The 57,671-nt window shown below is 33.5% G+C and carries 57 protein-coding genes (2 of these 57 running past the window's edge); 25 read left to right on the top strand and 32 right to left on the bottom strand.

The window, feature by feature from the left end; genetic code table 11:
- Nucleotides 1-1,758: the 5' portion of a T9SS type A sorting domain-containing protein gene (locus DFQ02_RS03545; protein WP_116039590.1), read on the bottom strand. It extends 1,731 nt beyond the left edge of the window; only the first 1,758 of its 3,489 coding nucleotides appear in the window; the start codon lies at nt 1,756-1,758; its stop codon lies off the left edge, out of view.
- Nucleotides 1,759-1,761: 3 nt separating this feature from the next.
- On the bottom strand, nt 1,762-2,277 hold the full coding sequence (locus tag DFQ02_RS03540; protein WP_116039589.1) for a hypothetical protein: 516 nt from the start codon (nt 2,275-2,277) through the stop codon (nt 1,762-1,764).
- A 112-nt stretch (nt 2,278-2,389) separates the two neighbouring features.
- On the opposite strand from DFQ02_RS03540, the gene DFQ02_RS03535 reads away from it, so the two are divergent.
- The 4 genes from DFQ02_RS03535 to DFQ02_RS03520 all read left to right on the top strand — a co-directional run bounded on the left by DFQ02_RS03535 (nt 2,390) and on the right by DFQ02_RS03520 (nt 5,816).
- Nucleotides 2,390-2,980 (top strand): HupE/UreJ family protein, encoded by a 591-nt coding sequence (locus DFQ02_RS03535; protein WP_116039588.1) that lies wholly within the window; start codon nt 2,390-2,392, stop codon nt 2,978-2,980.
- A gap of 237 nt (nt 2,981-3,217) precedes the next feature.
- The gene (locus DFQ02_RS03530; RefSeq protein ID WP_116039587.1) at nt 3,218-3,652 is read left to right on the top strand and encodes a deoxycytidylate deaminase; all 435 of its coding nucleotides are present in this window, start codon (nt 3,218-3,220) and stop codon (nt 3,650-3,652) included.
- The gene (locus DFQ02_RS03525) at nt 3,652-5,244 is read left to right on the top strand and encodes a S41 family peptidase (protein ID WP_116039586.1); all 1,593 of its coding nucleotides are present in this window, start codon (nt 3,652-3,654) and stop codon (nt 5,242-5,244) included. The genes DFQ02_RS03530 and DFQ02_RS03525 overlap by 1 nt, the downstream gene beginning before the upstream one ends.
- Before the next feature lie 113 nt (nt 5,245-5,357).
- Nucleotides 5,358-5,816, top strand: a complete 459-nt coding sequence (locus tag DFQ02_RS03520) for a globin family protein (RefSeq protein ID WP_116039585.1) — start codon at nt 5,358-5,360, stop codon at nt 5,814-5,816.
- Between the two features lie 58 nt (nt 5,817-5,874).
- On the opposite strand, the gene DFQ02_RS03515 is transcribed toward DFQ02_RS03520, so the two are convergent.
- The 3 genes from DFQ02_RS03515 to DFQ02_RS03505 are packed head-to-tail and all read right to left on the bottom strand — an operon-like array spanning nt 5,875 to nt 7,272.
- Nucleotides 5,875-6,480 (bottom strand): NAD(P)-binding domain-containing protein, encoded by a 606-nt coding sequence (locus DFQ02_RS03515; RefSeq protein WP_116039584.1) that lies wholly within the window; start codon nt 6,478-6,480, stop codon nt 5,875-5,877.
- Nucleotide 6,481: 1 nt separating this feature from the next.
- On the bottom strand, nt 6,482-6,685 hold the full coding sequence (locus tag DFQ02_RS03510; protein WP_116039583.1) for a hypothetical protein: 204 nt from the start codon (nt 6,683-6,685) through the stop codon (nt 6,482-6,484).
- A 2-nt stretch (nt 6,686-6,687) separates the two neighbouring features.
- Nucleotides 6,688-7,272, bottom strand: a complete 585-nt coding sequence (locus tag DFQ02_RS03505) for a MarC family protein (protein ID WP_116039582.1) — start codon at nt 7,270-7,272, stop codon at nt 6,688-6,690.
- A 93-nt stretch (nt 7,273-7,365) separates the two neighbouring features.
- Here DFQ02_RS03505 and DFQ02_RS03500 point away from each other — a divergent pair, with 93 nt between their 5' ends.
- The 3 genes from DFQ02_RS03500 (at nt 7,366) to DFQ02_RS03490 (ending at nt 11,421) form a co-directional block, all read left to right on the top strand.
- Nucleotides 7,366-7,929: a DUF3109 family protein gene (locus DFQ02_RS03500; protein ID WP_116039581.1), complete on the top strand. Its 564-nt coding sequence runs from the start codon at nt 7,366-7,368 to the stop codon at nt 7,927-7,929.
- 417 nt (nt 7,930-8,346) lie between these two features.
- On the top strand, nt 8,347-9,621 hold the full coding sequence (locus tag DFQ02_RS03495) for a ribonucleotide-diphosphate reductase subunit beta (protein ID WP_116039580.1): 1,275 nt from the start codon (nt 8,347-8,349) through the stop codon (nt 9,619-9,621).
- Nucleotides 9,622-9,624: 3 nt separating this feature from the next.
- Complete coding sequence (locus DFQ02_RS03490; RefSeq protein WP_116039579.1) at nt 9,625-11,421, top strand: ribonucleoside-diphosphate reductase subunit alpha; 1,797 nt, start codon at nt 9,625-9,627, stop codon at nt 11,419-11,421.
- Nucleotides 11,422-11,507: 86 nt separating this feature from the next.
- On the opposite strand, the gene DFQ02_RS03485 is transcribed toward DFQ02_RS03490, so the two are convergent.
- The gene (locus DFQ02_RS03485; protein WP_116039680.1) at nt 11,508-12,227 is read right to left on the bottom strand and encodes a DUF6503 family protein; all 720 of its coding nucleotides are present in this window, start codon (nt 12,225-12,227) and stop codon (nt 11,508-11,510) included.
- Between the two features lie 175 nt (nt 12,228-12,402).
- Between DFQ02_RS03485 and DFQ02_RS03480 the strand changes: the two genes are divergently transcribed.
- A complete protein-coding gene (locus DFQ02_RS03480; protein ID WP_116039578.1) occupies nt 12,403-14,169 on the top strand; it encodes a Na/Pi cotransporter family protein in 1,767 nt (588 codons plus the stop codon).
- Nucleotides 14,170-14,215: 46 nt separating this feature from the next.
- Here the strand turns inward: DFQ02_RS03480 and DFQ02_RS03475 are convergent, their stop codons facing one another.
- On the bottom strand, nt 14,216-16,522 hold the full coding sequence (locus tag DFQ02_RS03475) for an inorganic phosphate transporter (protein WP_116039577.1): 2,307 nt from the start codon (nt 16,520-16,522) through the stop codon (nt 14,216-14,218).
- A 71-nt stretch (nt 16,523-16,593) separates the two neighbouring features.
- Entirely contained in the window at nt 16,594-17,796 is a 1,203-nt protein-coding gene (locus tag DFQ02_RS03470) for a porin (protein ID WP_116039576.1), read from the bottom strand.
- A gap of 397 nt (nt 17,797-18,193) precedes the next feature.
- Here DFQ02_RS03470 and DFQ02_RS03465 point away from each other — a divergent pair, with 397 nt between their 5' ends.
- On the top strand, nt 18,194-18,541 hold the full coding sequence (locus DFQ02_RS03465; RefSeq protein WP_116039575.1) for a toxin-antitoxin system YwqK family antitoxin: 348 nt from the start codon (nt 18,194-18,196) through the stop codon (nt 18,539-18,541).
- 70 nt (nt 18,542-18,611) lie between these two features.
- On the opposite strand, the gene DFQ02_RS03460 is transcribed toward DFQ02_RS03465, so the two are convergent.
- The 3 genes from DFQ02_RS03460 to DFQ02_RS03450 form a co-directional block, all read right to left on the bottom strand.
- Nucleotides 18,612-19,778, bottom strand: a complete 1,167-nt coding sequence (locus tag DFQ02_RS03460; RefSeq protein WP_116039574.1) for a multidrug transporter — start codon at nt 19,776-19,778, stop codon at nt 18,612-18,614.
- Between the two features lie 41 nt (nt 19,779-19,819).
- The gene (locus DFQ02_RS03455; protein ID WP_116039573.1) at nt 19,820-22,630 is read right to left on the bottom strand and encodes a TonB-dependent receptor; all 2,811 of its coding nucleotides are present in this window, start codon (nt 22,628-22,630) and stop codon (nt 19,820-19,822) included.
- A gap of 258 nt (nt 22,631-22,888) precedes the next feature.
- Nucleotides 22,889-23,284 (bottom strand): carboxypeptidase-like regulatory domain-containing protein, encoded by a 396-nt coding sequence (locus DFQ02_RS03450; protein WP_116039572.1) that lies wholly within the window; start codon nt 23,282-23,284, stop codon nt 22,889-22,891.
- 162 nt (nt 23,285-23,446) lie between these two features.
- Between DFQ02_RS03450 and dgt the strand changes: the two genes are divergently transcribed.
- The 3 genes from dgt (at nt 23,447) to DFQ02_RS03435 (ending at nt 26,804) form a co-directional block, all read left to right on the top strand.
- Entirely contained in the window at nt 23,447-24,769 is a 1,323-nt protein-coding gene (gene dgt, locus DFQ02_RS03445; RefSeq protein WP_116039571.1) for a dGTP triphosphohydrolase, read from the top strand.
- A gap of 338 nt (nt 24,770-25,107) precedes the next feature.
- Nucleotides 25,108-26,364: a Y-family DNA polymerase gene (locus tag DFQ02_RS03440; RefSeq protein ID WP_116039570.1), complete on the top strand. Its 1,257-nt coding sequence runs from the start codon at nt 25,108-25,110 to the stop codon at nt 26,362-26,364.
- On the top strand, nt 26,361-26,804 hold the full coding sequence (locus DFQ02_RS03435) for a LexA family protein (RefSeq protein WP_116039569.1): 444 nt from the start codon (nt 26,361-26,363) through the stop codon (nt 26,802-26,804). The genes DFQ02_RS03440 and DFQ02_RS03435 overlap by 4 nt, the downstream gene beginning before the upstream one ends.
- Nucleotides 26,805-26,836: 32 nt before the next feature.
- Here DFQ02_RS03435 and lhgO read toward each other — a convergent pair whose 3' ends face one another.
- The 6 genes from lhgO to DFQ02_RS03405 form a co-directional block, all read right to left on the bottom strand.
- A complete protein-coding gene (gene lhgO / locus DFQ02_RS03430; RefSeq protein ID WP_116039568.1) occupies nt 26,837-28,060 on the bottom strand; it encodes an L-2-hydroxyglutarate oxidase in 1,224 nt (407 codons plus the stop codon).
- 12 nt (nt 28,061-28,072) lie between these two features.
- Nucleotides 28,073-29,842 carry a MutS-related protein gene (locus tag DFQ02_RS03425; RefSeq protein ID WP_181896339.1) on the bottom strand — a complete coding sequence of 590 codons (1,770 nt, stop codon included), beginning with the start codon at nt 29,840-29,842 and terminating at the stop codon, nt 28,073-28,075.
- Nucleotides 29,843-29,915: 73 nt separating this feature from the next.
- Nucleotides 29,916-30,608 carry a zinc metallopeptidase gene (locus DFQ02_RS03420; RefSeq protein ID WP_116039567.1) on the bottom strand — a complete coding sequence of 231 codons (693 nt, stop codon included), beginning with the start codon at nt 30,606-30,608 and terminating at the stop codon, nt 29,916-29,918.
- Nucleotides 30,609-30,788: 180 nt separating this feature from the next.
- Complete coding sequence (gene ald / locus DFQ02_RS03415) at nt 30,789-31,889, bottom strand: alanine dehydrogenase (RefSeq protein WP_116039566.1); 1,101 nt, start codon at nt 31,887-31,889, stop codon at nt 30,789-30,791.
- A gap of 220 nt (nt 31,890-32,109) precedes the next feature.
- A complete protein-coding gene (locus DFQ02_RS03410; RefSeq protein ID WP_116039565.1) occupies nt 32,110-32,385 on the bottom strand; it encodes a SemiSWEET transporter in 276 nt (91 codons plus the stop codon).
- A gap of 193 nt (nt 32,386-32,578) precedes the next feature.
- On the bottom strand, nt 32,579-35,554 hold the full coding sequence (locus tag DFQ02_RS03405; protein WP_116039564.1) for a leucine--tRNA ligase: 2,976 nt from the start codon (nt 35,552-35,554) through the stop codon (nt 32,579-32,581).
- A gap of 237 nt (nt 35,555-35,791) precedes the next feature.
- On the opposite strand from DFQ02_RS03405, the gene DFQ02_RS03400 reads away from it, so the two are divergent.
- From DFQ02_RS03400 to DFQ02_RS03390, 3 genes are all read left to right on the top strand, one after another.
- A complete protein-coding gene (locus tag DFQ02_RS03400) occupies nt 35,792-36,703 on the top strand; it encodes a DMT family transporter (RefSeq protein WP_116039563.1) in 912 nt (303 codons plus the stop codon).
- 95 nt (nt 36,704-36,798) lie between these two features.
- A complete protein-coding gene (locus DFQ02_RS03395) occupies nt 36,799-37,677 on the top strand; it encodes a cell division protein FtsX (protein WP_116039562.1) in 879 nt (292 codons plus the stop codon).
- A 117-nt stretch (nt 37,678-37,794) separates the two neighbouring features.
- Complete coding sequence (locus DFQ02_RS03390; RefSeq protein ID WP_116039561.1) at nt 37,795-38,049, top strand: DUF3098 domain-containing protein; 255 nt, start codon at nt 37,795-37,797, stop codon at nt 38,047-38,049.
- Between the two features lie 46 nt (nt 38,050-38,095).
- Here DFQ02_RS03390 and DFQ02_RS03385 read toward each other — a convergent pair whose 3' ends face one another.
- Entirely contained in the window at nt 38,096-39,220 is a 1,125-nt protein-coding gene (locus DFQ02_RS03385) for a glycerate kinase (protein ID WP_116039560.1), read from the bottom strand.
- Between the two features lie 76 nt (nt 39,221-39,296).
- On the opposite strand from DFQ02_RS03385, the gene uppP reads away from it, so the two are divergent.
- The 3 genes from uppP (at nt 39,297) to DFQ02_RS03370 (ending at nt 41,574) form a co-directional block, all read left to right on the top strand.
- A complete protein-coding gene (gene uppP / locus DFQ02_RS03380) occupies nt 39,297-40,091 on the top strand; it encodes an undecaprenyl-diphosphatase UppP (protein ID WP_116039559.1) in 795 nt (264 codons plus the stop codon).
- 3 nt (nt 40,092-40,094) lie between these two features.
- The gene (gene truB / locus DFQ02_RS03375; protein ID WP_116039558.1) at nt 40,095-40,808 is read left to right on the top strand and encodes a tRNA pseudouridine(55) synthase TruB; all 714 of its coding nucleotides are present in this window, start codon (nt 40,095-40,097) and stop codon (nt 40,806-40,808) included.
- A gap of 106 nt (nt 40,809-40,914) precedes the next feature.
- Nucleotides 40,915-41,574, top strand: coding sequence for a hypothetical protein (locus DFQ02_RS03370; RefSeq protein ID WP_220340193.1), 660 nt, complete (start codon nt 40,915-40,917; stop codon nt 41,572-41,574).
- On the opposite strand, the gene DFQ02_RS03365 is transcribed toward DFQ02_RS03370, so the two are convergent.
- Nucleotides 41,558-42,175, bottom strand: a complete 618-nt coding sequence (locus DFQ02_RS03365; protein WP_116039556.1) for a thioredoxin family protein — start codon at nt 42,173-42,175, stop codon at nt 41,558-41,560. The two genes, DFQ02_RS03370 and DFQ02_RS03365, sit on opposite strands and share 17 nt — an antisense overlap.
- An 89-nt stretch (nt 42,176-42,264) precedes the next feature.
- Between DFQ02_RS03365 and DFQ02_RS03360 the strand changes: the two genes are divergently transcribed.
- Genes DFQ02_RS03360 through DFQ02_RS03350 form a run of 3 tightly spaced genes read left to right on the top strand, consistent with a single transcriptional unit; the run spans nt 42,265 to nt 44,060 of the window.
- A complete protein-coding gene (locus DFQ02_RS03360; protein WP_116039555.1) occupies nt 42,265-42,831 on the top strand; it encodes a DNA-3-methyladenine glycosylase I in 567 nt (188 codons plus the stop codon).
- A 16-nt stretch (nt 42,832-42,847) separates the two neighbouring features.
- On the top strand, nt 42,848-43,396 hold the full coding sequence (locus tag DFQ02_RS03355) for a hypothetical protein (protein ID WP_147297725.1): 549 nt from the start codon (nt 42,848-42,850) through the stop codon (nt 43,394-43,396).
- Nucleotides 43,377-44,060, top strand: a complete 684-nt coding sequence (locus tag DFQ02_RS03350) for a DUF2490 domain-containing protein (protein WP_116039553.1) — start codon at nt 43,377-43,379, stop codon at nt 44,058-44,060. Before DFQ02_RS03355 ends, DFQ02_RS03350 begins: the two co-directional genes overlap by 20 nt.
- Before the next feature lie 18 nt (nt 44,061-44,078).
- Here the strand turns inward: DFQ02_RS03350 and aat are convergent, their stop codons facing one another.
- From aat to DFQ02_RS03335, 3 genes are all read right to left on the bottom strand, one after another.
- Nucleotides 44,079-44,708 carry a leucyl/phenylalanyl-tRNA--protein transferase gene (gene aat, locus DFQ02_RS03345; protein ID WP_116039552.1) on the bottom strand — a complete coding sequence of 210 codons (630 nt, stop codon included), beginning with the start codon at nt 44,706-44,708 and terminating at the stop codon, nt 44,079-44,081.
- 163 nt (nt 44,709-44,871) lie between these two features.
- The gene (locus tag DFQ02_RS03340; RefSeq protein WP_116039551.1) at nt 44,872-45,249 is read right to left on the bottom strand and encodes a DUF3127 domain-containing protein; all 378 of its coding nucleotides are present in this window, start codon (nt 45,247-45,249) and stop codon (nt 44,872-44,874) included.
- Nucleotides 45,250-45,275: 26 nt separating this feature from the next.
- Complete coding sequence (locus DFQ02_RS03335; RefSeq protein ID WP_116039550.1) at nt 45,276-46,148, bottom strand: flavin reductase family protein; 873 nt, start codon at nt 46,146-46,148, stop codon at nt 45,276-45,278.
- A 211-nt stretch (nt 46,149-46,359) separates the two neighbouring features.
- Between DFQ02_RS03335 and DFQ02_RS03330 the strand changes: the two genes are divergently transcribed.
- Nucleotides 46,360-47,511: a sensor histidine kinase gene (locus DFQ02_RS03330; RefSeq protein ID WP_116039549.1), complete on the top strand. Its 1,152-nt coding sequence runs from the start codon at nt 46,360-46,362 to the stop codon at nt 47,509-47,511.
- Between the two features lie 3 nt (nt 47,512-47,514).
- A complete protein-coding gene (locus DFQ02_RS03325; protein WP_116039548.1) occupies nt 47,515-47,865 on the top strand; it encodes a hypothetical protein in 351 nt (116 codons plus the stop codon).
- Here DFQ02_RS03325 and DFQ02_RS03320 read toward each other — a convergent pair.
- Both DFQ02_RS03320 and greA read right to left on the bottom strand, forming a co-directional pair.
- The gene (locus tag DFQ02_RS03320; RefSeq protein WP_116039547.1) at nt 47,860-48,249 is read right to left on the bottom strand and encodes an HIT family protein; all 390 of its coding nucleotides are present in this window, start codon (nt 48,247-48,249) and stop codon (nt 47,860-47,862) included. The genes DFQ02_RS03325 and DFQ02_RS03320 overlap by 6 nt on opposite strands.
- Nucleotides 48,250-48,261: 12 nt before the next feature.
- Entirely contained in the window at nt 48,262-48,735 is a 474-nt protein-coding gene (greA, locus tag DFQ02_RS03315) for a transcription elongation factor GreA (RefSeq protein ID WP_116039546.1), read from the bottom strand.
- A 165-nt stretch (nt 48,736-48,900) separates the two neighbouring features.
- Here greA and DFQ02_RS03310 point away from each other — a divergent pair, with 165 nt between their 5' ends.
- Nucleotides 48,901-49,329 (top strand): hypothetical protein, encoded by a 429-nt coding sequence (locus DFQ02_RS03310; RefSeq protein ID WP_116039545.1) that lies wholly within the window; start codon nt 48,901-48,903, stop codon nt 49,327-49,329.
- Between the two features lie 45 nt (nt 49,330-49,374).
- On the opposite strand, the gene DFQ02_RS03305 is transcribed toward DFQ02_RS03310, so the two are convergent.
- From DFQ02_RS03305 to DFQ02_RS03270, 8 genes are all read right to left on the bottom strand, one after another.
- Nucleotides 49,375-51,507, bottom strand: a complete 2,133-nt coding sequence (locus DFQ02_RS03305) for a TonB-dependent receptor (protein WP_116039544.1) — start codon at nt 51,505-51,507, stop codon at nt 49,375-49,377.
- Nucleotides 51,508-51,823: 316 nt separating this feature from the next.
- Nucleotides 51,824-52,231, bottom strand: coding sequence for an alternative ribosome rescue aminoacyl-tRNA hydrolase ArfB (gene arfB / locus DFQ02_RS03300; protein WP_116039543.1), 408 nt, complete (start codon nt 52,229-52,231; stop codon nt 51,824-51,826).
- The gene (locus tag DFQ02_RS03295; RefSeq protein ID WP_116039542.1) at nt 52,231-53,781 is read right to left on the bottom strand and encodes a DUF4301 family protein; all 1,551 of its coding nucleotides are present in this window, start codon (nt 53,779-53,781) and stop codon (nt 52,231-52,233) included. The genes arfB and DFQ02_RS03295 overlap by 1 nt, the downstream gene beginning before the upstream one ends.
- A complete protein-coding gene (locus tag DFQ02_RS03290) occupies nt 53,760-54,347 on the bottom strand; it encodes an AAA family ATPase (protein WP_116039541.1) in 588 nt (195 codons plus the stop codon). The genes DFQ02_RS03295 and DFQ02_RS03290 overlap by 22 nt, the downstream gene beginning before the upstream one ends.
- On the bottom strand, nt 54,308-54,940 hold the full coding sequence (gene pnuC / locus DFQ02_RS03285; protein ID WP_116039540.1) for a nicotinamide riboside transporter PnuC: 633 nt from the start codon (nt 54,938-54,940) through the stop codon (nt 54,308-54,310). Before pnuC ends, DFQ02_RS03290 begins: the two co-directional genes overlap by 40 nt.
- The gene (locus DFQ02_RS03280; RefSeq protein WP_116039539.1) at nt 54,924-55,184 is read right to left on the bottom strand and encodes a thiamine-binding protein; all 261 of its coding nucleotides are present in this window, start codon (nt 55,182-55,184) and stop codon (nt 54,924-54,926) included. The genes pnuC and DFQ02_RS03280 overlap by 17 nt, the downstream gene beginning before the upstream one ends.
- Nucleotides 55,185-55,232: 48 nt before the next feature.
- The gene (locus tag DFQ02_RS03275) at nt 55,233-55,955 is read right to left on the bottom strand and encodes a geranylgeranylglyceryl/heptaprenylglyceryl phosphate synthase (RefSeq protein WP_116039538.1); all 723 of its coding nucleotides are present in this window, start codon (nt 55,953-55,955) and stop codon (nt 55,233-55,235) included.
- Entirely contained in the window at nt 55,956-56,582 is a 627-nt protein-coding gene (locus tag DFQ02_RS03270; protein ID WP_116039537.1) for a 4'-phosphopantetheinyl transferase family protein, read from the bottom strand. It abuts the gene before it with no gap.
- Between the two features lie 65 nt (nt 56,583-56,647).
- Between DFQ02_RS03270 and ahcY the strand changes: the two genes are divergently transcribed.
- On the top strand, nt 56,648-57,671 hold the 5' portion of the coding sequence (ahcY, locus tag DFQ02_RS03265; protein WP_116039536.1) for an adenosylhomocysteinase. It continues 293 nt past the right edge of the window; 1,024 of the gene's 1,317 nt are visible here — the first part of the coding sequence; it begins with the start codon at nt 56,648-56,650; its stop codon lies off the right edge, out of view.

Raw genomic sequence — 57,671 nt, 5'->3', positions numbered from 1 at the left:
TCTATTCATCATTAAGGGGGTTACCCAATTACCGCCTTGATCACTATTCCCTTCGTCCACCTCGTCAGCAGGAGCATCAATAACTAAATTTCTACTATTGCCACCATTGGCAGAACCATATAGACCACTGCCATATTGAATAAAACCATACATTAAATTAGAGTCATCAGGATTGATAGCAGTATCCATACCGTCAGCACCATAATAGTTTAACCAAGTATTGTTGTTGTTATAAGCGTAGCCTCCGTTATCTTGTAAACCTCCAATCATTTTTTCAGAGGACTCCTCAGAAACAGAGAGCCTATAAAACTGCCCTATTTGCATGCCTGCTGTGAGGTCTGTAAAGTTTGTGCCTCCGTTAACAGTTCTATAGAATCCACCATCAGTTCCAGCAAAAAGAGCACCATTATAAAATCGTAAAAGATGAATATCGGCATGAGAATACGATGCTGTGCTTGGTTGATGCCATTCATTTACTTCTTCAAAATTATCACCCCCATTTGTTGATTTCCAAATATTAAGAACACCTACATAAATTTCATTCTCATCTGTTTCGGATACAGCTAAGGCCATATCAAACCATGCTTGTGTACTATGATCAAAAAGATCATCATTATAATCTGGGTATTCAGTTTTCGTAGCAGGAACCGTTGCATTCATTTCAATAAAGGTTACTCCAGAGTCAGTTGATTTGTAAAGTCCCTGAAAGCTATCGTCTGAGGCACTACTTAAAACATAAATGACATTATTGTTGTCTGGAGTAACATCAATAACTAGGCGGTTGGAAGATAATGGTAAACCTGTTCCAAAGCCAGAGTTGGTAAATGTTTCTCCAGCGTCTGTTGAAACATAAAACGTATTTGTGGTTACAGCGTAAATAGTATCAGGATCTCCTGGTTTAAGTTTAATATCTTTGATGTTTAGATTCTGAGTACCATTAATATTACTCCAGTTAACACCTGCGTCAATCGTTTTATATACACCTCGGCTTGTGGCAACCCATAAAATATTTGAATTTGAAGGATGTATATAAATATCGTTCATTAATAACTGCTCACTTGTGATTGCAGACAAACCAGTTGTATTCCAAGTAGTGCCACCATCTGTAGACTTCATAACTCCTACGCTAAAAGTGTCACCATTATCATCATCGCCAGTAGCTATATAAATAGTATCAGAATCAGAATAATCAATCGCAATACCAGAAACCCCAATCTGAGGTAAATCATCAGATAAGGGCGTCCAAGAAGCCCCTAAATTTGTAGATTTCCAGATACCACCAGCTGGCGCACCAGCGTAATAGGTGTTTGAGTCATTAGGGTCTACAATTATAGCATTAATTCTGCCAATACCTGAACTCCAAGAACCTGTATTGGTGAAATCTGTAGGACCAATAGGTTGCCAATTACTTAGGTCTGCATTAAGGCTACTTTGCTTATATTGTTGTGTGCTTGTCCATACATCCCATAATTCTCTTGAAGTAGGAAGCGTGCCGTCTTCTTTTACAAAATTCTTCCAGTGGTTTTCCCATCTTTTAAATGGCTTGTGTCCACTTCCCTTTTTGTTAGCATTCTTGTCTTTCCAAAAAGTGTTGAATGCATTAACAATTTCATTAAAAGTTACAGGAGAATCTATACTTTTGGAGAGTGTTTTTTTGCTTTGTTTTAAGGATTTCATCCAAGGAGCATCAGGATTGTATTGAGCCTGTACAAAGTGGGTAAGAAAAAAAATAGCAACATACAGCAGGTTTCTTTTCATACTTTAGGGCTTTTGAATATCTAGATTATCAAACTCTACTTTTTTATTCATTTGTAGGTTTAAGTTGGAGAAAGCTATAAAAAAATCTTTTAGTGCCTCTAAAAGTTCATCATTTTTGGTTGTATTTAGGTTGTATATGCTTTCTAGTTTTAACATTTTGGTTTCAAAAGCATTTATTCTGGCACTTATTGAAGGCGAATTTAAGGGCTCTGGAATATATAATTTTAATTCTGTTAAGGTTGAATCAACAACAGCTCTATTGTCATATAGGAAAGTTAAATCGCCTTTTTTTATATTGCTAATTATTTCTTGTATTTGTTTGTATTCCAACCAATTGTTGGTGTGTTTTTCGGTTTTTTCGTCTAACAAAAACTCTATATAATCAATGTTAGAAATATCTTTTTCTGTTATTTCTTGATTATCTTTTTTTGTAGTAAGATTACCTTCATTTTCATTAGAGTTTTTACACGAAAAAAGAACAAAAGTTAAACATAGGGCGCTAAAAAATAATCTACTCATAAAACATTTTTTACATGTATAACGCAAATATATGGGAATAGTTTATTTTTTATTTAATTAATAAAAATTCATGTACTTTTGAAAGTCCCTGAATTTAAATTAAAATAAAAATATGCTCGAAAATTTTTGGTTTAATGTAGAATATGGTGTCAATCATGTGCTTGATATAAATGGTTATGACCATGTACTATTTTTAATGGTTTTAACAGTTCCTTATTTATTTAAAGATTGGAAACGAGTTTTATTGTTGGTGTCTACTTTTACTTTGGGGCATACATTATCCTTAGTATTGGCAGCCTATGGTGCAGTGAGGATAAACGGACAGGTGGTAGAGTTTTTAATACCTATTACCATTTTAATAGTAGCCCTTTTTAATGTGTTTACGGCAGGAAAAGGTGCTCAAAATGAAAAAGTAGGTGTGTTGTTTTTGTCAACTTTGTTTTTTGGGTTAATACATGGTCTAGGTTTTGCTCGTGAGTTTCATATTTTTTCTGGAGATTCCAATAACAAATTTCTGCTATTACTTGAGTTTGCATTAGGAATAGAAATAGCTCAAATCATCATCGTATTTGTGGTTTTATTTTTAGGCTATATAGGTCAAACTATTTTTAGGTTTTCCAAGAGAGATTGGGTCATGGTAATATCGGCTATTGTGGTTGGGTTGGTTATACCTATGATAATGGACAGTGATTTTTTATCTTAGAAACGTTAAACTTTTATAAAACTTTAAGCAACTACGTTGTAATTAAAATACTAACCAAGTATATTCGTTGTTAAATTTTGTATGAGGTGTTAAGGTATGAGTTTCTTTTGTGTCTTGCTTAAGAGTTTTATATTGAACACATAATACTCCATTAATGATATTTATTCATAAATTATTAAAAACCAAGAATAAAACCCTTTATAACGTTTTGACACACGCTATATTATTGAAAGATTAATGCCAAAAGAGAAACAATTAAAGTACGATAAAGCTTATTTAAGAATTGCTCAAGAATGGGGGAAGCTCTCCTACTGTAAACGAAAGCAGGTTGGAGCACTGATAGTAAAAGATAGAATGATAATATCAGATGGGTATAACGGAACACCATCGGGTTTTGAAAACTTTTGTGAAGATGAAGAAGGTTACACAAAATGGTACGTACTGCATGCCGAAGCGAATGCTATTTTAAAAGTAGCAGCATCTACTCAATCTTGTAAAGGAGCTACGTTGTATATCACTTTATCTCCTTGTAAAGAGTGTAGTAAGTTGATTCATCAGGCAGGAATTGTAAGAGTTGTTTATAATAAAGCCTATAAGGACGATTCTGGGTTGAAATTTTTAAAAAAAGCAGGAATTGAATTAAAGTTAATTGAAGATTTAACAGCATCATAATGTCCTATCAAAAAAAATATTTGCCTTTGGTTCTGGGAATTGCAATTGCAGCCGGTATTTTTATTGGTGGTAAATTAAATTTCAGTGATGCTCCAGATAGGTTGTTTACCACAAACAGTAAAAAAGATAAACTTAATAGACTTATCGACTATATTGATTATGATTATGTTGAAGACGTTAATACCGATAGTATTGTAGACGTTACTGTTAATGGTATTTTAGATAATCTGGACCCGCATTCGGTGTATATTCCAAAAAAAGATATGCAGCGTAGTACTGAAAATATGAAGGGAGACTTTGTTGGAATTGGAGTGAGTTTTTACACCTTTAGAGATACCATTACGGTTATTAAAACCGTTGAAGGTGGACCAAGTGAAAAGGCGGGTATAAAAGGAGGTGACCGAATTTTGATGGCCAATGGCGATTCCCTTTATGGCAAAGGAGTAGAGGATGATGATATTCTTAACAGATTAAGAGGGCCCGTTAATTCTAAAGTGAATTTAACTATACTGAGAAAAGGAGAGCCAGAACTTTTAAATTTTACAGTAAAGCGTGGTGTTATACCAATAAAGAGTGTGGATGCTGCTTACATGCTTACCGAAAAACTGGGCTATATAAAAGTTAATAGATTTGCTGAATCTACATACAGAGAATTTAAAAAAGGACTTAAAAAACTTCTTGATTTAGGTGCTTCAGAAATTGCTTTAGATTTAAGAGGTAACCCAGGCGGGTTTTTACATATAGCAGAACAACTAGCAGACGAGTTTTTAAGCAAGGATAAACTTATTCTTTTTACTAAAAATAAGCGAGGTGATGTAGAAAAAAGTTATGCTACCCGAAAGGGTAGTTTTGAAGAGGGGAAAGTTTTTGTCCTTATTGATGAAAACTCCGCATCTGCCAGTGAGATTGTTGCTGGGGCACTTCAAGATAATGATAAGGGTACTATTGTAGGGCGAAGAAGTTACGGTAAAGGGTTAGTACAACGAGAAATGGATTTAGGCGATGGTAGTGCTGTGCGTTTAACAGTGTCACGTTATTTTACACCTACCGGTAGATCCATACAAAGGCCTTATGAAAAGAACGGACATAAAGATTATTTTGAGGAATATTTTGATAGATTAGACAGTGGTGAATTATTAAATCCAAGTAAAATTGAAGTGGCAGATTCGTTAAAATTTAAAACTCCCAAAGGAAAAACGGTTTACGGAGGGGGAGGTATTATTCCAGATGTGTTTGTGCCTATAGATAATAGCTTACATAATGAAACCCTGCAATATATTGAGCAGTATCAATTCTTTGATAATTTTATTTTTAGGCAGTTAGATTTAGATCGACATGCCTACGACGGAATTTCAAGACGAGATTTTATAGATAGTTTTAAGATAGATGATGATCTTGTAGTAAAATTTCAAGACTACGTAAATACCCAAACACGGCACAAAATAACTTTTGTAGCCTATAATGATGAAGTAAAACAATACCTCAAGGCTACTCTAGCCGATCAACTTTTTGGCAATGGAGCTTTTGAGGAAGTCTTCAACCAAACCGATATCATGATTGATGAGGTAATTAAGTTGAGTGAAGGGCGTTAAATACAATTACCCTTAAACCTACGATTTATCATATTCTTACCTGTTTTTATCCATATTTAATTTCTTAAATACGCATTAGTTTTGCCAATATTAAATTCAAACAAAACGAAAATATGGATTCCAAAACTATTAAATTAGTGCAGGGAACATTTGAGAAGGTTGTTCCTATTGCAGATAAGGCTGCTGAGATATTTTATGATAAGTTATTTGATTTAGACCCTAGTCTTAAACCTTTATTTAAGGGAGATATGAAAGAACAGGGGAAAAAATTAATGACTATGATAGGCACTGCGGTAAACGGACTGAACAATTTGGAAGCTATTGTTCCAGCGGTTCAAAATCTGGGTAGAAATCACGTGGGATATGGTGTTAAAGACAGTCATTATGAAACGGTTGGTACTGCTCTCATATATACATTGGAAACAGGGTTAGGAAAAAAGAGTTTCACCCCAGATGTAAAAAACGCTTGGGTTGAAGTTTATACAGTTTTAGCAACAACGATGAAAGATGCTACTAAAGAACTTGAATTGGTTACTCCTGATACCAAAAAGCCTTGGTGGAAATTCTGGTAGAGACTCAAGATAACTTACAGAGAATAAAAATAGAAACAGGTTAATAAAACCTGTGTTTTTATTCTATTTTATCGTGAACCTTAGTATGCTTTCCGTTGTTCCAAAGGGTTAAAATATCGGTTGCTACGTGGGCACCACTTCCAGAGGCAATAGCAAATTGAGAACGCCAACCGGCAAGTGTTCCTGCTACATAAAGGTTTTCCTCAATTAAATGATCCGTATTTTTTAACCATATACGTTCTTTTTCAACAACATCTCTAGGGTGAGCCTCCACATAGCGTTCAAGTCCCTTTATCCGCATTAAATTGGTATAGCCTACTGCTACCACTACAATTCTAGTTTGATAAGTTTTTTTGTTGGTTTTAACCTCAAATCCGAAATTAGTTTTAGAAATTTCTAAAACCTTTTCCTTTTCTATTTGTTCAATATGCGGGTACAAATCAAGTAATTTTTGTTTCCCACTTTCTAAAATGGATGCGCCAGTAGTGCCAGGAGTAAGTCCCAGAACATTGTTAAACAGGGCTGTTTGTAAATGCGAAGTTTTTTGGTGTACAATAATGCCTATGCGTTTATCATTTGCAAAAGTCTTTTCTTTAGCAGAGCCCAAGACTAAAGCACATGATAAACCTGCGGCACCACCACCAACAATAAGTGCATCAAACATACTACTTTTTTTGTTTTACTTTTTGTTCAATACGTTTTGATATTTTCAATATTAGCATCAAAGCAATAGCACACAAGGCTGCCAGAATTGTGATTATAGCTATCATACTATCACCTTCGAAAGGCCTTTCGAAATCAATTTTAGTGGCATTGAAAATGGCCATAGCTGTTGCTAATACAATGATTATTGTTGAAATAAATCTCATAACTAGTCAAATAAAATTTTTATGTTTTCAGTAAATAGTTTTACCGCAATAGCTAATAAAACAACTCCAAATACTTTTCTAATAATACTAATACCATTAGCACCTAAAAAACGCTCAATTTTTTTAGAGGTCTTTAAAACGATAAAAATTACAATTACATTTAATAAAATAGCAACAATAATATTTTCAACTCTAAATTCGGCACGTAAAGATAAAAGTGTAGTTAAGCTACCAGGGCCCGCCATTAATGGAAATGCTAAAGGAAACACTGAGGCAGTCAAGGGGTTAGTTTCTTCTTGTTTATAAAGGGTGATGCCCAATATCATTTCTAAGGCAATAAAGAAAAGTATAAAGGCTCCTGCAACTGCAAAAGAGTTTACATCTATACCAATAAGGTTTAAAATGCTTTTACCAAGGAACAGGAAAACAATCATAATTAACCCCGCAATGAGAGAAGCTTTACCACTTTGTATATGACCAACTTTTTTTCTTAGGTCAATCACTATCGGAATGTTTCCAACGATATCTATAACAGCAAACAAAACCATAAAGGCTGTGATAATTTCCTTAAAATTAAGTGGCGTCATGATTAAAATTTTGTGCAAAGGTCTGTATTTATTATTAAATCGCAATACATAACAATTTGAAAGTTTATCTTTGCAGCCTAATTTTTGAGTTTCATGTTTCAGTTAGGTAAAACCATTATATCTGATGATGTTATTAAGAAAGACTTTGTGTGTAATTTATCTGCATGCAAAGGCGCTTGTTGTATAGACGGTGATGCTGGAGCCCCTTTAGATAAGGAAGAAATAGAAATTCTTGAATCTATCTATCCGAAGGTAAAACCTTTTCTACGTAAAGAAGGAATTGCTGCTATCGAAGCTCAAGGAACTTATATAACTACTGAAGACGGCGAACTTGAAACCCCGTTGATTGACAATGCAGATTGCGCCTATGTTGTTTTTGATGAGAATAATGTGGCTATGTGCGCTATTGAAGAAGCTTATAATCAAGGTGAAATTAAGTGGAAAAAACCAGTTTCTTGTCATTTATACCCTATTAGAGTTAGGGATTACACCGAATTTTCGGCGGTGAATTATCATAAGTGGCAGATTTGCGACGACGCTTGTGAATTGGGTGAAGAACTAGGTGTTCCAGTTTATAAATTTGTAAAGGAAGCACTCATAAGAAAATTTGGAGAAGATTGGTATGCTGAGCTAGAAAAAGTTGCTAAAACGTTATAAACATCTTTAAATTTTATTAAATAAAACTCAAAAAACACAGGGATTTAAAGGGTTTTTTAAAGTTAAGTGTATATTATTTTTTGTAAACTTTTTTGTGTTGAAAAATAATTAAAATATTGAAAATCAACAACATAAATGTTTTTTCTTGTCAACTTCTTGAAAAACAGGCATTTTTTTCTTTGTTAAAAACTTGTTGAAAACGTTTTTTTAACTGTCCAAAAACGTATCAATCATTTTACAATCTTTGTGAAACTCAATTCTGAGTAAAAAGATACATTAAACAAATTTTAATCTTTGTTGAATTTATCAATTTGAAGATTTTTTAACAAAGTTTTTAAGGCGCACGGAATTACTTCAGTGTGTTTTCAGGATTATCCTGCAAGGTTTTGTATGTCAATTTTTAACTAAACCAACAATATGGAAATAACGCATATTATTAAACGAGATTACGAAACGACCCCTTTCGTTTTAGACAAAATCACGAATGCCGTTGAAAAAGCAATGCTTTCTGTAAATCATGGATCTAGAGAAGATGCCAGTGAAATCTCAGACAGGGTTTTTGAATCGCTTCTAGCCAGAAAAGCCATGGATGCTCGATATATTCCAACCGTAGAGCAGGTACAGGATATTGTTGAGGATAAATTAATGGATAGTGCATTTCATGATGCTGCTAAGGCCTATATTCTTTATAGAGATGAACAAGCCAGAAAGAGACAGGCTAATATATTTGAAAAGCGTATTAACTTAAAGCCCTATGAATATCCAGATTTATATGAGTATGTGAACGCCATTAGACATTCTTATTGGATACACACCGAGTTTAATTTTACAAGTGATATTCAGGATTTTAAAGCCCAGCTTAACTCAGTAGAAAAATCAGCCATAAAAAACACCATGTTGGCCATATCTCAAATAGAGGTAGCCGTTAAAACTTTTTGGGGAGACATATATCAAAAAATGCCCAAGCCAGAAATTGGATCTGTGGGAGCAACTTTTGCAGAGAGTGAAGTACGTCATCATGATGCCTATTCACATTTATTGGAGATTTTAGGTTTAAATGCAGAGTTCAAGGCACTTAAAAAGAAGCCAGTAATTATGAGACGCGTGCACTATTTAGAAACGGCTCTTAAAAATTCTAAAAGTGAAAATATCCAAGAGTATGCAGAATCCATTTTATTATTCTCTCTGTTTATAGAACATGTGTCATTATTCTCTCAGTTCTTAATTATAATGGCTTTCAACAAACATAAAAATATGCTTAAAGGTATTTCTAATGTTGTTGAAGCTACTTCAAAAGAAGAACAAATTCATGGGGATTTTGGAATTGATGTTATCAAAATTATCAAAAAGGAAAATCCAGCTTGGTTTGGAGACGATTACGGGTTAAAAATTCAAGAAATATGTAAAGAAGCTTTTAAGGCCGAAAGTGATATTGTAGACTGGATTTTTGAGGAAGGCGAATTAGATTTCTTGCCCAAAGATGTGGTAAATGAGTTTATTAAAAACAGGTTTAATAATTCATTAGAAAGTATTGGAATAGACAAGGTATTTGATATAAATGAAGCATTAGTAGCTCAAACTGAATGGTTTGATGATGAAATAATTGGAACCAAACACGGAGATTTCTTTGTAAAAAGATCCATTAACTATAGTAAAAGAACAAAAAGTATAACTAGCGACGACCTTTTTTAAAAAATGAAAATTAATACACAGCAACCAGACCACCAGACCACTGAACAACAATCTAATTATGACCAATTAATTAATGCTAGAAAAGAGCAAATTAAAAGTGTCAATAATTCTTCTGAAGACTTAAAATTTGAATGGTTAACCGAAAATAGCCGTAAGTTTTTGGCTTCTGGATACCTAACTGAAGGTGCAACTCCAGAAGAAAGAATTCGTGAAATAGCCGATAGAGCTGAACAAATTCTTCAAATAGAAGGTTACTCAGACAAGTTTTATAAGTATATGTCTGAAGGGTTCTTTTCATTAGCCTCCCCAGTTTGGTCTAATTTCGGGAAGAAAAGAGGCTTACCAATTAGTTGTTTTGGTTCTAACATTGCTGATGATATGGGTAATATCCTATACACACAATCAGAAGTTGGAATGATGTCTAAACTAGGAGGTGGTACCTCTGGATATTTTGGAAACTTAAGACATAGAGGGGCTCCTGTAAAAAATAATGGAGCGTCTTCGGGGGCTGTCCATATCATGCAGCTTTTCGAAAAAATGGTCGATGTAGTAAGTCAAGGTTCTGTAAGACGAGGGCGTTTTTCTCCCTACTTGCCAGTAGAGCACCCAGATATTAATGAGTTTTTAGAAATTGGTACCGAAGGGAATTCTATACAAGAGTTAACCCATGGGGTTACTGTTAGTGATAAATGGATGCAGGAAATGATTGATGGTGATGTTGATAAGCGCTCTATATGGGCCAAGGTAATTCAGCGTAGAGGTGAAATAGGGTATCCTTATATTTTCTTTAATGACCATGCTAACAATCAAGCACCAGAGGTATATAAAGAGAATGGCCATAAGATTGTAGCAAGTAATTTATGTACCGAAATCATGTTGCCTTCTAATGAAAAATGGTCGTTTGTTTGTGTACTTTCTTCAATAAACCTATTACACTACGATAAATGGAAAGATACCGATGCTGTTGAAACGATGGTGTATTTCCTAGATGCTGTAATTACCGAGTTTATTGATAAACTTGAAGAGTTTAGAGATTCTAGTGATTTAGATGACAGACAAACATTCATGTTTATGGAGCGTGCTTATAATTTTGCAAAAGCAAATAGAGCATTAGGTTTAGGTGCTTTAGGATGGCATTCTTTGCTACAGTCTAAAATGTTGCCTTTTGATAGTGCTGAAGCTTACGAATTAAATAGTGAAATCTTTAAAGTTATTAAAGAGAAATCATATAAAGCTTCTGAAGAATTAGCAGAGCGTTTTGGAGAGCCAGAAGTTTTAAAAGGTTATGGAAGACGTAATGCTACATTAAACGCTATTGCACCTACTACATCTTCAGCATTTATTCTTGGTCAGGTTTCTCAAGGCATCGAACCAATTTGGTCTAATATTTATGTTAAAGATATTGCTAAAATTAAGACCACTATAAAGAACCCATATTTATTAAACCTTTTGGAAGAAAAAGGATTAAATACTCCAGAAATATGGCGTAGTATTCGAGATCATGATGGTTCTGTTCAGCATTTAGAAGAGGAACTAACGGAGCATGAACGCGATGTGTTTAAAACCTATTCTGAAATAGATCAGTTGACTATTGTATATCAGGCAGCAAACAGACAAAACCACATAGATCAAGGACAGTCTGTAAATATTATAGTACATCCTGATATGCCTGTCAAGGACATTAACAAAATTTATGTTACTGCATGGAAATTAGGCTTAAAGTCATTATACTATCAACACAGTATGAATGCAGCGCAGAAATTTAAGCAGAAAAAAGAATGTGCGAGCTGCGAAGGATAATTTAAAAACTAATTTTATTTAATAGTTTTTCTCAAAAGGGACTTAAGTTTTATAAGAAAAAGCATCATAATTATGATGCTTTTTCTTTAGTTTAAAATATCAACGCCTAAAAGTTTATCATTTTTATTATAGAACCAAGCTCTATTCTTTGGCATTTTAATGCCGTTAATAAGCTTTTCCTCAGTTAAAAGAATATACTCTCCAGAATCATTTTTTTGATTTCCATTGTTATCAGTTTTGTAGAACCGATATATTTCCATGGCATACGTTTTGGGGTCAAAATAAAAATACCAAATATCATTTCCAACGCTTTCGTCGTAAGAAACTTTTAGAACTAAATAATCTTTTCCTTTAAAGGTTTTCTTTTCAACCTTAGGATGAATGTTGGTTCCAACATCTTTTAACTTCATGGGCAACCCGTACAAATAGGTGTAGTAGTTTTTATAGAGATTGGCACGTTTACAATTTAGATTATATTTTTCAGTGTCTTCCTCTGAAATAATTTTAGAATTATTTAAAGCAAAAGCACAATGGTTTTTATCAACAGTCATTTGGGTCGAAATAGAGTCTCTTTTAGTAATAACTTGAAAAAACTCGTTGGGTAAATTTATTTCAATAGCACTATATCTTGAGGTTCTCTCGGGTATTTCCGAAGTAATGCTTAATTGCCCATTAAATGAGGGCCATTTATTGTTGGGGTCGTGATAGTTAATAGCTTTGTTTAATAATTCTAAACCAGATATATTTTGGCTTGAATGAGTCATGGTTACTAGTAAAAAGCAAGAACAGAGAATCAATTTTTTCATAGAAAAAGGTGTTTTCACTAAGGTACAGTTTTTTGGTTGTTTAACTTTCGTTAAAAAATGTTGCATTAATTAAACCTTTGTACACAAATATTTTATTTGGCTTGCATAGGTTATTTTTTTTGTAATTACTTTGCGCTATATTGAAGCTTACTAATAATTAGATAAAATAATTTACATGATTAGAAAGTCTATTTTCTTTGGGCTTTTACTTGTTTTAGGAGTAACTCTTTATTTAAACTCCAATTTTAAAACAATTTCTGCCGGAGTTGCTATTTTGCTTTTTGGTATGATTATGCTTGAAGAAGGGTTTAGGGTTTTTACCAAAGGACCTTTACAGACTATCTTAAAAAATGTCACCAATAAACTTTACAAAAGTATTCCAACTGGAGCAGCAGTTACAGCGTTAATTCAATCAAGTTCATTAGTATCAGTAATCACCATATCATTCATAAGTGCAGGATTAATATCACTTGGTGGTGGTTTAGGTTTAATATTTGGAGCCAATATAGGAACCACAGCTACTGCTTGGTTGGTGGCAGGTTTTGGTCTAAAAATTAAAATATCTGCTTTAGCATTACCCATGCTTGTGTTTGGAATTGTGTTTTCTTTTCAGAAGCAAGTGGTTTATAAAGGTATTGGTAATGTACTAGCAGGTTTAGGGTTTTTCTTTTTGGGCATTCATTATATGAAGGAAGGTTTTGATGTGTTTAAAGAATACATTGATTTATCTGAATATGCTGTTTCAGGGTTTCTAGGAGTGCTTATTTATACAGGTCTTGGAATTGTTGTTACTACAATTTTACAATCTAGTAGCGCTACATTGGCACTTATATTAACAGCTCTCTCGGCAGGACAAATTGAATATGAGAACGCACTAGCATTGGCAATTGGAGCCAATATTGGCACTACAATAACAGCTGTTTTAGGAGCCTTAGGTTCAAACAGTGCCGGTAAGCGATTAGCAGTGGCTCATTTTATTTTTAATGTTGTAACGGGGTTGGTAACCATGGCTTTAATATTTCCATTGGCTAAATTGGTAAACAACCTATCAGAAGCATTTCAAATAGCTTCAACAAATTATACCTTAAAGTTGGCTTTGTTTCATACCATTTTTAACGTGTTGGGAGTTGTTTTAATGATTCCGTTTATAAGTAGGTTAGAGCGCTTTTTATTACGCTTTTTTAAAGAGAAAATCACTAAAGAAGTTGATGAACCTAAATTTCTTAACCCAGCCGTATTAAAATTTCCAGGGTCTGCTATAACAGCCCTAGTTCAAGAATCTCAGTACTTGTATAAGAACACTGTTTTTGAGATTGTAGCTCATGCTTTGAATATTCATAGAGAGGATATAAAATCTAAGATGAAACTGAAACAATTGGTAAACAATTCTCAAGAAGATTTAAAGACCAATGTAGATGAGCTTTATTACACCAAGGTAAAATCTATTTATGGAGAGATAATAAGGTTTGCTACCACAGCTCAAAGTAAGTTGAATTTAAATAAAGTGCAAACTAACATGATTGGCGAAATTAAAATAGCCAACAGGAAAATGGTTGAAATCATAAAAGAGGCCAAAGAGCTTAATAAAAATGTAATTTATGCAAGTCATAGTGAAAATACACATTTGCATAGTGCGTATGATGACTTAAGAAAAAAAATGGCCAAGGTGCTTCGCGTAATTTATCTATTTAGGAAAGATAGCAATGGCGATAGCAAAAAGTATGAGCTACAGCTTAAAAAATTAAAGCAAGAGGCCAGAGAAAGCATGAGGTCTGGTAATAAATCTATAGATAAATTAATTAGAAAAGACTTGATAACCGTTGAAATGGCATCCTCACTTTTTAATGATTATTCCAATGTAAACGATATGATAAAAAAGCTGATTGAAGTAGCCGAATTATTATATGGTAAAACAGACCCATTGCTAGAAGATCATCAATAAAAAAGCTCCCAACTAGGAGCTTTTTTAGTTAGATTTATATTAATAATTATTCTTCTTCCGATAATTCTGCAGAAATAATAGAATCATCTGATATTTTTGCTGGAATAACAGAAGCATCATGAGCATTGTGATATTCTTCTAAAAGATTCATGGTAGCTTTCAATAAATCTTTTGTTTCTAAAAGTAGTCCAAAATAAAGAGTTGTGTTTTTAGGACTAGATTCTTCTTTACGTGTACGCTCTACCTGTTTTTGAATTTTATCTGAAACCACAGAAACCACATTTTCTTCCCTGCTAATAATATTACCTATGTGTTCAAAAGAACGAGAATCAAAAGCAGCTTTCGTATCACTGAATAAATGTTCAATGGCTTCGTCTACTTCTTTCAATTCTTTAATCTGATTAAACTTAAGTTTTTTATGATTATTATTTACGTGTTTATGACTCGCCTTTGAGATATACTCTAAAGATTGTGTCATGTCTTGCAAGTATCCTAAGATATTAATATAAAAATTACTTGCACCAACACTAGATTCATCTAAATTCTTAATAAAGTAAAAAATATTGTCTCTTAGTTCATCAACTTCCAAAGATAATTTTGTTATCTGTTTTTGGTTCTTTTTAAGAGATGCTAAATCTTGTTTTGCCAAACCATTAATGGCATTGGAGTAAATCTTGTTTCCACGTTTAACAACATTGGCTATATTAGCTGCACTTTCATGAATAACACCCTGAACAGAGCTGCTTTCTGCACTTTTAAGGCTGTCCTCACTTTTTGAAAGAGAAGATTTTCTTTTATGGGAAAGATAATTTCTTACCAATAAAAGAACTGTTAGTAATAACAATATGGGAGTCATTACAGCTGGATGCCAATTGATTAAGAATACAACTATTCCTGCTCCGGCAAAAGCTCCAAGTGCGGTTAAAAACCATCCACCTATAACGTTAAGAACACCAGCAACCCTGTAAACAGCACTTTCTGCTCCCCAAGCTCTATCAGCTAAAGAGGTTCCCATAGCTACCATAAACGTTACATAAGTAGTTGATAGTGGTAACTTCATGGTGGTTGCAATAGAAATTAAAACTCCCGCTACCATTAAGTTTACAGAAGCCCTAATCATATCAAATGCTGGAGCATTAACACTTTGATCTTTTGTGATTAAGGTAGAATCTGGTTTTTGGAAACTTGCGTTTACTTTTTCTTGAGTAGATTTGGGTATAATTGATGCCAATGCATTTGATAGAGCCGTAGTTCCTTTAACAATACTTCTTGAAAGTAAATTCGGCTTGAACTTTTCATGAGTTTCACTTTGCCTTGATAAACTAATTTCTGTTTCTGCCACAGTTTTAGCTTTTTTGGAGAACCATAAGGTAATCACCATAATACTTCCGGCTATGAACAATAAGAATGGTTCTGCTGGCATTTTTTTATTCAGAACCCCCATAGTAAATTCAGTTGCATCTATACCTGATACAGACCATGCTTCATAAGAATGATAAGCAGCCATGGGAACACCAATAAAGTTGACTAAGTCATTACCAGAGAAAGCTAATGCTAAACCAAAAGTACCAACGGCAATAACTATTAGAAGGATACTTTTCTTGGTTATACGTTGAAATGCAAAAGATATTAAAGTAAAAACAACAAACCCACCAAGGATAATGTATAACTCATTGCCTTCAATTACATCTTTTATTTCATTGTAATAAGGAGTTCCTTTAAGTCCTTTCATGAAAATGAAATAAAGTATTGCTGTAAGGGCTAAACCACCAAAAATAGCTCCAAAACTTTTAATTTTTTCAGTGTAATAAAAGGTAAAAATTAAACGGGAAAACCATTGAACAATCGCTCCAATACTAAAGGCTATAACAACAGAAAGCAAGATCCCACTTATAATTTCAATAGCTTTTTTAGTATTTATATAAGAACCTAAATCTGCGAAGGTTTGAGTGTCTGATGCACCTACTTTGATAACAGCCATTATTACAGCAGCTCCCAGCAAGTTAAATACAATAGAAACTGTAGTAGATGTTGGTAACCCCAAGGTATTGAAAAAGTCTAGCAGTAGAATATCTGTTATCATTACGGTCATAAAAATGAGCATAATCTCATGGAAACTAAACTGGGCAGGTACAAAAATACCTTTTCTGGCTACTTCCATAAGTCCACTAGAATATACAGCTCCAATAAAAATACCCAAACTAGCAACAATCATAATAGTTCTTAATGAGAGAGCTTTGGAGCCAATAGCTGAGTTTAAGAAGTTAATGGCATCATTACTAACGCCAACAACAATATCTGCAACTGCCAAAATTGTTAAGGCAATCAACATGTACAAATAAATATTATCCATTGTGTTTAATTGTAGTATATCTGCAAATATCATGACTATTCTTGATTATATTGTTATGTTATCGTTATTTTTTAGAAATGGAAATCAAACCCTAATCTAAACCTAATATTATCGTCGTTTCCATCTAAAGATGTGTAACTGATATCACTTTGCACTTTTAGCTTGTGTCCGTGTATAAACTTATTTAAACCTAAAGTATATTGTTTTACAGGAAGTGCATTTGTAATGGCTTCATAGTCTAAAGTTGTGTATCTGCCAGCAATTTCAAAGTTACTTTCAAATAAATATCCAGCTTGTAAGTTTAAGGCATTACCGGTTAAAACTACATCTCCGGTAGGTGTAATGCCATCTAATTCAGTAGCAATTTCATCATCGGCAGTACGTTTTGCGTATTCTCCCATAAATGAAAAACCGTTATGTTTATACATGGCATCAATAAATATGGTTGTTTGATCTGTTTCGTAAATGGAACCATCGGTTCTAATCATATAATCACCGGCAAAACCTCTTTCTCTAACAGCATTTTCGTTAAAGTTATACGTAAATGTTAAAGATAGCTTTGGTTTTTCTTCTCTTTTTAAATCAGACCCCTTATAATCACCCTTAGACTTAAAAGCTCCAAAAGGTAACAATTCTAATCGTGCTGTATATTGTAATCCTCCTTCATTACCTTCGGTTACGTTTCTACCTTCACCTTGGGAAAGAGCCAATTTTTCACGAACTAAAAAATCATTGCCCAAATAAAATTTATGACGTAATTGAAGCCCTATATCACGGTCTAAAGTGAATCTGCTATTGAGTAATGAACGGTCTACAAGTTGCAGGTCTCCTGAAGATATTACGCGCTCTACATTTCCAGGTAATTTAGTCTGGCCAGCCCAAAGTTCCCAGTTTTTTGCAAAGTGCCACATCAATACGGCATCAAGTATATAACGTGGGGTGTTTCGGTTAAATTGGTTTCCACCAGACAAGTCACGGTTAGATAGCCCTAACTCAATCTTATACCTTAATTTCGGACTGTAAGCAAAACCATCAAATTTTAATCGGGCTCGTCTTATGATAAAATTATGTTCGGGCGAACCATATTGGTCACCGTTATGATCCCATGATGAAATGTATCGCATTTGAAAACGAGGTGCAAATTTTATGCTAAACGAACTGTCTTTAGCAGTGAAATTTATAAGACCTTTTCCAAAAGAGGTGTCGCTTATTTCTTGAGCAGAAATAGAAATAAAAGTGCTTACTAAAAGCACAAGGGTAAGTCTAAGTTTCATTAGAAATTTATTAATTTTTGTCGCTGTAAAGAACTAAAATCAATGTTAACTTAATGTTTCTAAATGATTAATTTAAGAACAAAAAAAGACTGCCTTGTTCGAGGCAGTCTCATTAGAAATCATAATAATGTAGTCGACAAAAACTAATAAATTATATGAAATACTAATTAAATGTCCTAAGACAAATGCAAATATCAAGGTTCAAGTTAATCTTAATATGACCTCAATATTAAGTTTTCATTAATATTCTAATGTTAAGTTTTAATTTTTTTTGAATACATAATACACAGATTATTAGTTATTTAAAATTTTAATGTTAAGATAACGTTAAGTCAGTGTTGTTTAAAAGTTAAGTAATTTGTAAATTCGATTAATAATTAGTTAAAAGCCATACAAAATGAAAAAATATATTTTTATACTAGCAGTTTTATTTATAGGAATATCAGCCTTTGCTCAAGACACAAATAAAGTAAAACATGAGCAAAAAGGTGATTTAATTGAGACGACCTACTTTTATGCTGATGGAAGCATACAACAAAAAGGAACTTTCAATAAAGAAGGGCAATTACATGGTACTTGGACTAGTTTTGATGCCCAAGGAAACAAAGTGGCTATTGGAAATTATAAGAATGGTAAAAAGCAAGGAAAGTGGACATTTTGGGTAAATGGTGAAGCAAATGAAGTAAATTATGAAGATTCTAAAATCACCAAAGTTGCTAAGGTAAATAATGATGGTGCCTTGTAATTAATAGTCTTAAAATAAACAAAAAAGCATTCTCTACATGAGAATGCTTTTTTGTTTTGAAAGAAAGAGTTTATTGTTTTGTCCACCCAGCTCCCCAAGTAGCATAATCCGTTGCTGTACCCGAACCTTCTCCAGTGTAAAAATCTGAATCTGTAAAAGATACTGATGTATCATTTTTCATTTTAGTAGTAACATCCACGAAAGTAACGCCTGTTACTTGTAAATCATCACTTACTACTCCATTTCCAGTATCAGTATCATCAAGGTCAAATCCTTCAATGTAACCTGTAATGTGTACATTAGTAAAGATGCCTTGAGTACCTGCTCTTAACCTAACAGCTTCAGAATGACCAGCAGCAGTTCCTTCACCTACAATGGTTAAATTAGTTACAGTTGGTTTAGAGAATACACCAGTAGCGTTACTGAAATCTGTATTATAACCATCTGCCTCAATAGCCTTATCATCTGTAGTTCTATTAGAAATATAAACGTTAGTTAATGTACCTGCATAACCTTCGGTCCAATCTACAGAATCATCTTCGGCATTGATAACAGAAACATAGCTTGCGTTTACTGTTCCTCCAAAAAACTCAATACCATCATCTTTACCAGCATAAGCTTGAATGTAGTTAACAACTGTGCCGCTACCTACACCGTAAAAAGAAAATCCGTTGTTTTCAGATTGACCATCTGCTGCACCACCAGAGTATTCAACTCTTACGTAGTTTAACGATCCAGAGTTATCATCTGTTGTTTGACCTCCATAAGGTAAACTTGCAATTTCTGATGTTGCAGTTGCAGTTCCAGTAACAGAGTTAATAGGTGCCTTACCTAAAATGATTAAACCGCCCCAATCTCCAGCCGCAGGACTAGAAGCATCAGAAGTTAATACTATTGGATTATCGGCAGTACCATTAGCAACGATTTTAGCACCTTGTGAAATAGCGATATAAACATCGGCTCCAGAAGCTAAAGCCTCAATGGTCATACCTGCAGGAATTGTTAATGTAGTCCCATCGGTCATAATTAATGACCCATTTAATTTATAGGTGTTATTGGCATCTAAAGTTAAATCTTCAGTATAAGTACCTGACAAGAAAATAGTTCTAGGATCTGTTGAACCACCACCGTTGTTAGTTATGCTGTTGTCATTAATTATAATATCTGCAGTATCGTCTGTGGTACAAGAGAATACCATTGAAACTAATGCTAAGGCTAAGATTAATTGTTTTTTCATTGTTATTAATTTTTTATTTGATTTTTTGATTAGATTTATTTTTAAAATTTATATTTAAGTTGAAGTCCTATATTCATACCTCTTTTGTAATCTGTAACACCTTTTCCATTTGCAGATACAACAAGAACATCGCCTAAGTTTTGATCTTCTCTTACGTACTGAATCGTTGGGTTAAGTAGGTTTTTAGCACTAAAATTGATTTCGAAATTTTCTTTAATCGTATTTTTCCAGATAAAGTCTAAAGTTGGAACACTTTTTTCTATAATATTCCCTAAATCACCAGACCCTAGAGCATCAATACGATCTGAAAAATAAGAGAACACTAAGTTGGCTACGGGTTTGTAATTTTCGAACGATGTTGGAGAATAACTAACGTCTGCATTTAATAAGAATGGAGAAGCACCTTGTAATTCATCTTCAGTTCTATTGAAAGCTAAATCGAAGGTACCATCTATAGTTTCATATAAATCTTGTTCGGTTTTCATATAGGTCGCATTAATTCCAAAAGATAAATTGGCATTTTCATCTTCATCTACTAAAAGATTTTTTCTTAACTCTACCTCAAAGCCATATATAGTTGCTTGATTACCAGTTCTTACATAACGTTGTGTTCCAGTAGCATCACCAACAACAACCAAGTTAATTGGGTTATCAATCTGTTTAGTAAAAACACCTGCTGAAAAGATTTCACTTTTACCAAAGAACCATTCGTATTTAAAATCAATATTCAATATATCTGAATATCCAAGCACATCTGGGTTACCTCCAATTCTTGTAGATACGTCTTCGTAAACGAAAGGTGCAATTTCCTTAAACTCTGGAGTAGATACTGTTTTACTTGCAGAAAAACGTAAGTTTTGATCTTCGTTTAAAGTATATTTAATGTTTAAACTTGGTAGGACAAATGTCTCTTCAGATGATTTAGAATCTACGCCATTATTTCCTAGGTTGATTACATCGTAATCTATCTTTTGCTCGAATCTCTCTAGTCTCACTCCAGGAACAAACAACCATTTTTCACCTGCCTTAATTTCAGCATCAACATAACCGGCATGAACGTCTAATTCTCCACTGTAAGTATTTTCGAATAAGCCGGGTCTGTTCGTGTTTGATAATGTTGGGTAGGGATTAATAACTTTTAACTCGTAAATACCGTTAGAATCATCATTGATATTAAGATTTTCAAGATTGAAAACCGCATTAAGATTATTAATATCTGTAATTTGGTAATCACCATCAACAATATCATAACCGTATCTTATATTATTAAACTGTCTTGTTTTGTGACGTCCGTTATATCCAATGTTGAATTTTAGGTTTTCTTTTACTTCGTAAGCTAAGTTTAAACGCCCGTTATACTCATCATCTTCAATATTTTGAAAATAACGTTGATTATCAAATACCACATTGCTATAGAAGGTAGGGAAAGTTGTCTCGTCATTATCTAAAGCAAATTGATAGTTTTCAACACTAAAACGTTTTCTATCTGGTTGATCAGAGAACACCTTATTATAACCAAATCCCCAATCTAATTCTAGTTTCCCAGATTTGTGTTTACCTAACAACTGATTTACGAACATTCTTGTTTGGTCAAACTGAATGTTCTGTTGGTAAAAACCCTGGTCTGTATCTAAAATAGCATCTCTGTTTCTACCTTTACCATCTATCCCGTAGTAACCAACTTCATCAGAAGAACTATTAATGAATACAGAATTAAAGATTAAACTATTGTCACTATCTATTCTGTAGTTTACATTAGCCATAGCTGTTGTAGTGGTGCTATACTCGTATTCTTCAGAGACTTCAAAAGCCTTCTTTTCTACAGTAGTGAAGTCTACGTTTTTACCATTTCTATATTCGTAACCATTTTCAAAACTACCAGTTAAGAACAGGCTTAATTTAGAGCCATTTTCAAATTTAAATGAGTGTCCTAAAGACCCTCCATAGGAAACATTAATTGGCGTACTTGCAGCTTCTGGATCTACACCATGAGACAAGACAACAGCAAATGGGTTATGAGCATACCTTCCGTAATACCCAAAGTAACCAGTGCCTTCGCTACGTACAAAATTTTCACCTATAGCATTGGTATTGAAACCTGTACCCGATACGACATCTACAAAAAAACTTCCTTTGTGCTCTTTTGAAGTAATATCTACATTTCCAGCAGCAAAATCTCCATAAAATTTGGCACTGTAAGCTTTACTAATAGATACATTTTGAATAACATCTGATGAAAATAAGTTTAAATCTATATTCTTTTTATTTACATCATTAGATGGTAAGGATAAACCATTCATGGAGGTATTTAAGTATCTGTCCCCAAGTCCACGTACATAAACATTACTTGACCCTTCTTGTTTTGACACACCAGAAATCTTAGCAACTGCACCAGCAGCATCACTAACCCCTTTTCTAGATAATTCTTGAGCTCCAATACTTTGCTTTATTTCTACAGCCTTTTTTTGTTCCAACAATAAAGCTGTCTCACTTTCACGTTTTGTAGTTACAGGCGCAAGTATAACAGCGTCTAGAGCTGCAGCACTAGCTCCCATTTCAACATTAAGTTCAACTGTTTTACCAGCACTAATAGTAACTTTAATTTCTTGTGTTTCGTAACCTACAAAACTAAATACTAAGGTATACTCACCTATTTCTAAATCTAATAACTGATATAATCCATCAAAATCTGAAGTGGTTCCTTTAGTAGTTCCTTTTACCAATACGTTTGCAAAGGCTAATGGTTCATTATTATATTCCTTATCGGTAAGTTTTCCTTTTACCGAACCCGTATTTTGCGCATAACCAAATACCGTTGTAAAGAGTAATAATAATAGTATAAATTGTTTCATTATTTCATTTTAATTTCTCGCTGCAAAGAAATGCACATTATGTAAATACCGTGTTATCTACAGATTAAAGTACAGTAATAAAAGAGTTATGATAATGTTACGAAATGGAAGTATGCGAAATCTATTCTAAACAATTTCTTAACATTGAAAATATTCTTTAAATGAATAATTTTCAATGCTCATTCAGAGAGTAAAAACCTTCTGATAAGTTAATGCCTAAAAATTAAATAAAGTGTGATTTAGGTAAAAAACTAAAAGTTAATTTAGTGAAGTAGCTGTCTGCTTAAGTGTTTTCTTTTCTAAAGGGCTCTCAACTAATGCCGTTTCCATTTGAGATGGTAAGGTAAAAGCGCCTAAAGCTAACTTGATTTCTGTGGGTTCAGCAGAATCAACTGTAATATTAATCTCCTTACTTTCATACCCAGGAAAATTACAAACCAAAGTATATTCTCCATCTTGTAGGTTTTCTAAAAGAAACATGCCTGAGAAATCAGAAGTAGCTTTTGATGAGCTTCCCTTAACATAAACATTCGCAAATGCTAAAGGTGTATTATCCATTTCTTTATCCAAAATCTTTCCAACAACTAAACCTGTGTTTTGGGCAAACAAGCTTACTGAAAAAAGGATGAAAAATAATACTACTAATTGTTTCATTTTAAAACGGATAATTATTTCTGCAAATAACCGATATAATCCAGTTTTTAATGTTACTAAATTGTTAATGCTATTTCATTTTTAGGTTACTTTAATGTTAAGAGAATTTTGGTTTTCTTTTTATTGAATTTATTTATCTTGCCAAGGCTTTAAATTACAACTATGAATTGGGAACAATTACTCTCCTTAAAACGCTTTGGTGACACCAATAAACGGTTACGAAAAGAACAAGATGAAACTCGAGTAGGTTTTGAAGTTGATTATGATAGAATTATTTTCTCCTCAGAGTTTAGAAGCCTACAGGATAAAACCCAAGTTATTCCACTATCTCAAACAGATTTTGTGCATACACGTTTAACCCATAGTTTAGAGGTGAGTGTTGTAGGGCGCTCTTTAGGGCGCAAAGTAGGGAAGAAGTTACTTGAAAAATATCCACATTTAAAAGAAGTTTTTGGCTATCAAGTAAACGATTTTGGTGCCATTGTTGCCGCAGCAGCTTTAGCGCATGATATAGGTAATCCGCCGTTTGGGCATTCGGGGGAAAAAGCTATTGGAGAATTCTTTAAAACAGGAGCAGGTCTTAAATATAAGGGCCAATTAACCGACAAGGAGTATCAAGATTTATGTGATTTTGAGGGTAATGCTAACGGATTTAAAATTATAACCCAAAAAAATCTGAGATTGAGTTACGCTACTTTAGGAGCTTTTATGAAGTATCCTAAAGAGTCCTTACCAAAAAAACCAACGTCTCATATTGCCGACAAGAAGTATGGTTTTTTTCAATCGGAAAAGAAATTGTTTGACAATGTAGCCAAAGATTTAGGTCTTTTAAAGCGAAATAAATCAGATATTAGCTATACACGACACCCGTTAACCTTTTTGGTTGAGGCCGCTGATGATATCTGTTATACCATCATAGATTTTGAAGACGGAATTAACCTAGGGCTTATAGATGAAGAGTTTGCCCTAGAGTATTTGTCTAAAATTATTAGGAATACTATCATACCTGAAAATTATTATAATTTATCTAGCAAGCAAGAACGCATTGGTTATTTGAGAGCGCTAGCTATCGGGACTCTAATTGATGAGGCTGTTGATATTTTTATGACAAATGAAGATGCCATTTTAAATGGAACTTTTGATTGTGCGCTTCTAGACAAGAGTAAGTACGAAGCTCAAATAAAGGACATTATAAAAATTAGTATTGACAATATTTATCAATCTGAAGAAGTGATTGATAAAGAAATTGCTGGTTATCAAATTATTAATAAACTTCTAGGGGTTTACACCAATGCTGTAAACCATAATTTTGATGGAAAAGCCTCTAATTATGATAAACTGGTTTTAGAACGATTACCAAAAACCATTGATTTTAAAAGCGAAAATTTATACGAACGATTATTGGCGGTTTGTCATTATGTGTCATTACTTTCAGATAGTAAAGCTATTTTGAATTTTAAAACTATTGAAGGCGTTACTTTTTAATTTAGTGTTGAAAATTCATTTAATCGTAAAAATATTTCATTTAAACGATGTTTTTCCTAAGTTAGCAGTCTCAAAATAATTCTACCATGAAAAAAATATTAGGTATTTTAGTTATTATTTTTCTTGCTTACGCATGTACATTAGTGGTTTCTGATATGACTAATATCTCTTCTTCTACAGATAATTTCCAACAATCTTCTTTTTAAGACATTTAAGAAGTTTTTGTGTTAGTGTAGGCTAAGTATTTAATTTAGTCTGCCTCTCTTTCATAATTATTTTATACTGTGAAATAGAAAATCTATTCGCTTTCATATCATTTTCTTGTATCTTTACAAAGTATGTTTGCGTTAATAGATTGTAACAATTTCTATGCTTCTTGCGAACGCGTTTTTAACCCTAACTTACAAGGAAAGCCCATTGCTATTCTATCAAATAACGATGGGTGCGTTATCGCACGAAGTGACGAAGCTAAGGCGTTAAGTTTGCCTATGGGAGCGCCTATTTTTAAATGGGAAAGCTTTTGTAAGGCTCATAATATTACTGTGCTTTCTTCAAACTATCCACTATATGGCGACATGAGTAATCGGGTTATGAAAATACTGGAACAATTTACTCCAGATATTGAAGTTTATAGTATTGATGAAGCTTTTGTTGCATTTAAAGGCTTTAAGTATGTCGATTTTGAGGAATACGGTTTCCAAATGCGACAACGTATTTTAAAATGGACTGGAATACCTACTTGCGTTGGAATTGCTCCTACTAAAGCGCTTAGTAAAGTAGCTAATAAAATAGCACGTAAATTTCCAGATAAAACAAAAGGGGTTTATGTCATTGATTCTGAAGAAAAGCGCCTAAAAGCACTACAGTGGATTCAATTAGAATCTGTGTGGGGGATAGGCAGGGGGCTACAAAAACAATTAAAAGCCAAAGGTTGCACAAAGGCAATAGATTTTACAAACCTTTCCGATAGTTGGGTCCGAAAAAACTTTGGATCAACAGGATTTAAACTAAAAAAGGAACTGGAGGGTATTCCAATATTAAAGTTAGACGAAATAAAAACCAAAAGAGCTATTGCCACTACCCGTAGTTTTGATTATACCTATGATGATTTAGACTATATAAAAGAACGCATTTCAACTTTTGCTTCAAATTGCGCTGAAAAATTACGCAAACAAGATTCTAGTTGTTATATTATTTATGTAATGTTGAGTAGTGATAGACACAAAAAAGATATGGAACAACACCGTGGTAGTATGGTAGTAAACTTAGCATATCCAACCAATTCATCGCTGGTGATTAGTAGAGAAGCCGTAAAAGCTGTCACTTCTATATTTAAAAAGGGTATTAAGTACAAAAGAGCTGGTGTTGTAGTATCAGGATTAGTTCCAACAGATAATTTTCAACTTAATATGTTTGAAAAAGAAGACCCTAAGCATCAACCCTTAATGAAGTCAATTGATAAACTGAACACTAAATACGGTGACTATAAAATAAAAATTGCAAATCAAGACCTAGAACGGACATGGAAAATGCGACAAGAACGCTTATCACCAAGATATACTACTAATATTAACGACATTATTAAAGTAAAATGATATTACATAAATCTACAAACTTAACATTCTTCACACCCGAAGATGTAAACGATTCACTAGGAGCTTTATTCTTCGATGCAGGAATTTCAGCTGGGTTTCCATCTCCTGCCGAGGATTTTAAAGAACAACGGTTGTCTTTAGATAGGGAACTTGTTAAAAATAAAGAAGCTACCTTTTTTGCGCGGGTAAGTGGTCAATCAATGATAGGTGCTGGATTAGAAGATAATGATTTATTAGTGATTGATCGAAGTCTTGAGCCTGAAAATAATAAAATTGCTGTATGCTTTTTAGATGGCGAGTTTACTGTAAAACGATTAAAAGTTCAAAATGGTGAGATTTGGTTACAACCAGAAAACCCTGATTACCCTATCATTAAAGTAACACCAGAAAATAGTTTTGTTATTTGGGGTATTGTTACCAATGTGATTAAAAAGGTATAGATTTTTACATTACTATATAGCCTAGCTAATCCTTATTTTAAACTAAAATGTTTGGTAGCCATTTCACAAATTTTATCTCCAATAGCTAAACAGGCGGTGGCCGCAGGGGAGGGGGCATTAAGCACATGAATACTTTTATCATTGTATTCAATCCTAAAGTCATCTTGCATAGTACCATCTTCTTTTAACAGCATAGCTCTTACACCTGCTCTTCCAGGCTCTATATCACTCATAGTTAAAGTTGGAATAAGTCTTTGTAAAGTCTTTAAAAACCTTCTCTTAGAAAATGCTCTTCTGTATTCGTTGAGAGCAAAACCTGTGTGGTTTTTAAGTAGGTTCCAAGTTCCTGAATAAGACAAGGCATTCATGGTATCTCTTAAATCGAAATCAGTTTTGCCATAACCTTCTCTCTTGAAAGTTAATACCGCATTTGGCCCGCACTCTACATCGCCATTTACCATTCTGGTAAAATGAACTCCCAAAAAAGGAAAAGCAGGATTGGGTACTGGATAAATTAAATTTCTAACTTTAGTTTTCGCTTTTTCAGTAAGGTTATAATAGTCACCTCTAAAGCCCACAACGCGTTCATTTAAGGTTACATTATCCTTTTTGGCCAGTCGGTCTGCCTGTAAACCACCACAAAAAATCATGTGCTTAGTGGTGTACCTGTTTTTAGCCGTAATTACTTGAGAGGTTTCGCTTCCATGCACATAATTTAACACTTCCTCTCCTAAAACTATTTTGCTTTTTGGTTGATGAGCAATTACCAATTCTGCTAGGGTTTCTGTGGTGCCTTTAAAATCGATGATTCCAGTACAAGGCACCCAAATACCACCAATGCTTTTCACATGTGGCTCAATATCTTTTAACTGATTGGTATTAATTTTTTCAATGCTTTCGGTATTATTAGCAAGCCCATTGTTGAAGATTTTATTTAGAAAAGGTAATTCGTTTTCATCTACGGCAGCTACAACCTTTCCACACACCTCATGTTTTACTTTGTACTTTTTTGCAAAAGCCACTAATTGGTGTCTACCATCAACACAATTTTTTGCTTTTAAGGAACCTGGTTTGTAATATAACCCAGAATGAATAACCCCCGAGTTGTTACCCGTTTGGTGTGCTGCCAATTTCTCCTCCTTTTCAATAAGTAAAATTTTTAAGGATGGATACTTTAACTGCAGTTTATATGCAGAGGCTGTACCAACTATGCCGCCTCCAACTATGGTAATATCATAGGTTTTTTGAGTGCTCAAAGTTGATTTATTTTAAACAATATCCATTTTTTTAAGTAGAAATGAAGCATTCATGTTTTGGCAAATCCCTTTCTTTAATTTATAATCAAAATGAAGCTCATCATTAATAATTTCAGCATCAAAATAATAATTCTTCACGTCATCTAATTGCTTCTCTATCTCGCATAAATTTAAGTCATGAGTAGCAATGATTCCTGTTGCCTTCGATGTTACTAATTTTTCAACAAACTTTTTAGAGCCAATAGCTTTATCAGTGCTATTGGTTCCTTTCAATATTTCATCTAAAACTATAAAATAAGGCTCTCTATTAATAGTATCGACAATAAATTTAAGCCTCGTTAACTCTGAAAAGAAATATGAACTATCATCGGTTAATGAGTCTGTGGTTCGCATACTGGTAATAAGTTTTACTGGTGTATACTGACTGGTTTTAGCACAAATAGGTAATCCAACATTTGCCATAACAATATGCAATGATACGGTTCTTAAAAACGTACTCTTTCCGGCCATATTCGCTCCTGTAACAATAAAAAATTGTTCGCTTTCAATAATTAAATCACTATCGATACGTTTTGATTTATCTAAAAGTGGATGCCCTAATCCTGTGGCTTTAATGACTATATTATTCTCTAAAATTTCAGGATACATATGTTCTGGGTGATTAAAAGCATAATTTCCTAATGAGTTATAAGCATCAAAAAACGAGACTACTTCAAACCAATCTTCAACCTTGTTGGCATATTTTTTAATCCACTTTTCAATGCGATAACTGTTTTTTATATCGGTTAAAAAATAACCATTGCCAAAAATGGCTCCAATGATATTATTTCTATTATCTAAAGCATCTAATGCTCTAGAGAGTTCCTTAAAAATGATAGAAGCTTCTTTAGTTTCAGATTTAATTTGTTTTTGTTTTTTAATAAGAAGTTCTGAAGAAAAAGTTTCTGATTCGATCAACTGTAACAATTGTGCATATTGCCTAAACGTATCTTTCACTTTATCTGTATGTAGCGATAAAGCATTTATCTTTTTTATATAACGTCCTGTAAAAGCTAGACCTACTAATAACCAATACCCAATAAAAGAGATCTCAAGGAGATTTGTTAATGTTAGTCCCAATAAAACTAAGGTAAAGGCTGTAAAAACTGGTGGTAGCCACTTTGCGAAATTTGGTAAAAATGTGTGGTAATTTTTTAACCAATAAACAATGTCTATGGCAGGTGTTTCTACTTTAACCAAACTAGATGTAGCAGCATAATGTTGACGCCATTCCACTTTTTTTGAAAGTTCTTCAATAGCTTTTTGCCTAATGGGAATCTCTTTAATATTATTTTCCTTCAATAAGAAGGCAAGTGTTTCTGTTCCTTCCTTAATAGTTGTTCTATTAATGAACTGGAAAAACGAGCCCCGACCGAACAAATCAATATCCAAACTATAAAAGTGATTGGGTTCTTGAAATGGTTCTCCTTTGTCTCTGTCATGAAAATCACCCGATGCTATTTTTATTTCATCTTCATTAATTTTAACCAAAGCTTCGTTAAAGGCTTTTTTATACTTTACATCAGTATATCTTGAAAGTAATTTTAAAAATATGATAATGCCGATAATGGTTATCGCTACAGTTAATTGCCAAATATTGAAAGCGATATATATACCTAAACCTGTTAAAACAAAAACTAGTAGTCGTAATAAACTTAAAGAAGTCATTCGTTTATTACAGGACCTAGCCTTTAATCGATAGATTTCTGAGTGTTCTTTGTAATATTCTAAAGGATTTTTCACTTAAATGAATGTGTCTTAAAGAAACAAAAAAGCTCTGATATTTCAGAGCTTTTATAGTGTTATAGTTTTTAAATTAATCTCTACCAAAAACTTGTAACGCCCAATATAATAAATTCGCTAGAGCGCCAATGGCTGCTACTAAATAGGTTCTAGCGGCCCATTTTAAGGCATCCTCAGAACCCTTATATTCATCTGGAGTTACAACATTCTTATTCTTTAACCATGCCAATGCTCTGTTACTCGCATCGTATTCTACAGGAAGTGTTATAAAACTAAATAGTGTAGCGAAGCCCATCATGACTAATCCAGCTACAGCAACCCACCATCCTAGGCCTAATCCGGCAGCTCCACCCAAAACGAGACCGCCAATAATTAACCACTGAGACATGCCGGAACTTACACTCACTACAGGCACTAAAGTAGAACGCATTTGCAACCAGCTATAAGCCTGAGCGTGCTGAACCGCATGACCACATTCATGTGCTGCTACTGCTGCCGCTGCAGCATTACGCTGATGATACACAGATTCACTTAAGTTTACTGTTTTATTTTTTGGATTATAGTGATCTGTTAATCTTCCAGGTGTTGAAATAACCTCCACATCATAAATCCCATGGTCTGATAGCATCTTTTGGGCTATTTCTGCACCACTCATACTATTTCGTAAAGGTGTTTTAGAATACTTATCAAACTTTCGTTTTAGGGTATTACTTACCGCCCAACTTACTAGGGCTATACCTCCAATTAATATATAATATCCAATCATATTTTCAATTTTTCATTACAAGGTAAAGATAGCAATAATTGAACCATGTTCTAGCTTCTGAAACTTTGTCAGATTAAAAAAATAAATTATTTAACAAATTTTAACTTAGGCTCTCATTAAAAAAGACTCTGATAAATTATTTACCAGAGTCTTTTCGCTATTAATCAATTCAACTACTAATTAAGCCATTTCAAATTGTAAATCGAAGGCATCAGCAATTTCTTTATAGACAATTTTTCCTTTTACAACATTTAATCCTTTTGCCAAAGGCGCACTATGTTCGCAAGCTTTTTCCCATCCTTCGTTTGCCAACTTTATAACATAAGGTAAGGTTACATTTGTTAAAGCCATTGTTGAGGTGTAAGGAACAGCTCCTGGCATATTGGCAACAGAGTAATGTACCACATCATCAATGATGTAGGTTGGTTCCTCATGCGTTGTTGGTCTTGTCGTTTCAAAACAGCCACCTTGATCTACTGCTACATCAACAATCACCGTACCAGGACGCATCTCTTTTAACATATCTCTTGTAATTAATTTAGGAGCTTTAGCACCCTTAATTAACACGCCTCCAATAATTAAATCAGCATCCTTTATATGTTTCCTTATGTTATATTCACTGGAAAATTCACTAATAACATTATTAGGCATTGAGTCACTTACATACCTAAGTGCTTTCATATTAATATCCATGATAATTACAAGTGCTCCTAGACCAGCTGCCATTTTTGCTGCCTGATAACCAACTATTCCAGCTCCCAATACCAACACTTTTGCTGGTGGAACTCCTGGTACACCACCCAAAAGAATACCACGACCTTTGATAGGTTTTTCTAGATATTTAGCGCCTTGCTGAATCGACATTCTCCCAGCTACTTCAGACATAGGAATTAAAAGAGGTAACGACCCATCAGCGTTTTCAACTGTTTCGGAAGCAATACAAACCGATTTACTTTTAATCATTGCCTTTGTTAAGGCTTCACTAGATGCAAAATGAAAATAGGTAAATACCGTATGATGTGATTTTATTAAAGTGTATTCCTTTTCAATGGGTTCCTTAACCTTAACAATCATTTCGGCTGCATCATACACTTCCTCAATGGTGTCAAGAATAGTGGCTCCTGCTTTTACATAGTCGCTATCAAAAAATCCACTACCAAAACCTGCATTTTTCTGGACAAAAACAGTATGATTTCTTTTCGTTAATTCAAACACGCCCGAAGGTGTCATACCAACACGATTCTCGTGGTTTTTTATTTCAATAGGAACACCAATTTTCATATTGTTATAATTTTAAAGTCATTTTTTAAAAACGGTTACAAATTTATAATAAAAGTTTTGTATTCTATTTAATAAAAATTTGATATTTGACTATTCAATATCAAATTTAACGTTTCATTATGAATATGAATAAACGGACAACTTCAAAGATGAATCCTACACTTTCTTAATAAGAAAAACGACTCTACTGCTATCTAGCAGATACATTAAAAATGATGAATTAAGGTTTGCTATACTTAATTTTGAAGTAAAGCAATAAAAACGAAGAAATGATAGTAATGGAATTGGCTAAAATCATGGCTATACTTTTTACCAAAATACCATAGATGAGCCAAAATAAAATCCCAATAAAAAAGATAAGAAACATGGGTAAGGAAAAGGACTCCACGTCTTTTGTTTTCCAGGTTTTATATACTTGGGGCAAAAAGGCCGCCGTGGTTAATACAGCTGCTATTAAACCTATAATTTCAATATAGTCTATGTTAAAGCCTTCCATATTTCCTCTTAAATTTCGTTGTCATTCTGAATTCATTTCAGAATCTTATCCAAATATGAAAACCTGAAATAACACTTCAACTGCGCTCAGTGTAACAAATAGCTGTTGTTTCGAACGCAGTGAGAAATCTCAATTAACAGATTTCCACGTAGTGTCCACATCATAGAGACTCCTCTAGAATGATGTTCTTTTGTTACCCTACTATATTCACAATCTTACCAGGTACTACAATCACCTTTTTAGGAGTACGCCCTTGTAATTGATCTTTAGTTTTCTCAAAATCTAAAACGGCTTTTTCTATATCCTCTTTACTCAAATCTAATGGTAATTCCATGGTGAAACGCATTTTACCATTAAACGATATAGGGTAATTTTTGCTGCTCTCTACCAAATGACTTTCATCAAATTTTGGAAAAGTTGCTATTGAAATGGACTCTGAATTTCCTAAGGCGCTCCAAAGTTCTTCGGCAATATGCGGCGCATAAGGAGATATTAAAACCAATAAAGGCTCTAAAATAGCTTTGCTGTTGCACTTTTGCGCTGTTAATTCATTAACCGCAATCATAAAGGTGGATACGGAGGTATTGAATGAGAAATTCTCAATATCTTCCTCTACTTTTTTAATGGTTTTATGAAGTGTTTTTAAACTGTCTTTTGAAGGTTCTTCATCAGTAACTTTTAGTCCGTTATCATCAAAATACAGTTTCCATAACTTTTTTAAGAAAGAGTGCACTCCTGTAATACCAGCAGTATTCCAAGGCTTGTATTGTTCTAAAGGCCCTAAAAACATTTCATATAAACGTAAACTATCTGCACCATAATCCTCACAAATATTGTCTGGGTTGACGACGTTGTATTTGGATTTGGACATTTTTTCGACTTCACGACCAACTTTAATCCCCTCTCCTAAACTTATAAATTCAATAATTCTAGCTTTCTTACTATCTGAATTTGGATATTTCCATTTATAAAAATTCTCAATAATTAATTTATCAGAATTATCAATAGCATTAACAGGAACAATAGTTTTATGAACTGAAAATGTCTCTTCAATTATTTCACTTTCTTTTACATCATGATATTCATAACCAAGCATGGTTTTATCACGTAAAAGTTTTTTATACTCTTCCTTTAGTTCATTATTAGCATCAACTGAATCTATTGGTACAAAGTAAGTTATTGCTTTTGAACCAGTGCCCGCTGGAGTATTAAACTTTATTGCACAAATTGCCATGTTAATATAACCACTAGTCCCCAAAATCATCCCTTGGTTAATCAGTTTTTTAGCATACTCATCATGGTTGACATAGCCTTTATCGAACATAAACTTTTGCCAAAAGCGAGAGTATAATAAATGTCCCGTGGCATGCTCTGAACCACCGATGTACAAATCTACTTGTTGCCAATAATTAATGGCTTCTTTTGAAAAGATGGCCTCCTCATTATGTGGATCCATATAGCGGTTAAAGTACTGGCTACTTCCAGCCCAACCTGGCATGGTATTTAATTCCAAAGGGAAGACGTTCTCATTATCGATTTCATCATTTGACACTACTTCCGCCTTGAGGCGGTCCCAAGCCCAAACGGTGGCATTTCCTAATGGAGGCTCACCGGTTTCGGTTGGTAAATATTTTTCAACTTCCGGCAGTTCAATGGGTAAATGTTCTGTAGCAATCATTTGCGGTAAGCCATTTACATAATACACCGGAAATGGTTCTCCCCAATAGCGCTGACGACTGAATACCGCATCACGCAAGCGGTAGTTAGTCTTTCCTTTGCCTTGTCCAATTTGCTCCAATTCGTATATAACACGTTTGGTAGCCTGTTTATAGTTCATGCCGTTAATAAAATCACTATTGGCAATAATCGTCTTATCTTTATCGGCGAATGCTTCTTCAGAAATATCAACGCCCTCAAAAATATTAGGAATGTCAATCCCGAAATGTTTTGCAAAATCGTAATCACGTTGGTCACCACAAGGCACCGCCATAACCGCACCGGTTCCGTAACTTGCTAACACGTAATCGCCAGTCCAGATGGGAATAAGTTCTTTTGTAAACGGGTGTTCTGCATATGCTCCTGTAAACACACCAGAAATGGTCTTTACATCTGACATTCTATCACGTTCACTGCGTTTAGATGTGGCCTCAACATAAGCCTCTACTTCAGCTTTTTGCTCAGGCGTTGTGATTTTGGAGACTAAATCATGTTCTGGAGCGAGTGTCATAAAACTGACTCCAAAAATGGTGTCGGGGCGTGTGGTGAAAACTTCAATAGTTTCGTCGTGTCCATTAATATTAAAAGTAACTGAAGCTCCAACCGATTTTCCTATCCAATTACGTTGACTTTCTTTTAATGAATCGGTCCAATCAATGGTGTCTAATCCTTGAAGTAAGCGTTCAGCATACGCCGAAATGCGCATACTCCATTGTGTCATTTTCTTTCTGATAACGGGATGGCCGCCACGCTCTGAAACACCATTGACGATTTCATCATTTGCTAACACAGTTCCTAAAGCGGGACACCAGTTTACTTCAGTTTCGGCCAAATAAGTTAAACGATATTGAAGTAGTATTTTTTGTTTTTCTTCAGAAGAGAAGTTTTGCCAATCTTGAGCAGTAAAATTTGAAACGTCATCGTCACAAGCAGCGTTGACATTGGTATTACCTTCGGCTTCAAATATTTTGATTAAATCTGAAATATCTTCAGCCTTACTAGTATCATAATTAAACCACGATTCGAATAATTGAATGAAAATCCATTGGGTCCATTTGTAATATTTAGGATCTGAGGTTCTCACTTCACGAGACCAATCGAAAGAAAACCCAATTTGATCTAACTGACGGCGATAAGTTTTTATATTTTCAGCGGTTGTAATGGCAGGGTGCTGTCCTGTTTGAATAGCATATTGTTCTGCAGGCAAACCGAAAGAATCATACCCTTGGGGGTGCAATACATTAAAACCTTTATGACGTTTATAACGTGCATAAATATCTGAAGCAATATAACCTAGCGGATGGCCTACATGCAACCCCGCACCACTTGGGTAAGGAAACATATCTAACACATAGTACTTAGGTTTCTCACTATTATTCTCAGCTTTAAACGTTTGATTCTCCGCCCAGTATTTTTGCCATTTGGCTTCTATCTCGTTGAAATTATATTTCATAACTATTTTAAAAAAATTAACGTCATTGCGAATCCCGATGGCTATCGGGAGAAGCAATCTAGCAATTTAAAACATTACCACGTTGTTTTGCTTCTTGTAATGACGGCTTCAAGGGTGCAAATTTAAGCTTTAAATAGAAATATGTGTGTTTAATCCCTAAAAAATGGAACGCCTAAATATTTGTAAAATAATAGGTTTACTTTTGAGTTTTAAATTCCTTTGGATAAAACTTAAACATTGCGAAGTCATATTATAAAAGCACATTTGGCGCTGTTTGCAGGTCATGTTATTTATGCCGCAAATCATTTTATTGCCAAAGACATCATGCCCGAAAAAGTCAACCCTAATGCACTGGTTATTTTCAGAGTGGTTGGTGCTGGTTTACTTTTTTGGGGTATCAAGTTTTTTATTAAGGAAAAAGTAGCAAAAAAAGACTTTTTTAAACTGGCTTTGTGTGGTTTATTTGGAGCCTCCATGAATCAATTGTCTTTTTTTCATGGCCTTAATTTAACATCACCCATAGATACATCAATAATAATGACATCTGCCCCTACAGTTGTTTTTATTATGAGTGTTATCGTTTTAAAAGAACGGGTAACAGGAGCTAAACTATTGGGGCTTAGTATTGGCGCTTTGGGTGCCATCAGCTTAATTTGGTATGGACAGGTTTCAGAGAACAACAGTTCATTTTTAGGGAATCTTTTTATTTTTATTAATGTACTATTTTATTCGTTATATCAAGTCATTGTAAAACCACTCATGCGAACTTATCATTTCATAACGATTATAAGTTGGGTTTTTCTATTTGGGTTCATATTCGTAATTCCTTTTGGCTTAAAGGAAGTTTTTTACAATACAAACTACAGCGCTTTTGATCTCAATACAAATATGGCTATTGCTTACATTATAGTATTTACAACCTTTTTTACTTTCTTATTTAATATTTATGGCTTGCGACAAGTATCTCCTGCGGTGGCTGGGAGTTATAGCTATGTTCAACCTGCGGTAAGTTTCATTATTGTTCTTATACTATCCTTCGTTTTCCATAATGACATTTATAATAAAGATATTGATTTTGTAAAAATCATTAGTTGCTTTTTGGTTATTATTGGGGTTTATCTTATTAGCAAAAAACCAAAAGGTGGTTAAAAATAAAAGCCTGAAACAACAATACTAAAATGTTTTGGTTTATATAAATAGACATGTCATTTACTTTATTATTTTTACATGATTAATTGTAATTTATGAGTTCTTATTACGAAAAGCAACAAAAGCGTCGACTGATTTCTTCCTATTTTTCTGTAGTGTTGAGTATTGCTTTGGTACTGTTTTTATTGGGCTTACTAGGAATGCTGCTCTTAAATGCGAAAAAAGTTTCAGACCATTTTAAAGAACAAGTAGTGGTTACCATTTACTTAAAAGAGAATGCTAAAGATGTTGAGGTAAAACAACTTGAAAAGAGTTTGGCAATGAGCGATTACGTAAAATCTACCGAATTCGTTTCTAAAGAACAAGCGGCTGAATTTATGAGAGCCGAAACCGGAGAGGATTTTATGGATTTTGTAGGCTATAACCCTTTACAAAATTCTATTGATGTATACTTAAAGGCAGATTATGTTACTACCGAACATCTTGAAAAGGTGACTGCAGAAGCCATGAATAAAAAATTTGTTGAGGAAGTAAGTTACGATAACGACCTAGTAAATCTGATGAATGATAATGTAAAAAAGATAAGTTTTTGGGTTTTGGTTATAAGTGCTTTATTTACTGTAATAGCCGTTTTATTAATAAATAGTTCGTTAAGATTATCGGTTTATTCTAAACGTTTCACGATTAAAACCATGCAAATGGTTGGTGCCACAAAACAGTTTATACGCAAACCCTTTATTTGGAAAAGTATTCGTTTAGGAATCATTGGAGCTACTTTGGCTTTAATAGGAATGGCAATTGTATTCTATTATATTAACCAAACTTTCCCTGAATTGGAGTTAATGGCTAATATTGTTTTAGTTATCCTCTTATTTGTGGTTGTTTTTGCACTTGGTATTATCATCACTTGGATAAGTACTCATGTTGCTACGCAGCGCTTTTTAAATTTAAAAACAGACGAACTTTATTATTAGTTAGATAAATGCCGGATGACATCAGACCGAAGACCAGAGATATCCTGTAAATTAGAAATCCATTAACATATTTATTTTAAATAAAAGCTTTAATTTGCACTTATTCTATTTGAAACTATGGGAGAAAAAAAACGAAAGGAGAACGCTAAACCAATATTTATTTTTGGTAAAAAAAACTATAAATTCATGTTTATAGGCTTAGGGTTTATTGCTCTTGGTTTTATTTTAATGACTGGTGGCGGTAGTGATGACCCAAATGTTTTTAACCCTGAAATTTTTTCTTGGAGACGCATCCGTTTAGCACCTGCCTTAGTACTTATTGGTTTTGGTATTCAGATTTATGCTATTTTGTTGAACCCGGATAAGAAGTAGTTCTCAACACAATTTCTCATACTTCTAAATCAGCTAACTGCCAATATCATTTTATTTTTGCGGCAAACTCTTCAGCAATTTGCTTCACATAGCCATACCCATTTTGCATAGCATCTTCCAAAGACTCTGCTCTTTTAATCACTGCGTCTAAGTAGTTTATTCCCATAGTGAACATTTCTTCTTCCGAAATATCAATGGCCCCACAAAATGCGGCTACTTTAATCTTTTGAGCTTTTGCAGACGATAAAATGCCTTGAATAGTTTTTCCGGACAAGGTTTGAGAATCTAGCTTCCCCTCGCCCGTAATTATCCAATCGGCTCCAATAATTTTTTTATCAAATTGGGCCAATTTTTTTATCAATTCAATACCCGGCATCAACTCACCTTTTAAGAATACTTTAGAAGCAATTCCCATCCCGCCAGCCGCTCCTGCTCCTTTCACAGATTGCGGATTTACATTAAAGGTTTCTTCTATTATTTTAGAAAAATCGGTTAAACCTTTATCTAACATTTTTACATCCTCCTTGGTAGCTCCCTTTTGTGCTGCGTACACGCTAGCAGCACCATGCTCTCCATATAACGGATTTGTGACATCACAAGCCACTTGAAAGTCTATCTCATGTAGCTTAGGATTAACATTAGAGACATCTATAAATTTTATTTTGGAAAGATTTTCACCAATAGGATTTACCTCAGAATTATTTTTACCTAAAAACCTGTAACCTAAAGCTGTTGCCATACCAATGCCACAGTCATTGGTTGCACTACCACCAATCCCCAAAATTATTTTAGACGCCCCTTTTTCAATGGCATCCACTATCATCTCTCCCGTACCAAGTGTAGTCGCATTTTTGCAATCAAATTGTTCTTGCCTTAACAACTTTACCCCAGAAGCTTCGGCCATTACAACAAATGCCGTTTTAGATTTTTCTGAGAACAAATAAGTAGCCTGGACAGGTTGAAAAAAAGGATTGTTGACAATTACTTGAATCTCTTTTCCTTGCAGATAGTAATTGATAACCTCAATAGTTCCATCACCTCCATCAGCAAGCGGCAGTGTAATTATTTCAGCATTAGGTAAAACAGCTTCTAAACCTTTCGATACGGCATCACAAAACTGCAATCCGGTTAGAGAATTTTTAAACTTATCTGGGGCCAATACTATTTTCATAGTTTCAAAATTATTAATAAATCATTAATACTCTTAAGAGGCTCGGATTATATTCCTATTTTAATATTTTTGCGCCATGGATATTATCGACTCAATTATATTAGGAATCATTCAAGGCCTTACTGAATTTTTACCCGTTTCTTCAAGTGGACATTTGGAATTGGGGAAGGCTATTTTAGGAGATCATTCTGTCCCCGAAGAAAGTTTATTGTTTACCGTAGTGCTTCATTTTGCCACAGCTTTGAGCACGATTGTAGTTTTTAGAAAAGACGTATTGGATATCATTAGAGGTTGTTTAAAGTTTAAGCGGAATCAAGACCTTCAATTTGTCTCAAAAATTGCTATATCTATGATTCCTGCAGTTATTGTTGGAGTTTTATTCGAGGAGCAATTAGAATCTCTTTTTGATGAAAATATACTATTAGTTGGATTTATGCTTATTATAACGGCTTTATTGCTCTACCTTGCAGATAAAGCAAAAGACACTAGTAAGAAAGTAAGTTTTAAGAATGCTTTTGTTATAGGTATATCGCAAGCTATTGCTATGCTGCCTGGTATTTCGCGCTCTGGAGCTACTATTTCAACATCTGTTTTGTTAGGGAACGACAAAACCAAAGCAGCGCGCTTTTCATTTTTAATGGTTGTACCATTGATTTTTGGAAAAATAGCTAAAGATATTTTGAGTGGAGAAATATCTACAGAAAGCCAAAATTTCACAGCATTATCTGTTGGTTTTATTGCGGCTTTTATTTCGGGATTATTTGCTTGTACTTGGATGATTACCTTGGTTAGAAAAAGTAAGCTATCCTATTTTGCTATTTACTGTTTAATTGTTGGAGTTATTGCTATTATTGTTTCAATTTTAAATTAGATAATGACTGCTGAAGACTTCCTTTCCGGACAGATAATACTTATTGATAAACCTCTTAACTGGACCTCATTTCAAGTAGTTAATAAACTGCGTTGGGAAATAAGACAAGCCTTTAATATCAAAAAAATCAAGGTAGGACATGCTGGAACTTTAGATCCTCTAGCCTCTGGTTTATTAGTAATCTGTACTGGAAAGAAGACAAAAGAAATTAGCACCTACCAAGGCCAAATAAAGGAGTATACAGGAACTTTTGTTTTGGGTAGCACTACACCGTCTTATGATTTGGAAACCGAAATCAATCAACATTTTCCAACTGAGCATATTACTGAAAGTTTAATTTTTGAAACTACCAAACAATTCATTGGACATATAGAACAATATCCGCCTGTATTTTCTGCTATAAAAAAGGATGGAAAACGTTTGTACGAATTTGCGCGAGAAGGTAAGGCGGTTGAGATAAAATCAAGAATTGTCCATATCTCTGAGTTCGAAATCACAAAAATTGATATTTCCAATTCAAAAAAAACAAGTAGCATTATTGTTGAATTTAGAGTGGTTTGTAGCAAAGGTACTTACATACGTTCTTTGGCACATGATTTTGGGAAAGCACTAAATTCTGGTGCTCATCTAGCGGTATTAAGACGCACCAAAATAGGTGATTTTAGCATAGATAAAGCCGCAACCATAGAAGACTTCATAAATAGTTTAAAAGACTAAACTCTATTTTTTTGCGTATATTGGGTGTAGAATATATAAATAATTGCGTCTCTCAGATCAACATAAAGCCCTACTTATAACGTTTCTGATTGCGGGAACAGTGGTAATGTTAGTTTTTAGTTTAAGCCTTAAACAAAAACAAAAAGGCATTGCCGAAAGCTACTATGAAATTGAACCCGAAGAGGAACTTACCGAAGAAGAATTAAAAGTTATAGAAGCTTTAGAAAAGCTTAATAATTCTAAAGCAGAAACCAATGCGGCTTTTAATCAAAATAAAAGTGCCAACAAATTTGCTCAAGCTTATAAAACCATTGCTCCCCCTGAAGATTACGTTCCCAACACTAGTGATTTTAATAGCGATGAAACATTAAACAGCTTAAAAGACAAATATAAAAACGAGCATAAAGATGAATTGGATAATGAAGCATTGTCTAAATTTGATAAGGCTAATGATGTTTTAAAAAAGCAGTTAGAGGAAGGTAATAATAGTAAAAGCACTATTGGTTTTTCTTTAAAAGGAAGAACTAAAGTTCACATACCCATACCCGTTTATCTTTGTGAGAACAGTGGTACAATTGTAGTGAACATTACAGTAAACGCTCAAGGCAGTGTAGTTGACGCCTATGTAAATACTACTTCAAATTCTGAAAATGAATGTTTAATTGAACATGCTCTTGAATATGCTAAGGAATCTGTTTTTAGTGGTGATGCTTCAAAAGTTTCCCAAATAGGGTCTATCACATTTAATTTTATTGGCAAAAACTAGGTTGAAATCGGCATAACATTTCGGTAATATCTTCAACTATTGTCATCCCTCTATCATTGTTGTACCAATGTTGTAAATCTTCCTTAAACTGGGGTGTTAAAGCTCCATTTGCAGCTTTAAATCTATTTACATAACCTGTTGCCTCACTTGGTCTAGGTCCGTAAGTATCTAGCACGGTACCACTTTCGTCATCAATCATTATTAGTTTAGGAACTGCTTGATTACCGTCTGTTAAAAACATATTTATAAGTTCCTTATTATTATCTCTAATAACTATGTGCATTGTTATTTTGGGATTCATTTCAGCTATTTTATTCAAAGCTGGCATTACGTGAGCAGCATCACCACACCAACTTTCTGTAATTACTAGCCATGTAACATCTGTTTCAAAAGTCATTAAACGCTTTTTAGCCTTTTCGCTAACCTTTAATGTTTTATCCCAGCGTTTCATACGTCTGTTATTTAACTTGGTAAAATTAATACGTGTGTCACTTTTTTCATCACCCGTAGTTTCTCCATGCTCTGCCAAATGAGTCATTAAGGTACGATAAGACTCATATGACATACTATTTTCTAATGCTGCTTTTATAATGGTATTCATGATATGAACTTTTGATAACGGTACAAATTTAGTATCTTGGGTTTCCTAATAAGATGATATTTGTCATAAGGCAAGAATAAAACTTACATATGCCCGAAAAACATAGATGTACTTGGTGCAAAGGTGATCCACTTTATGAAAAATATCATGATGAAGAATGGGGTGTTCTTGTTTATGACGACAATAAATTATTTGAATTTTTAATTCTTGAAACCTTTCAAGCAGGGTTAAGTTGGATTACTGTTTTAAGAAAACGCGAGAATTTCAGAAAAGCTTTTGATGATTTTAATTATAAGACAATTGCTAATTACAACCAAGATAAAATAGATACTTTATTGCAAGACTCTGGAATTATTAGAAACAGATTAAAAGTAAACGCAACCATTAGTAATGCAAGGGCTTTTATTGAAATACAGGAAGAATTTGGTAGTTTCGCCAAATACATATGGGGGTTTGTTGATGGTAAACCCATTAAAAACACCTTTAAATGTTTAAATGATATCCCAGCAAATACCCTTTTAAGTGACTCTATAAGTAAAGACTTGAAAAAGCGCGGGTTTAAATTTGTAGGCACCACAGTTGTTTATGCACACATGCAAGCAACAGGTATGGTAAACGATCATACAATCAATTGTTTTAGGTACAATGAGGTATAGTATTATATTTTTTTTAATGTTTATTTCTTTTTCTTTTTCGCAAACTAAAAACGAAAAAGAAGAACGTATAAAACCTTCTGAATTTCCAGAAATAGCTCAAAATTATTTTAATACCATTTCTGACAAAGTAAAATATCTAAAGTTTTACAAAGAAACAGATGGCATGAAAAAAAGTTATGAAGTTAAATTTAAGTACAATAAACAACACTACAGTGTAGAGTTTGACACTATTGGAAATCTTGAAGATATAGAAATTGTAATAAGAGAAAAAGATATTCCCAAAATTGTATTACACAATATTTCAAAACATTTCGATAAAAATTTCGAAAAGGCTAGATTTATAAAAATTCAAAAACAATTTATAAATACTACTCAAAAAACTGATAAGCAATTTATAGACTACATATTAAATAAACCAAATAATAAACACACTCATTTTGAAATTATAGCCGAAATAAAAACAAAAAAACACCATCAGTTACGTGAATTAACATTTGACAAAGATGGAACCTTTGAAAAATCAAGAATAGTCACCTCCGCTTCTTATGAGCATGCATTATATTAAGTCTACACTTTATTTAGCCCTTTTTTTAGTAAATTTTATCGCCTTCTCTCAAGATAATTTCAATGTTTTGGGTGAGTCTTCGGTGGCTTTAAACCATAATGTGTCTCAAAACTATAGTGTAAATTTTGCTTTTAGGAGTAGATATTTTCTTCATGAAGATTATGTTACTTACAAGCAGCAGCAAATAGACTTTTTTCATTTTTCAACATTCAAGTTAAATTATGTGCACAATCTTAGTTTTGGTGTTTATTATAGAAATCGAGATTGGTTTGAAACTGGTAGTGACGAGCTACGCTTTACCCAACAATTCAATTATACCCATCAACAATTAGGTGTACGCTACGGACATCGTTTTAGGTTAGAGCAGCGAATATTTGATAGCTTTACTTCATTTAGGCAACGTTATCGTTTTGCAGTAGATTTTCCTTTAAATGGTGAAAAACTGGATATTGGAGAACCATATTTTATTGGTAGCACAGAGGCTTTATTTAGTGTTAGTAAAAAACAAAAGTCGCTCATAGATCAACGTCTTACTACGCAAATTGGTTGGCAAATTAATGAGAAATTAAAACTACAAACTGGTTTAGAATATAGATTAGAGGGCTATAATGCAGTTGCAAGAAATAGCTTGTTTGTGTTGTCTGGCGCTATTTGTAAGCTCTAGAAGTTTCTAAAATTAAAATCAAACTTTTAAATAAGATAAAAATTTGGCTCTTGATATATCTTCGGCTCCTAAACTACCTAAATGGTTGGTGTAGACTTGACAATCTATAAGTTTGTAGTTAGTGTTCTGAACAAAACTAATGAAACCAACTTTACTTGCATTACTCACTTTAGAAAACATGCTTTCTCCACAAAACACACCATTGTTTAAATCTACTCCATAAAGCCCTCCAACTAATTCATTATCTTTCCACACTTCAATAGACTTTGCGTAACCTAATTTATGTAGTTCAGTATACGCTTCAATCATGTTGCTGGTAATCCAAGTTCCTAATTGACCTGCTCGGTTTATTTTAGAACATTCTTTAATAACGTCTTTAAAAGCTTTATTTACAGTAAGTACAAAATTAGAGTTTCTAAGCAGTTGTTTCATGCTTTTTGATACCTTCAATTTTTCTGGAAACAACACAAATCTAGGGTCTGGACTCCACCAAAGTAAAGGTTCTTCAGATTCAAACCAAGGAAAAATACCAGACCTGTAGGCTAGTAACAAACGCTCAACAGATAAATCTCCTCCTATTGCCAATAAACCATCAGGTGTAGCTTCATTTACATTTGGAAACCATAAATCCTCGTTTAGGAAATACATTTTTAAGATTTCTTAATAGATACTTTTAAAAAATCAAACTTTTCAACTGTGCAAAAATAATAAACCTCAACAAAACTTTGTTGAGGTTTAACTAATCCTTCACGCTTTCAATTTTAAAACTAAAAGCCGTCTATATTTAAAAAGAGACGCTTAAAAGGTACTTTTAAAACGGTAAATCGTCGTGCTCATCTTCGTTTAATTCTCCAGCAGGCTCAAAGGCATCCATTGGAGGTACAGGAGGTACATTGCCAGAAGCAGGCTCCTGTTGCAAGGCTTCAATACGCCAACCTTGAATAGAATTAAAATACTTAGTTTCACCCTGAGGATTCACCCATTCTCTACCACGTAAATTGATGTTAATTTTTACTTGTTGACCTACTTGATAGTTATTCAATAAATCCGTTTTATCTTGAACAAATTCCACCATAATATGTTGTGGATATTGCTCTTCTGTGGTTACAACTACTTCTCGTTTTCTAAACCCATTAGCCCCAAAGGTTTGAGTTTCTCCAATAACTTTAATTCTTCCTTGAACTTCCATTAATTTCTATTTATATCTAATTACACTTATTTACTTAACAATATTTTCCAAGCACTATCTACATCACCAAAGCTTAAATAATTACGCGCCAACTTGTGTTTGTCTCTTTGTGAGGTTATTTTTTTAGTATTACGATTTTTAGCTAATTCGTTCATGAATTTTTCTACTTCTGTATCGGTTGGCAACGCCTCAACATTGCCTAACATTCCCAGATCGTTTCCTGTTAAAACCATACTATTCTTAATATCCTCTGGCATATTGTCTACCCCTATCCCTAAGGCAGATATAGGCTTAGGTATTTCAAAAAAGCCTTCTTTGGCTCTGCTGTAAAAACTTCCTCCAGCACGTGCTACCAAATCTAATTTGGTTTGATTTATAGTGCTATCATCATTCAAAATAGCGTCATCAATATGAAACTTAAGCACCTCACAGATGACTAAATTTCCTGCACCTCCTTTTTCAGCCAAAGCCACCACACTATTTACTTTACATTCAAACTGAACGGGTGATTCTGCCACTCTAAATGGTTTGACTAAATCAGATTTCAGCATAGTTAAACCTGCTTTATCAAATTCATTAACACCTTTAGGGTATTCTGAACTACTCAACGACATTTGATGCACTATATCAAAATTCACCACATTTATGACTACTTCTTTAGTTGCTTTAACATTGTCTAAAGTGTGCTTTGTAGTGTTATTTCTAACCCGCCTTGACGGTGAAAAAACCATCACTGGTGGATTGGAACTAAAAACATTAAAAAAACTAAAAGGCGATAAATTTGGAACTCCTTTTTCATCAACCGTACTTGCAAAAGCTATTGGTCTGGGTGCAACAGCACTTAGTAAATAACTATGCAATTTACCAGTTGTCAATTCTTTTGGTTCAAATGACGCCATGAAACGCTTTTAGTTTCAACAAAACTAATCAAAAAAAAGCTGAAAAGTTAAACTAATTTTCAACATTGGTTTGTCGCTGTCAATAATTTAGAAAACACAAACTATCAAAGTAAATGTAACCAATATCACGGGCAATCAAAAACCGATTTACTAACAACTAGCACAATAATATTAACAGATTTGCATTATATTACACGTTAAATTAAGTTTAATGATTTTAACTAAATATCAAAACACCTTTCGTTGGGCCATTGTGGTTTTATCGTTTATTATTGTTTCTGTCATTTTATGGAAAACTTATGAGTTTTTTCAACATTTTAAACATGAAGAACGAGTAAAAATGGAAAATTGGTCATTTGCTCAATCTGATTTGGTAAAGACCAATAACCTAAACGAGAACATGGGTGATTTACCTTTACAAGTAATTACTAGTAATAAAACTACACCTATGATTATGGTTAATAGAGATGGCTCTGTAGACCACAATAACTTGAATCCTAAAAAAATTCAGGACACAACATATATTAATAATCTGATTGTAAAGTTTAAAAAAGAAAACAAACCTATTGAGGTTAGGTTTGATGGAAAACTTTACAGTACCATTTACTATGGTAATTCTGAGCTTTTAAATAAACTCAAATATTACCCCTTAGCATTAATCTTAATTGTAGTGTTATTTGGGGCAGTTATATTCTTCTTTTATAGTAGCAACAAAAATGCTACTCAAAACAAATTGTGGTCTGGAATGGCTAAAGAAACGGCTCATCAAATTGGAACCCCGTTATCGTCTCTTATTGGTTGGACCGAAATTTTAAAAAGTGAAAACATCAATCCTGATTACATTGCCGAAATAGAAAAGGATATTGATAGGTTAAAAATTATTACAGAACGTTTTAGTAAAATAGGGTCTTTACCAACTTTAGAAATTGCCAATATTGTTGAAGAAACCATTAATTCGTATGATTATTTAAAGGCTAGAGCTTCTAGTTCTATAGTATTCGATCTTATTGCCCCAAATAATGCCATTCCAGTAAAAATGAACAAACAGCTCTATAGTTGGACCATTGAAAACTTGGTTAAAAATGCCATTGATGCTATGAAAGGGCGTGGAAAAATAACTATAGAAATATCCCAATTAGAAGACAATGTGAAAGTAAAAGTAACCGATACAGGCAAAGGCATCTCTAAAAAGCACTTTAATAAAATTTTTGAGCCTGGCTTTACTACTAAAAAAAGAGGCTGGGGACTAGGTTTATCTCTAACTAAACGTATTATTGAAGATTTTCATAATGGAAAAATAAAAATACTTCATTCTGAAAAAGATAAAGGCACAACCATTCAAATAAGTATGAAAACTGCTTAATTTATGAAAGAATCTTTTATAACTTTAAAACAAGTTTCTTTAAAAAACAACTGTCCTGAATGTTATAATAATAAGGGGTTACAACTCACTTTTGAGCAAAAAATAGTAGAGACTAAATTTTACAAGTCTATTACACCAAACGTTAATCATTCTTTAGAATGTCTTGTTTGCAATACAATTATCTACCCTGTACAATGGACTGATGATATAGAACGTGTTTTTGAATATCAGCAAAAAACAATAAAACCTAAAAAGACTTCAAAATACTTGAAAAAGGCTTCTTGGATTGCTGTTTTATTTTTTATCCTAATAGCAATTATAATTGCTATTTTAGCAATCTATACGAGTTTATAAATGTAATTTTATGGCGTCTGCTATTTTTATAAACTCCTCTGAAGACACTTTAGCTTTTTGAATAAACCGAGCATCTTCCATAGAATGTAAAGGAATTAAGTGCACATGTACATGTGGTACTTCTAAACCGATAACCGATATACCAACACGTTTACAAGGAATAGCTTTTTCAATGGCTTTAGCAACGGTTCTTGAGAAACTCATCAAACCATTATAAGTAGCTTCGTCTAAATCAAAAATCTTATCAACTTCCTTTTTGGGTATACATAGTGTGTGTCCTTTGCTATTAGGATTAATATCAAGAAAGGCAAAAAAATCCTCGGTTTCAGCAATTTTATAACAAGGAATATCACCATTAATGATTTTTGTAAATATAGAAGCCATTACCCTATGTTATTATCTAGTTATTTCAATAATATCAAATTTCATTACTCCATTAGGGACTTGTATTTCGGCAACATCACCAACAGATTTTCCAAGCAATCCTTTACCTATTGGTGAGTTTACTGAAATTTTTCCGCTTTTTAAATCAGCTTCACTCTCAGCAACCAATGTATAACTCATTTCCATACCGTTGGTTTGATTCTTTATTTTAACTGTAGACAACACCAATACTTTAGAATTATCAAGCTGGGATTCATCAATTAGCCTTGCATTGGATAGGGTTTCTTCTAATTTAGAAATTTTCATTTCTAAAAGCCCCTGAGCCTCCTTGGCAGCATCATACTCTGCATTCTCACTTAAATCACCTTTATCTCTAGCCTCTGCAATAGCTTGCGAGGCTTTGGGACGCTCAACATCTTTTAACTGGTTTAACTCTGCTCTTAATTTTTTTAATCCTTCTGCTGTGTAGTAAGATACTTTACTCATAACTTCATTGTTTACTCACTATGTGAGGCTTATTTAATTAAAAAGATGCTGAACATGTTCAGCATCTAAATAAAATATTGGTTTAATATGTCTTTGACACAAATATACAAAATATTTAAGTGGGTTTACTTTTTGTTGTAAATTACCCGTTGTTTTTTAATTACTATGAGATTTATTTACTGTCTTATTTTTTTGTTTGTTTTAACTGCTTGTAGCGGAAATTCTGAGGAAGATGAAAACTGTAAGTTTTTATTAAATGTAACGGTTAGTGAAACTATAAATTTAAGTTTACCACAATATAGTCAGTTACAGTTTCCTGCAAACTCGGTTTATATCCCTAATGCGGGAAATGCAGGAGTTATTGTTGTTAGTACTGGTTTTGATTTTTTAGCTTGGGACGCAAGTGACCCCAATCACATACCCAACAATTGTTCTGCTTTGGTTCCTTCTGGTATAGAGGCCACTTGTGGGTGTGATGACAATAATAAGTATAGTCTTATAACAGGAGCCCCTTTAGAGAATACTTCATTACGTTGTTCTCTTAAATTCTATAGAGTAGAGAAAAATGGTAACAACCTCACTATATTTAATTAGAAAAGCGACTCATTTGAGTCGCTTTTCTATACTTTCTTATTTTGTTTAAAATCTCAACGTGGCTCCAACTAAAAAGTTGGTTGTTGCTTGTGGATAATAACCAGCTCCTTCAATGGTAGTTACCGCATTAGCATCTGACCATGTATCATCATATGTATAGTAATACCCATTGGAGACATATTCTTTGTTGAAAATATTATTGACCAAAGCAGATAACATTATGGATTTAAATAGTTTTTTGGGTTTAATTTCATAATTAACATTTAAATCATTAACAAAATAACTATCCAATTTTGAAAACTCAGAATCTACATTACCCATATATTGCTCACCTACATACTTACTCAAAAGAGACAATTGTAAGTTTTCTGCTGGAAAAAAATTAAGCGCATTACCAATTATTAAGTCTGGTGAAAAAGAAATATTTGTATCTCCTAAATTAACTAAGGCTCCATCAATTGAAGCTTTGAACTCTTTATTTTTATTACTACTTACAGCTACATTTGTTGAAGTGCTGAACGAGTTACAAAACTGAATTGATGCATCAGCTTCAATGCCAAGTCTATAACTTTTTCCACTAGTTGCTCTTAGAGGGCTTCCTACATCATCAAGACCACCAGTTAATACTAGCTGGTTTTGGTAGAACATATAATAAAGATTAGTGCTTAGTGCTACCTTGTTGGTATTATGACGCCAACCCAATTCAATGTCATTTAAGATTTCATGTTCTGTTACACCGTTTTTAAAATCATCACGATTTGGTTCTCTGTTGGCTCTTGCATATGAAGTATAGAAGCTGTTATTTTGATTTGCTTGATAGGTTAAACCTACTTTAGGGTTGAAAAAGCTGAACTCTGCATCAGTTATAAAGGATACTAAATCTGAATTTATCCCATTGGTTTTATAACTAACAAAACGCCCTTGTATATCAACAAATCCAGTAATAGCTTCAGATAATTTAAATGTTGCTTTTGAGAATACACTAAAGTCATTTTTGGTAGCATCACCTTCATAATAGCGATCACGGATGTTGGTATTAGGCGCTAAATCACTACCCCAAATTACTTCACCATAATGATCTCCAGTATAAACGCTATAAGATAAACCAGATATAATTTCAACAGCATTTTTTTTGTAGGTTGTATTCATGTTAATTACATAAAAATCATTATCCAACCAACGACGAACAATGACATCAGAATCATCTTCAATTAAATTAGCAAAACCTGCTGCAGATTCATCCTCTTTAAACTGCTCAAAGTAACCTTTTCCTTTGGTATAGTTTAATCCAATATTAGTAGACCAATTATTGTCTAAGCGCTGGTTCCAATGTAATTGATAATGGTCTTGCCAGTAATTATCGGTTTCATTATCATAAGTGTAAGGGTTTTGACGACGATCTTGCTGTAACTGTTCGGCAGTTAAACCAAACCAAGATTGATAGGTGTATTCTTTATTTCCAAAGGTTAGCGCCTTAATTAAAGTATTACCATCTTTATAAATACCTTGTAAGAAATACGATTTTAAATCGGTAAAAGCTCTATCTACATAGCCATCAGAATCAATTTTTGAAAAACGTCCTGATATTTCAAAATGGTCATTAAGTAAACCAGTGCTTATTTTTACAGTATGCTTTCTAGTATTAAAACTACCAAAACTATTTGATATTTCAGCAAAAGCCTCTTTTGAAAAGGCATCAGTCAACAGATTCAAACTAGCTCCAAAAGCACCAGATCCATTTGTAGAAGTACCTACGCCACGTTGTAACTGTAAACTTTCTGTAGACGAGGCAAAATCGCCTAAATTCACCCAAAAAGTACCTTGGCTTTCTGGGTCGTTGTATGGAATTCCATTAATGGTTACATTCACTCTGGTAGCATCAGTACCACGCACACGAATTCCAGTGTATCCAATCCCTGCACCTGCATCACTAGTAGTTACTACAGATGGTAGGTAGTTGAGTAAAATAGGCATATCTTGACCCAAATTACGCTTTGCCAACTCTTCCTTATCTACATTGGAATGGGTAATTGGAGAATCGGCATCAACCCTAACGGCTTTTACCAAAACTTCATCAAGTTTTTCTCGTGAGGTTGAATCTTGTTGAATTTGATTTTGTTGCGCATTAACGCCGACTGATAACACTAAAAGTGTTAAAAAAAGAAATAAATTTTTCATGTCGATTAAAAAGTTATAATCGAATAAAAAGAGGTAATTATTCTTTAAATTAATAAATTGATTTTCAATAATGAGATGCTAAAATAAGTTAAGCATAACAGCATTATAATTTCCTAAACAGCATTACCTGTTCTAGGTTCAATGGGTATGATCTCAGCCTCTCTGGAGTTAAAAGTTAAAAGTTAAAAGTTAAAAGTCATTTTTTCATGACTGCCAACTGTAAAACTGATAACTGCTAACTGAAAAGCACCCCTTTTTGAGAACAGTGCAAATGTACGCTAGAATTACAAATTACTGGGTAGTAATTTCGATTTTTTTAGTCTATATCGGGTTTTCTTCTATGAGCCTTTTTTTCGGCCTGTTTTTGTTTCTCCTTTAATCGCTTTCTTATGATAGACTTCGGCGTTTTTGTGGGAATACGTTTTTTCTTAATTATCAAAGCGTTTTTTATCAATTCTAAAAAACGATTAATAACTAAGGTTTTATTTTTAATTTGACTCCTGGTTTCACCACATTGAAGAATAAGTACGCCTTCCTTTGTTAGTCTCTTTTTAAGTTTTTGTAAAAGCTTTTGTTTTTGTTCTTCAGAAAGTATTGATGATTCATTTACATTAAAATCCAATTCAACCTTTGTAGCTACTTTATTAACGTGCTGACCACCACTGCCAGAACTTTTTATGGCTTTAAAAGACACTTCGTTTAATAAGGCTTCTTTGTCAAACATTATTCAACTTGGTGAGCAGGTAATAGCAAATCATTGACAGTTTTTACAGGATTGAAGGTTTCTAATGGTACTTCTACAAATACAGAAATCCAACCAGCCATACTACCATTCCATAGACCAGGTAGTTCTAAAGCTTTTATATTAACACCATTTTGAGTTTTTGTGGTAATAAAGGAAGCATTATGATCAACATAGTTTTTAAGATTAAACTTTTCGCCCTTATAATTCTTTACTGCACAAACCAAATCTGTTGGGTTAAAATGGGTGGCTTTATAAACAATACCTTGTTGCTCTTTGCTGCTAAAGTTAATTTGTGCAAACTCAACTATTTGAAGTGAAATATTACTATCTTTTCCTTTTACCCAAAACGGACCACCACCAGGTTGACCTTCGTTCTTAACCATACCACAAACTCTAATTGGCCTGTTGAGCTTTTCTTTTAAATAAGCTGCCTTTTTATCTGAACTGAAATTGTCAAATTCTGGTTTTATGACAACATTTAATTTATGAATTAAAAACAGTGCCATTATTTTATAATCCTCATCATCACAGTCATTCTTATCTAGCTTGTTTAAATAGACAAAAACTTTTTCTTGAATATGTAGTAGCACTCCCCCAAGAAGTTTTTTATATTCAGAAATAGTAACATTTTTATCAGCTACAGTTATGTTATCTATGTTTTTAATAAAGATAAGGTCATAATCTAAATCGTTTAAATTTTCTAAAAGCGCACCATGTCCTGCCGGTCTAAACAAAATGGAGCCATCTTCTTTTCTACATATTGAATTATCAGGCGTAAGAGCAACCGTTTCAGTTGCTTCCTTTTGATATGAATAAGATACTTTAAATTGAACCCCTGTTTCTTTTGTCAATCCTTTATTTACGCTTTCAAACTCAAATTCAAAATACTTGAGATGATTACTCGAAACTGTAAAATGAAGGTTTGCTAAATTATTTGAGCTAGCATATAAAGTAGCTTCTAACAAATGCTCTCTAAAAGCAGAAACTACCTCATCACCATATTTATGAAATGGGAGCAATCCCTTTGGAAAAAAACTATAGTTTAGAGCTTTATGATCTAACATAGCTTTTACAAAGGACTTACAAGTTTCATCATACGACATATGATTGAAAGCAGGCTTATTCTTTTTTAATGTTCTAATTACCTCTTTATAAAACGGAAATGCTTCTAAATTTGAAAAAAAAGTTTTTACTAAATCATTACTTTGTCTGTCTATAAACTGGTTAATGGTTTCTTTTTTTGGATTAAACTTTTTTAAAAACTGAAATAAAAATTTAAACATTCTGGTAGCAGCTCCAGAAGCTGGAACAAACTTAACCATTGACAAATTATTTTTCTTGCTCTCAAAAAACTTAATATAACTGTCTGTGTCTTTTTCGGTAAATTTTTCTATGCCTCGACCAATAGTAGCTGCAGCCAATAATTTAGAATACGAAACGCCATTTTTTAAACGTTCAACTTGTAAATTTAATTGGTCAATAGTAATACCTTTACTATGTATTTGATCTATATCTTTTTCTGAAAACATTCTTTTCTTTGCAATAATTCGTCAATATGTCTAACAGCTTCCTGTAAGCGTTCTTTTTTATTTCCTTTTAGTAAAACAAATGGTCTTTTTTGTTTCATCAATTCATTGTGAAAAGCTTCAAACATTATTTCTCTTTCGGTTGGTTTATCCCTTAAATCATCTGCTTCCCAAGGCACGTCAATATAGGTTAAAAAATATAAATCGTAAGTATTTTCTATGGCATATTTCTCTAAAATTGGATCACAACTTCCTACATAGTAAGCTTCCGAATATACTTTGGTTTCTAATAAATCTGTATCACAAATCAAAACGGTATCTGTTTTTTGGGCTAATTCATTTTCAAGACGTATTTGTCCCTCGGCAATTGGTAATAAATCATTTGGTTCACAAGTTTTACGTTGATTATTCCATTTGTTTTGAAGATACTCTCTAGCATATTCTGGCACCCAAACCGAATTATAATGTCTGGCCAATTGTCTGGATAATGTGGTTTTTCCGGTAGATTCAGGGCCAAACAAAACTACTTTTACACAGTCTGCTGGTTGTTGTTTAAGGTTTTTTTCCATGCAAAATATCCTTGAATTGCTAATATAGTGAAGATTAAATATTGCAGAGACAACATGCCCCAGCCTCTGTAGGCATATAATGGTACTGTAATGATATCGGCAAATATCCAAAGGGTCCAATTCTCAATTTTCTTATTGGCCATATACCACATGGCGGTAAAAAATATTCCCGAAGTAAATATGTCTATATAATTTGATGTTTCTATGTTTGTACCATAGCATTTGTAAACACCATAGGTAACAAATACAGTTAAAAAAAACATACCAAAACCAATTAGTTTCTCTTTTTTGTTAGTCCTTGAAATAGGAACAACATAGGTATTTTCTTTTTTTCTAGACCAATTCCACCACCCATAAATACTCATTACAGAGTAATAGAAATTAATCATCATATCACCCATTAATTCATCCTTAAAAAAAATATAAACAGTAATAACAGTAGCCAACAAACCTGTTGGATATACCAAAATATTCTCTTTTTTGGCATATACTACACTGGCAATTCCAAAAACAAAAGCTATGGCTTCAAGAATAACTAGATATGTTTCTCTATATCTATAGGGTTCAAATAAAAAATCAAAAATGGGGTTCATAATCGTATCTATCAGATTTTACAATCTTCATATATAGTAAGCCTTTATCTATAAGTTCAAAAGCCTCTTTAATCTCAGTTTTTAAAACCTCCATCACTTTATCATAATCACCATATACTTGTGTACTTAAAGGGTTTTCTATGACCTTTAAATTGGAGACTCTTAGTTTTTTTATAAAATGAATGATAGCAGGTTCAAAGTCATCCTGCAAAGGTGTTAATGTCAATTCTACTGATATTTTCATAGTTTTTAATTAAATCTTAAGATGCTGAATCAAGTTTAGAATGACAAGTTACTTCCTTAATTCGTCAAAAAATAATTCATCTTCTTCCAATACAGTTCCAATAACTACCATATCGGCACCATTTTCGTAAGTGTTCTTAATTTGTTGAACAGTTCTTATACCTCCTCCTACAATAAGTGGTATGTTTAATTCCTTTTTTAGCGCCTTTATAATATCATTTGAAGCTGAATTGACCGCTCCACTACCCGCTTCTAAATAAATGAGTTTCATTCCTAAAAGTTCCCCAGCTTTAGCGGTATCTACTACCTCTTGAATATTGTTTACAGACAAAGGTTTGGTATTTGTCTCACGCTCTACAGCGGTTTGTTTTCCACCATTTATTAAAATATATCCTGTTGAGATTACCTCAAGTTGGGTTTCCCTTAATTTAGGGATAGAGTCTACATGCTTCCCTATTAAGTACTCCGGGTTTCTTCCAGAAATGAGGGATAAAAATAAAAGAGCATCAGCTTCATCGGTTATTTGATTTACATCACCCGGGAATATAATAATAGGTAGTTTTGTGTGCTTTTTTATTTCTTTCACCAAAACATCAGTAGCATTGCCGTTAACCGTACTTCCGCCAACAAATATATGGGTGGCTTTTGATTGATTTACCTTCAGCATAAAACCAACAACATTGCGAAGCAAGACTTTGTCAGGGTCTATTAATATAGCTAACAGATTTTTACCTTTTAAAATTGATGATTGTATATTTTGGTAAACACTCATTTAAGCAATAGCATAAGCACAAGAAAAACCCTCAAACTCCAAAAATTGGATGTTATAACGGTGCTTTTGGTTTTTATAATCTATCCAAGCAATGGTTTCTTGGTCTTCAATATTAAAGGGAATAGCAAAACAATGGTTCTTAAAACTTAACCCCGGTGTTAAAAAAAGTTTGTATAATGATTCTTTTATACACCAGAGAATAGTAAGTTTTCTTATGTAATCTGGTGAACCTTCATTTAAATAGTCATTTTCATAATCGATAAACTTATGAGCAATAATTGTGATTTTATCTCGTTGTTTTTCAACATCAATTCCCACAATTAGATCACTAACAATAACAGCCGAAAAATTAAAAGAATGAGTTATGGAAATATGTTTACCATCCTTTAAATGCGGTTTACCAAAATTATCATAATATAAGTCGGCGTCTTGATATCCAAACTCCCTAAGTAAATGACGTACACTCAAAAACCCACGTTGGTGAATTTCACTTTTCATATCCTCAACACGTTCTAAACTAGCTTTTGTTAAAGCCAGTGGTTTCATTAAGTCAATATACGATTCAGAAATCTTCCAGATTTTAACACAAGTTTGTGAATTAGGTGTAATGGTTTTATAAAGAGGCATTTACTTTTATGAAAGTTATTGGTTATCTTTGCAGTCTAAAATTTAAGACCCACAAATATAATAATATGAGTACAAAAACAGTTGCTTACATTCCTAATAAGGTTAAAGATATTTCTTTAGCCGATTGGGGAAGAAAAGAAATTGAATTAGCTGAAGCTGAAATGCCTGGGCTTATGAGCCTACGCGAAGAATATAAAGATTCTCAACCACTAAAAGGAGCACGTATTGCAGGGTGTTTACACATGACGATTCAAACAGCAGTTTTAATTGAAACGCTGCAAGCTTTGGGTGCCGAGGTAACTTGGAGTTCATGTAACATTTTCTCTACACAAGATCATGCTGCTGCTGCCATAGCTGCTGCTGGAACCGCTGTTTATGCATGGAAAAACATGAACGAGGAAGAATTTGACTGGTGTATTGAACAAACCTTATTTTTTGGTGATGACAGAAAACCACTAAATATGATTCTTGATGATGGAGGAGATTTAACCAACATGGTTTTAGACAAATACCCCGAATTGGTTCCTGGGATTAAAGGTTTAAGTGAAGAGACTACTACTGGAGTTCATCGTTTATACGAGCGTGTTAAAAACGGAACCCTACCAATGCCTGCCATCAATGTTAATGATTCTGTGACTAAATCTAAATTTGATAACAAGTACGGATGTAAAGAAAGCGCTGTAGATGCTATTCGTAGAGCCACTGATGTGATGTTAGCTGGTAAGCGTGTGGTTGTTTGTGGTTATGGTGATGTTGGTAAAGGAACAGCGGCTTCATTTAGGGGAGCGGGAAGCATTGTAACTGTTACTGAAATTGATCCAATATGTGCCTTACAAGCAGCTATGGATGGTTTTGAAGTAAAACGTTTAGAGACAGTTGTGGGTAATGCAGATATTGTCATTACCACTACAGGAAATAAAGATATTGTTACTGGCAATCATTTCAAAACCATGAAAGACAAAACCATTGTTTGTAACATAGGGCATTTTGACAATGAAATTGATATGGCTTGGTTAAACGCTAACTACGGCAATACAAAAGTTGAAATAAAACCTCAGGTGGATAAATATACCTTAAACGGCAAAGATA

The organism is Seonamhaeicola aphaedonensis (assembly GCF_003386195.1).
In the GTDB taxonomy this organism is placed as follows: Bacteria; Bacteroidota; Bacteroidia; order Flavobacteriales; family Flavobacteriaceae; genus Seonamhaeicola; species Seonamhaeicola aphaedonensis.
Note: the sequence above shows the minus strand (reverse complement) of the source record. Positions and strands in the feature narration are given on the sequence as shown.

What these genes read in the sequence shown, in the direction of transcription:
- dgt (WP_116039571.1), top strand. Translation starts at nt 23,447, where the DNA reads ATGAATTGGGAACAATTACTCTCCTTAAAACGCTTTGGTGACACCAAT.
- DFQ02_RS03405 (WP_116039564.1), bottom strand. Translation starts at nt 35,554, where the DNA reads ATGAAATATAATTTCAACGAGATAGAAGCCAAATGGCAAAAATACTGG.
- DFQ02_RS03390 (WP_116039561.1), top strand. Translation starts at nt 37,795, where the DNA reads ATGGGAGAAAAAAAACGAAAGGAGAACGCTAAACCAATATTTATTTTT.
- DFQ02_RS03495 (WP_116039580.1), top strand. Translation starts at nt 8,347, where the DNA reads ATGGAAATAACGCATATTATTAAACGAGATTACGAAACGACCCCTTTC.
- DFQ02_RS03540 (WP_116039589.1), bottom strand. Translation starts at nt 2,277, where the DNA reads ATGAGTAGATTATTTTTTAGCGCCCTATGTTTAACTTTTGTTCTTTTT.
- DFQ02_RS03460 (WP_116039574.1), bottom strand. Translation starts at nt 19,778, where the DNA reads ATGAAAAAACAATTAATCTTAGCCTTAGCATTAGTTTCAATGGTATTC.
- pnuC (WP_116039540.1), bottom strand. Translation starts at nt 54,940, where the DNA reads ATGAACCCCATTTTTGATTTTTTATTTGAACCCTATAGATATAGAGAA.
- DFQ02_RS03290 (WP_116039541.1), bottom strand. Translation starts at nt 54,347, where the DNA reads ATGGAAAAAAACCTTAAACAACAACCAGCAGACTGTGTAAAAGTAGTT.
- DFQ02_RS03450 (WP_116039572.1), bottom strand. Translation starts at nt 23,284, where the DNA reads ATGAAACAATTAGTAGTATTATTTTTCATCCTTTTTTCAGTAAGCTTG.
- DFQ02_RS03360 (WP_116039555.1), top strand. Translation starts at nt 42,265, where the DNA reads ATGCCCGAAAAACATAGATGTACTTGGTGCAAAGGTGATCCACTTTAT.
- DFQ02_RS03420 (WP_116039567.1), bottom strand. Translation starts at nt 30,608, where the DNA reads ATGATTGGATATTATATATTAATTGGAGGTATAGCCCTAGTAAGTTGG.
- DFQ02_RS03295 (WP_116039542.1), bottom strand. Translation starts at nt 53,781, where the DNA reads ATGTTTTCAGAAAAAGATATAGATCAAATACATAGTAAAGGTATTACT.
- DFQ02_RS03320 (WP_116039547.1), bottom strand. Translation starts at nt 48,249, where the DNA reads ATGGCTTCTATATTTACAAAAATCATTAATGGTGATATTCCTTGTTAT.
- DFQ02_RS03480 (WP_116039578.1), top strand. Translation starts at nt 12,403, where the DNA reads ATGATTAGAAAGTCTATTTTCTTTGGGCTTTTACTTGTTTTAGGAGTA.
- DFQ02_RS03530 (WP_116039587.1), top strand. Translation starts at nt 3,218, where the DNA reads ATGCCAAAAGAGAAACAATTAAAGTACGATAAAGCTTATTTAAGAATT.
- arfB (WP_116039543.1), bottom strand. Translation starts at nt 52,231, where the DNA reads ATGTTTGACAAAGAAGCCTTATTAAACGAAGTGTCTTTTAAAGCCATA.
- truB (WP_116039558.1), top strand. Translation starts at nt 40,095, where the DNA reads ATGACTGCTGAAGACTTCCTTTCCGGACAGATAATACTTATTGATAAA.
- DFQ02_RS03305 (WP_116039544.1), bottom strand. Translation starts at nt 51,507, where the DNA reads ATGAAAAATTTATTTCTTTTTTTAACACTTTTAGTGTTATCAGTCGGC.
- DFQ02_RS03275 (WP_116039538.1), bottom strand. Translation starts at nt 55,955, where the DNA reads ATGAGTGTTTACCAAAATATACAATCATCAATTTTAAAAGGTAAAAAT.
- DFQ02_RS03455 (WP_116039573.1), bottom strand. Translation starts at nt 22,630, where the DNA reads ATGAAACAATTTATACTATTATTATTACTCTTTACAACGGTATTTGGT.
- DFQ02_RS03280 (WP_116039539.1), bottom strand. Translation starts at nt 55,184, where the DNA reads ATGAAAATATCAGTAGAATTGACATTAACACCTTTGCAGGATGACTTT.
- DFQ02_RS03310 (WP_116039545.1), top strand. Translation starts at nt 48,901, where the DNA reads ATGAGATTTATTTACTGTCTTATTTTTTTGTTTGTTTTAACTGCTTGT.
- DFQ02_RS03435 (WP_116039569.1), top strand. Translation starts at nt 26,361, where the DNA reads ATGATATTACATAAATCTACAAACTTAACATTCTTCACACCCGAAGAT.
- DFQ02_RS03520 (WP_116039585.1), top strand. Translation starts at nt 5,358, where the DNA reads ATGGATTCCAAAACTATTAAATTAGTGCAGGGAACATTTGAGAAGGTT.
- DFQ02_RS03335 (WP_116039550.1), bottom strand. Translation starts at nt 46,148, where the DNA reads ATGGCGTCATTTGAACCAAAAGAATTGACAACTGGTAAATTGCATAGT.
- uppP (WP_116039559.1), top strand. Translation starts at nt 39,297, where the DNA reads ATGGATATTATCGACTCAATTATATTAGGAATCATTCAAGGCCTTACT.
- DFQ02_RS03410 (WP_116039565.1), bottom strand. Translation starts at nt 32,385, where the DNA reads ATGGAAGGCTTTAACATAGACTATATTGAAATTATAGGTTTAATAGCA.
- DFQ02_RS03350 (WP_116039553.1), top strand. Translation starts at nt 43,377, where the DNA reads ATGAGCATGCATTATATTAAGTCTACACTTTATTTAGCCCTTTTTTTA.
- aat (WP_116039552.1), bottom strand. Translation starts at nt 44,708, where the DNA reads ATGTATTTCCTAAACGAGGATTTATGGTTTCCAAATGTAAATGAAGCT.
- DFQ02_RS03470 (WP_116039576.1), bottom strand. Translation starts at nt 17,796, where the DNA reads ATGAAACTTAGACTTACCCTTGTGCTTTTAGTAAGCACTTTTATTTCT.
- DFQ02_RS03505 (WP_116039582.1), bottom strand. Translation starts at nt 7,272, where the DNA reads ATGACGCCACTTAATTTTAAGGAAATTATCACAGCCTTTATGGTTTTG.
- DFQ02_RS03510 (WP_116039583.1), bottom strand. Translation starts at nt 6,685, where the DNA reads ATGAGATTTATTTCAACAATAATCATTGTATTAGCAACAGCTATGGCC.
- DFQ02_RS03535 (WP_116039588.1), top strand. Translation starts at nt 2,390, where the DNA reads ATGCTCGAAAATTTTTGGTTTAATGTAGAATATGGTGTCAATCATGTG.
- DFQ02_RS03340 (WP_116039551.1), bottom strand. Translation starts at nt 45,249, where the DNA reads ATGGAAGTTCAAGGAAGAATTAAAGTTATTGGAGAAACTCAAACCTTT.
- DFQ02_RS03485 (WP_116039680.1), bottom strand. Translation starts at nt 12,227, where the DNA reads ATGAAAAAATTGATTCTCTGTTCTTGCTTTTTACTAGTAACCATGACT.
- DFQ02_RS03490 (WP_116039579.1), top strand. Translation starts at nt 9,625, where the DNA reads ATGAAAATTAATACACAGCAACCAGACCACCAGACCACTGAACAACAA.
- DFQ02_RS03325 (WP_116039548.1), top strand. Translation starts at nt 47,515, where the DNA reads ATGAAAGAATCTTTTATAACTTTAAAACAAGTTTCTTTAAAAAACAAC.
- DFQ02_RS03355 (WP_147297725.1), top strand. Translation starts at nt 42,848, where the DNA reads ATGTTTATTTCTTTTTCTTTTTCGCAAACTAAAAACGAAAAAGAAGAA.
- ald (WP_116039566.1), bottom strand. Translation starts at nt 31,889, where the DNA reads ATGAAAATTGGTGTTCCTATTGAAATAAAAAACCACGAGAATCGTGTT.
- DFQ02_RS03465 (WP_116039575.1), top strand. Translation starts at nt 18,194, where the DNA reads ATGAAAAAATATATTTTTATACTAGCAGTTTTATTTATAGGAATATCA.
- greA (WP_116039546.1), bottom strand. Translation starts at nt 48,735, where the DNA reads ATGAGTAAAGTATCTTACTACACAGCAGAAGGATTAAAAAAATTAAGA.
- DFQ02_RS03270 (WP_116039537.1), bottom strand. Translation starts at nt 56,582, where the DNA reads ATGCCTCTTTATAAAACCATTACACCTAATTCACAAACTTGTGTTAAA.
- DFQ02_RS03370 (WP_220340193.1), top strand. Translation starts at nt 40,915, where the DNA reads ATGTTAGTTTTTAGTTTAAGCCTTAAACAAAAACAAAAAGGCATTGCC.
- DFQ02_RS03385 (WP_116039560.1), bottom strand. Translation starts at nt 39,220, where the DNA reads ATGAAAATAGTATTGGCCCCAGATAAGTTTAAAAATTCTCTAACCGGA.
- DFQ02_RS03365 (WP_116039556.1), bottom strand. Translation starts at nt 42,175, where the DNA reads ATGAATACCATTATAAAAGCAGCATTAGAAAATAGTATGTCATATGAG.
- DFQ02_RS03330 (WP_116039549.1), top strand. Translation starts at nt 46,360, where the DNA reads ATGATTTTAACTAAATATCAAAACACCTTTCGTTGGGCCATTGTGGTT.
- DFQ02_RS03500 (WP_116039581.1), top strand. Translation starts at nt 7,366, where the DNA reads ATGTTTCAGTTAGGTAAAACCATTATATCTGATGATGTTATTAAGAAA.
- DFQ02_RS03440 (WP_116039570.1), top strand. Translation starts at nt 25,108, where the DNA reads ATGTTTGCGTTAATAGATTGTAACAATTTCTATGCTTCTTGCGAACGC.
- DFQ02_RS03515 (WP_116039584.1), bottom strand. Translation starts at nt 6,480, where the DNA reads ATGTTTGATGCACTTATTGTTGGTGGTGGTGCCGCAGGTTTATCATGT.
- DFQ02_RS03475 (WP_116039577.1), bottom strand. Translation starts at nt 16,522, where the DNA reads ATGGATAATATTTATTTGTACATGTTGATTGCCTTAACAATTTTGGCA.
- DFQ02_RS03395 (WP_116039562.1), top strand. Translation starts at nt 36,799, where the DNA reads ATGAGTTCTTATTACGAAAAGCAACAAAAGCGTCGACTGATTTCTTCC.
- DFQ02_RS03525 (WP_116039586.1), top strand. Translation starts at nt 3,652, where the DNA reads ATGTCCTATCAAAAAAAATATTTGCCTTTGGTTCTGGGAATTGCAATT.